Source organism: Massilia agrisoli (genome assembly GCF_020831365.1).
GTDB lineage: Bacteria > Pseudomonadota > Gammaproteobacteria > Burkholderiales > Burkholderiaceae_D > Telluria_A > Telluria_A agrisoli.
Window position 1 is genome coordinate 1 of record NZ_JAJHPV010000004.1, and the last position, 56,649, is coordinate 56,649.

Sequence of the window (56,649 nt, forward strand, 5' to 3'; positions counted from 1 at the left end):
AGGTGAAGGGCTTCATCTACATTTCAAGGTCAAGCCTTCAGGGCGGATCCAAGCTGGTCCTCACCTCAGTTAGTAGTAGCTAACCACTAACTCGAACAAGATACAAGGGCGGATAAGCAAAGCGCATCCGCCGTTTTGACGTCGCGTTGACGCTTAAAACGGCGGATGCGCTTTGCTTATCCGCCCTACGAAAAGCCTTACTTCAGGTCGGCGGTATCGAAATAGACCGTTCCCGTGACCTTTGCACCCGGCAGGGCGCGTTCCAGCGCCGCTGCAGGCGTTTCGTCCAGCGCCTGCTTGTCAGCGACCACCGCACCAGTAGCAAGGGCAGGCGATGCTTCCAGCGCGACGATATGGTCGAAGTCCGGGCGGCTGTCGATCTCTTTCACCAGGTAGCGCTGCTTGCCGCTGCCTAGCTGCACGTAGCGCGCGCTGGCGCGCCTGGCCGCATCGGCCGACAGCTGGCGGTACACCAGCACCTTGTCGACCACCACCGTGGCGCCCGCATATTGCGTCTTGCCGCCGCGTTCGAAGTGGCCGTCCACCAGGTCGGCCTTGAACTCGCGCACCGCCGCCGCGGCATGCGGCGCCAACCGGTTGAGCTCAAATTTTTCCGGATCGATGGTCCACAGCGCGGTCTTGCCGTCCAGGCGCTGTCGCAGCGCCGCGTCCAGCTTCGGGTCGGCGATGCGCACCTGCAGGACAACCTGGTAGTCGTGCGGCGCATGGAACATCGGCAGGTGCGATGCGTACAAGGCTTCCTTGCCGCCGAACAGGGCCATGCCGTGGGTGCCCCAGGTCGGGCCCTTGTCGGCTGCGGCCGCGGCGCCTGCCAGCAGCACGCCGGCGAATATCAGTGTCAGTCGCTTCATCGTCCGTTCCAGTAAGGCCGGCGCATCAGCGCAGTTCAACCTCGATCATATTATCCGATGGCTTGCGGTCGATCAGCTTGTTGTCGGGGTCGATGCCGGCCTTTGCCGGACGGCCGTCGACGATCAGCGTCACGAGTACGTCGCGGCTGCCGACGATGCGGCGCTCGCGCACCAGCGGCCTGCCGTCCTTGTCGTCGACGCCGAATTCGATCACGTCCTTCAAGGCCGCTTCCTTTTCCTCGCCCAGTTCACCGGCGCGCATCTTGATCGCGGTGGCGGCCAGCGTGACCGCGTACTTGCCGTCGGCGCGGCGCTGGGCGGTGGCCGTGGTGGCGCGGTTTTCGTACAGGACGATCGATTCAAACAGGTCGTCGATCAGGTAGGTGTATTCCGGAGGAGTGACGCCGCGCAGCGCAGTGACCAGGACATCCACGCCAGGGTAGGGCGCGCCGTGGAAGGCGTGCTCGGTCAGCAGGCCGTGCAGGACCTGGTTGACCTTTTCCTCGCCCAGCACGTCCTGCAGCAAATACATCGCCAGCCCGCCCTTGCGGTAATGGATGTAGTCCTGGTTTTCGTTCTGCGCCAGCGGCAGCTCCTTGCGGTTTTCGAGCGCCCGTCCCATCAGGTAGCGGTCAAGGTCGTAGCGCAGGAAGCGGCGCATCTTGTGCGGGCCCATCGTCTTCTTCATCACCATCAGCGCCGAATACTCGGCCAGCGTCTCCGACAGCACGGTGGCGCCGCGCGTGTTCGCGCCCACCAGTTGGTGGCCCCACCACTGGTGCGCCACTTCATGCGCGGTGACGTGGAACGGGTAGTCGATGTCCTTCGGGTCCTGGTCGTCGACCTTGGCGATAAAGCCGATGTTCTCGGAGTACGGGATCGTGCCCGGATAGGACTGCGCAAACGTCGCGTAGCGCGGGAACTCGATCACCCGCACCACCTTGTGCTGATAGGGGCTGAAGTTGGTCGAGTAGTATTCCAGCGAGGCCTTGACGCCGCGGACGATGCGGTCGAGGTTGAAGTCGTGCGCCGGGTGGTAGTAGATGTCGATGGTGACGTCGCGCCAGCGGTCGTGCCGCACTTCGTAGCGCGCCGACTGGAACGCGTAGAAGTTCAGGATCGGCTTGTCCATCTTGTAGTGGAAGTAGCGGCGGCCCTTGTCCAGCCATTCCTTCTCGAGGGTGCCCGGCGCGATCGCGACCTGGTCCGGGCTGGTGCTGACCACGGCGTTGAAATTGATCCAGTCGCCGTCCGAGCTGATGTAGTTGTTGGCGCGGCCCTGCGGGTCGTCGCGCGCCAGCATCCGTTCGCGCGGCGGCAGGCCATGGCGCTTGCGGTCGCGCGCATCTTCCAGCTCCGCCGAGCGCAGGTAGCCGATGGACGGCAGCGCGTCCTTGTTGAAGAAGGTGCCGTTGCCGACCACCGGCGTGTCGAGCCCCATGCCGAGGATGCCTTTTGGCGCGTAGGCGACGTCGAACGCCATGGCGATGCGCGCGCCCGGCGCCAGCGGCGTGGCCAGCTTGTAGACGTAGAGGCCGCGCGCGCGGTCCGCGATGACCCGGCGCGCCGGCTGGCTGAAGCGCAGCTGCATGGCCGCGCGGCGGTCCTGGTTGACCATGATGTCGGTAACCGGCCGGCCCGAACGGTTTTCCAGCTGGTAGGCGCCGCGCACCGACAGGCTGCGCTGCTCGGGCATGATGTCGACCTTCAGGTCGACGCTGGTCACGCGCGGCTGCGCCAGCGCGGCCAGCGGCTTGTAGCGCTGCTCGTATTCGGCGCGCTGCTGCTCGTCCTGCCAGGCAGTGTGGAAGTCGTTGGCGATGTGCAGGTTGAAGTACAGGAATGAGCCCGTGCCGGCGAAAATGACCAGGCCAAGGGCGAAACTGGCCAGCACCGGACCGCTCAGGTTGCGGCGCGCCAGTCTCATGCGGCTGCCCAGTTCATCGTTGCAGCCGCGCGGCCAGAACACCAGGGTCAGCACCAGCAGCAGCAGCGCCGCGCCGCCCCAGTACAGCTGGAACCAGCGCTCGCGCGCCAGGTAGTGGCCGAAGCCGTTCATCGCCGAGTACACGAAGTCGGGCGAGGTGCCGTACAACAGCATCGGATGGTCCAGGCCCAGCGTGTCGAAGGTGATCGTCGCCACGTAGTACAGGATCATCGCGAAGTAGGCGACGTACTTGTGGTTGAACAGCACCTGCAGGGCGATCGCCAGCACCGCGATCAGCGCGTACTGCGGCAGCTGGATCAGGAACAGGGTCTTGACGTACAGGCCCAGCTCGAACATGAAGTAGCCGTTGAAGATCTGGATCAGCAGGCCGCACAGCATCAGCACGAACAGCATCAGCGCCTGCAGGCCAACCAGCGCGAACACCTTGGCCAGCATGCGCACCCAGGTCGGTACCGGCATCACGTCGAGCATCGGCGCCATGCGGGCCTCGCGCTCGCGCCACACCAGTTCGCCCGCGTAGAAAGTGGTCACCACCAGCATGAACAGCGCGAAGGTCTCGCTGATCATCTCCAGCACCTGGTAGGTCACCGGATAGGTGTTGGTGCCGTAGATCGCGCCCAGGTTGAGCGAGCTGGCAAACACCGCCAGCACCGCGGCCAGCGCGATGACGGCGAAGTAGATGTTCTTGACCGACTCGCGGAAATTCAGCCAGGCGGAGCGCGCCAGCAGCAGCGCCAGGCTGCGGTTGGCGAAATCGGGCTTTTCACGCGTGTCGGCGGCGGTCTGTGACAGCGGCAGCGGCAGTTCGCTGTCGGGCCGGCGCGCGGCGCCGCTGTCGGCGGCGCTGATGAAGTGGAAGCGCCAGTAGCCAAGCAACAGCACCACCAGCCCGAAGCCCGACCAGATCAGGCGGTTGGTCAGGTAGACCCCGCCGAAGGGAATGGTGCGTACATTGCGTTCGGCGATGGTCCAGTATTCCGTCACCCGGATCAGCGCCGTCGTGCCGAACGGGTCGATCAGCGCGGCCAGTGTCTTGTAATCGAGGTCGCGCGCCAGCTGCGGCGCCACGATATAGCCGATCATCATCACCACGCTGGCCACATACACCGGCATCATGCGGCGCGTCAGCGCGGCCAGCACGAAGAAGATCGAACCGAAAATGAACAGGTTGGGCAGCAGCGTGAAAGCGAAGGGCCGCAGGTACATCAGGGCATTGGATGGCCCCAGCCGGTCCGGCTCAATGCCCGGTATCCAGGTGCCCAGCCAGGCGCCGAGCACGATGCTGGAGAAGACGATCGCCATCGTGATGTAGGCGCCGAGGAAGCGCCCGAATACGTAGTCGGCCTTCCTGATCGGCGCGCTGAAGAAGAAGTGGTGCATGTCGTACTCGAAGTCCTGCTGCACCGAGCGGCCGGCGATGGCAGCGACCACCACCACGCCAAGGCAGCCCAGGAAGGCGACCGTCAGGTCGATCGAGCGCGGCGCGTTGATCAGGACCTTGCCGCCGAAGGTGACGACCGCCTCCTTGAACACGCCGCCCGCGGCGGCCATCCACAGCATCGCCAGGGCGAAGAACATGCCGAAGTAGACCCAGGTCGACAGCAGCTTGAGCCGCTGCCGCGCTTCGAACAATGCGATTGCCAGCATAAACTGTCCTTAGCAGTTGCTGGCCGCGAAACTGCGTCCGGCGATGGTGGCGAAGTACACGTCTTCGAGGTCGCCGATGGCCGGCATGAAGCCGTCGCCCGGGTCGCGCTCGTCGTACACGCGGATCAGGGTGCGCCCGGTCAGCAGGCGGGTCGAAATCACCGCGTGGCGGGTCTGGAAGGCCGCCACTTCCGCTTTGGTGACGAAGCGCTCCCAGATCCTGCCGTCGATGGCGTCGATCAGCTTTTGCGGTTCGCCGCACAGCAGCACGTGGCCCTTGTTGATGATGGCCATGTTGGAACACAGGTCGGCGACGTCAGACACGATGTGGGTCGACAGCAGCACCGTCTTGTCTTCGCCGATGTCGGACAGCAGGTTATGGAAGCGCACCCGCTCCTGCGGGTCGAGGCCTGCCGTCGGTTCATCGACGATGATCAGTTGCGGGTCGCCCAGCAGCGCCTGGGCGATGCCGAAGCGCTGGCGCATGCCGCCAGAAAACCCGCCGAGGCGCTGGTGGCGCACTTCGAACAGGTTGGTTTGCTGGAGCAGGCCATCGACCACCTCGCGGCGGCGCGCGCGGTTCGACAAGCCTTTGAGGACGGCAAAGTGGTCGAGCAGTTCGTAAGCGGTCACTTTCGGGTAGACGCCGAAGTCCTGCGGCAGGTAGCCCAGCAGGCGGCGCACCTCGTCCTGTTCGTCCAGCACGTCGATATCGTCGAGGAAGACCGAGCCGGAGTCGCATTCCTGCAAGGTGGCGAGGATACGCATCAAGGTCGACTTGCCGGCGCCATTCGGGCCGAGCAGGCCGAACATCCCGGTGGGGATGTTCAGGGTGACCTTGTCCAGCGCCACCACGCCATTGGCGTAGGTCTTGGACAAATTGCGGATGCGTAATTCCATGCTGACTCCAGGTCTGTAACCATACGTAAGCAAAAATGCAACGGTTACACTTTTATGATAGTTGCATTGTATTAAATTTAGGAGCGCTATGGCCACTCCTTGCGATACACGGCAATTTGATTGGAACAGAGTGCAGTTTTCCGGGAACAGGGCGACAGGGCGCGGCGTTCCCCGTCATGCGCCGGAACGTGGGTAATGAACAGGGGAAAGAGTCAGGGCAGGGCGTCGTCGGGATCGACGCCGATCAGCAGCGTGCCGGCGCCGCGGAAGGAGTGCGGCGGAACTTCCATGTTGGTCGGCGCGGGGACGTTGCGGAACACCCGTCCCGCGAGGTCGAACTTCGATCCGTGGCACGGGCAATAGAAGCCGCCTGGCCAGTCGTCGCCCAGATCGGCCGCCCCTGGCTCGGGCCGGTAGCTGGGAATGCAGCCTAGGTGGGTGCAGATGGCGGTCAGCACCAGGAACTCGGGCTTGAGCGAACGGGTAGGATTGGCCGTGTACGCGGGCTGCTGGCGCACCCTGGAGCCGGGATCGACCAGCTCGGCATCATGCCCGCCAAGCGAGGCGATCTGTTGCTCGGTGCGGTGCAGTATCCACACCGGGCGCCCGCGCCATTCCACCGTCACCAGTGCGCCGGGGCGGATGCTGGCGATGTCGGCCTCTACCGGCGCCCCCGCTGCGCGCGCCCGTTCGCTGGGCGACATCGACGCCATGAAGGGGATTGCGGTTGTCACCAGGCCAACCCCGCCGATGGCGGCGGTGCTCACCGTCAGGAAATGCCGGCGGCTTGGCCGGTACGTGAGAGTAGTCGCCATGGCGTGCCTCAGTCATCTCGCCGCGCGGATGCGCTTGTTATATTGGACTTCCGGGCATGGCATTTAGTTCGGTCAGGCGCCGGGGAACTGTCCTAATCCATCAGAAAATGTGGATAATGTCCCTATGGATACAGCTACCAAAGAAAACGTTCTGGCGGTCATGCGAAGCGGCCAGGCCATGGTCGAATCGACCGACTTCTTCCGCACCGCGCTGGGGCTGTACTACCTGGCCGCGCTGATGACCGACGAAGCGATCGACTTCAAACAGGTTGACCGCGAATTCAACCGCTTTATCTATCAATCGATCGGCAAGGGCCATACGATCACCAGCGTGCTGCAGTTCATGAGCGGCGCCAAGGTGATCCCGGTGCTCGAGTCGAAGCGCTTCCTGCCCGCGTTCGCCGCGCACTGCCCGGATGTGCCGGTCGACAGCGTGCCGTTCCTGCTGTCGCTGAACCTGTCGGTGGCAAAAAAAATCTCGGGGATCGACATCGCCGGGCCGGTGCTGGACTGGATCGAACGGCAGAAACCGGCCGAGGCGGGCGCGCCGGCGCCGCGCGACGTTTTATAATGGCGTTTTTGACAGCATTACTGGACACCGCCATGCCATCCCAGCGTTCACTCAATCCCCTCGATAGCCTGATCGTCAACGTCGACAAGGCGCTGCGCGTGATCGGCGGCGTCGCCACCTCGTCGCGCCCGAACCCGGCGGCCCATGCGGCCGACGCCGCGCTCGACGAGCGCGAGCAGCGCCACAGCGCGGGGCTGATGCGGGTGAACCATGTGGGGGAAGTATGCGCGCAGGCGCTGTACGACTCGCAGGCGCGCTTCGCCAAGAACCCGCAGATGCGGCAACAGTTCGAACAGGCCGGCCGCGAGGAAGAAGACCACCTGGCCTGGACCGCGCAGCGCCTGTCGGAACTCGGTTCGCAACCCAGCCTGCTCAATCCGCTGTGGTACGCCGGCGCGTACACCATCGGTGCCGTAGCGGCCCATCTTGGCGACGCGCGCAGCCTTGGCTTCGTGGTTGAAACCGAGCGCCAGGTCGAGGCCCACCTGAACAGCCATCTCGACCAGCTGCCGGTGCAGGATTCAAAATCGCGCGCCATCGTCGAACAGATGCGCGCCGACGAAATCGCGCACGGCGCGGCAGCCCAGGCAATGGGCGCGGCCGAGACGCCGCTGGCGGTCAGGGCAGGCATGACGGCGATGGCCAAGGTCATGACCACCACCGCCTACTACATCTGATTTATTACGGCTGGTTTACTACAGCTGATTTACCCGGCCGCCTGCGCACCCGTGTCGACGATGTCGAACGAGTGGGTGAAGGTGGCGGTCTTGGCGAGCATGATCGAGGCCGAGCAGTACTTGTCATGAGACAGGTTGATCGCGCGCTCGACCGCCGAGTGCTTCAGGTTTTTGCCGGTCACCACAAAGTGGAAATGGATGCGCGTGAAGACCTTGGGGTCGGTCTCGGCGCGCTCGGCGCGCAGGGTGACTTCGCAGCCTTCGACCTGTTCGCGCCCGCGCTTTAAAATCAGCACGACATCGTAGGCGGTGCAGCCGCCGGTACCCAGCAACACCATCTCCATCGGGCGCGGCGCCAGGTTATGGCCGCCGCCTTCCGGCGCGCCGTCCATCGACACCATATGGCCCGACCCGGTCTCGGCCCGAAAACTCATGCCCGACGGGCCGTTCCAGCTGACTTTTACATCCATTGCTGCCTCCGTTTAAAACGTGACTATACCGCCAGTACGTAACGTTCGCTGCGCAGCCGCCAACTGGCGAAGGCCACGCCCGCCAGCGCCGGCACCATCGAACTGAAGAAGGTCAGCAGGTAGGGCATGGCGCCGATGTCCTGGCCCTTGGCCACTTCGCCCAGCAAGGTCTGGTTCGACAGCATCGGCACGGCGTACATCCAGGCCGCCGTTTTCAGTTCCATCATCGATACCACCACGCCAGGGATCATTGGCACCAGCATCGCGACGCTGGCCGTGGTCTGGGCCTCCTTGAACGATTTGGCGTTCATCGCCATCGCAATGTGGACCGACGCGGCCAGCATCGACAGGGGCACCGATGCAAGGCAGATCAACGCCAGGTCAGCCGACGTCACCCGCCACGAGGTGCCCACTTCTTCGAGCGGCAGCCAGCTGAGGATGCCGTGCGCCAGCGCCAGTTCCAGCGTAATGGCGACCACCGACAGGATCCCGGCCGCGAGCCATTTGCCGCCGATCAGTTCCCAAGTGCGCAGCGGCTGCGCCATCAGCACTTCCATCGAACGCCGTTCGCGTTCGCCGGCGGTACTGTCGACCGCCGCCGACAGGCAGCAGGCGAAAGCCGGGAAGAACAGGAAGCCGATCATCGCGCCGATCACGCCCGAGCGGCCAGCGGTGCCGCCGGTGTCGTAGCGCTGCACTTTGACCGGCGCCATCGTCACCGGCGAGACCCCATGTGCGAGCAGGCGCGCGCTGGCGATGTCCATGCTGTAGGCGTTGAGCACCGCCTCGACGTCGCGCACGCGCGGCCCGTGGTCGATCGCCGAATCGAACCACAGCTCCACCTGTGCCGGACGCATCGCCTGGTAGTTCTCGGTGAACTTGTCGTCGATGCGCAGCACCGCCACGACCTTGCGCGACTTAAGCAGTTCGCCGATGGCTTCTTCACCCATCGCGTCGACTTCCGTGACGGTGACGTTCTTCTGCTTGAACTGCGCCATCAGGTTCGGGGCCTGCGCGGCGCCGATCACGGCCAGCTCCATGCCTTCGCGTTCGGGCTGGGTGGCGCGCTCGATCTGCTTGTTGAGCATGTAGCCGAGCATCAGCGGATACATCAGGGTGAACAGGGCCAGCAGCACCAGGGAGCGGCGATCGCGCAAGGTCTCGCGGAACTCTTTTTTGAACACGACCATCAATTTCGACTTCATGCTGCGATCCCTTCTTCGCCGACCAGGCTGACAAATGCATCTTCGAGGTTGGCAATGCCGGTGCGCCGGCACAGTTCATCGGGCGAACCCTGCGCCACGGTGTGGCCTTTGGCGATGACGATCACGTCGTCGCACAGGTGGGTCACTTCCTGCATCACGTGGGTGGCCATCAGCACGCAGCAGCCTTCCGCGCGCAACACGTTGAGCGCATTGCGCAGCGCGCGCGTGCTCATCACGTCGAGACCGCGGCTAGGCTCGTCGAGCAGCAGGTGGCGCGGGCGGTGCAGCAAGGTGCGCGCCATCGCGACCTTGATGCGCTGGCCCTGCGAGAAGCCTTTGGTCTGGCGCAGCAGGATGTCTTGCAGCGACAGCAGGTCTGTTACCTCGTCGATCCGCTGGCGCAGTCCGGCGCCGCCCATGCCGTTGAGCTCACCGAAATAGGTCAGGTATTCGCGCGTGGTGAGGCGCTCGTACAGGCCGAACTGGTCGGTCAGGAAGCCGATGTTCTGGCGTACCGTCATCGGGTCGACGGCAGGGTCGATGCCGCCCACCGCGATGCTGCCGTGGTCGCGTTCGAGCAGGCCGACCAGCAGGCGCAGCAAGGTGGTTTTGCCGGCCCCGTTGGGGCCCAGCAGCGCGGTGATCTGGCCGTCGCGCGCGGTGAACGACACCCCGCCGAGAGCCTGCACCGTGCCGAATTGTTTTCGGACGTCGTTTGCTTCAATCATATGTGCCTCGGATGTTAAGGATGCGGTCCGGCGCTGCCGACCTGGAAGGTTGGAGCGGGGATCTCGGACAGGCATTTGGCGTCGAGCTTTTGCGCCGGGTTGTCGAGGAAGGTGCGCAGCAGGCGTGGGCCGCAGCCGAGCTGCGAAATGCCGTGGCCCGCATGCGTGACCACCACATGCTGGGCGCGCGCCATGTGCTTGCCGGCGGCGTCGGCGCGGCGCGGCGGCGTGACCGGGTCGAGCGCGCCCGACAGCATCAGCACCGGCGCGTCGATGCGCGAAGGCGCGCGCCACGGCACCGGCGGCACGCCGGCGGCCTTGCAGGTGCCCTCCATGCGCTTGACGATGGCCGCTGCCAGCAGCGAGGCGCGCGCGTCTTCGGCCGCCATCTGCGGCGTCAGGCGCGCGTAGTCTTCGGCGCACACCACCGCCATGTACAGGCCCGGGGAGATCGGGCCGTCGGTGGCGAAATCGCCGTTCGCGTTCCGGCGCGCCACGAACGGCTCCCAGCGGCCCTGGTAGGCGCTGTGGATCATGTACGGCAGGCGGCGGCTGTCCATCGGCGAATACAGCACGCTGTGGACGGTCGACAGGAAGCGCGCCCGCGTCATCTGCTCGCGCAGCGGCAAGGTGGTGCGCGGATTGGCGAGCGACACGTCGGCCGGCGCAGTGCCCAGGCGCGCGACCAGCGCGTCGTATTCGGTGCGCAGGGAAGGGAAGGCTTTGCTGCACGCGCTGTCGCGCGCACAGGCGCTGAACAGGCCTTCGAGGGCAGCTTTGCCGTCGACGCCGCCGGCCGGGATGATCTGGTCGGGCGCGGCCACGCCGTCGAGGACCAGCGACCGTACCTGGGCGGGGAAGGCGCGCGCGTATTCCTGTCCAAGGCGGGTACCGTAGGAGCCGCCCCACAGGTTGATCTTGCCGTAGCCGACCGCCTTGCGCACCATCTCGATGTCGCGCGCCGCATTGGCGGTCGAATAGGCGGCGAGGTCTTTGCCAAAGCTGCCGATGCACTGAGCCGCCACGATGTCGAGCTGGTCGTCGGTCATCACTTCGTGTTCCGGCTTGCTGGCGCAATCGAGCTTGCCGGACAGGCCGGTGCCGCGCTGGTCGATGAAGACGATGTCACGGGTGGCGCGCACGCGGCGGAACACGTGGTCGAGGAAAGGCAGCAGGTCGCTGCCGGCCTGGCCGGGGCCGCCGGCAAGGATGAACAGCGGATCGGGGCGGGCCGATTCACGGAAGGCCGGCGCCAGGGTGACGTGGATGTCGATGGTGCGGCCAGGTGCGGCGTAGTCGAGCGGCACCTTGACCTTCAGGCAGCGCAGGGGATCTTCCGATCCGGGCAGGTGGCAGGTGCGTCCGGCCTGGGAGGGCGGCGCGGCGCCGGCAACGGCAGGCAGCACGAGGAGCGGGAATAACACGACGGCAAGGCAGGCGCTGAATTTCACAAGGACTCCTAAAAAGGTACTCGGCCATACTAATTTCGCAACGTTCCCCCAGTCAACCCGTTTGGCATGGAACGCCGGTTGTTTGCCACGAAGCGCCGGATGTCCGGCACGAACTGCGGCTGGCCAGCCTGTGCCTGCATGAGACAGCGATCCCAGCTGGACCTTGACGCGGCAAGGCCCGGTACGTTATGATTGTCGGCTTTCCGTTTGCTCAGGAAAAGTAAATAAGGCAGAGTCCGCTGGTTGCGAAGGCGGAACCACCATTTGAGCGATTTAAACATTAGGAAGTCATCATGAAAACTTTTTCCGCTAAAGGACACGAAGTCCAGCGCGATTGGTTCGTGGTTGACGCGACGGACTTGGTCCTCGGACGTGTTGCCAGCGAAGTGGCACGCCGACTGCGCGGCAAACATAAGCCAGAATTCACTCCTCACGTCGACACCGGCGATTTCATCGTCGTCATCAACGCAGGCAAACTGCGCGTGACCGGCACCAAGGCAACTGAAAAGACGTACTACCGTCACAGTGGCTACCCAGGCGGCATCTACGAGACCAACTTCCTGAAAATGCAACAGCGTTTCCCAGGCCGTGCTCTCGAAAAAGCGGTCAAGGGCATGCTGCCTAAGGGCCCGCTCGGCTACGCAATGATCAAGAAGCTCAAAGTGTACGCGGAAGGTTCCCACCCGCACGCGGCCCAGCAACCTAAAGCACTCGTTCTCTAAGGAGCTGACATGATCGGTAACTACAATTACGGCACCGGCCGTCGCAAGAGTGCAGTCGCTCGCGTGTTCATCAAGGTTGGCACTGGCCAAATCATCGTCAACGGCAAGCCAGCGTCGGAATACTTCTCGCGCGAAACCGGCCTGATGGTCATTCGCCAGCCACTGGAACTGACCGGCAACGTCGAGCGTTTCGACATCAAGGTTAACGTCCACGGCGGCGGCGAATCCGGCCAGGCTGGCGCGGTTCGTCACGGCATCACCCGTGCGCTGATCGACTACGACGCAGCACTGAAGCCAGACCTGGCTCGTGCAGGCTTCGTAACCCGTGACGCACGTGAAGTCGAGCGTAAAAAAGTTGGTCTGCGCAAAGCACGTCGCGCAAAGCAATTCTCGAAGCGTTAATTCGTTTCCTGGCAGCGCCCTGGCGCTGCTACCGGAAAGCCGCCGGCTGCAAAGCCCGCGGCTTTTTGCTTTTCTGGCCCCCATTGGTGTTGCCAAATTCGGGGTCAGACCACCGGTTTTTTGGAATATTCCAAAAAACCGGTGGTCTGACCCCGAATTTGGAAACGTTCCACCCAAAAGCCGGTGGTCAGCGTGACCCGGTCTGACCCCGAATTCGGAAACGTTCCATCTTTGCGGCTTGGTCGGCGCGGCGAGGTTTTGGGGAGGCTGTTAAAATTGTTACCTTATCGGGCTTTGCCCAACCATTTCACGAAGGAAAGAACATGATCAAAGTTGGCATCGTCGGCGGTACCGGTTACACGGGTGTGGAGTTGCTGCGCTTGCTGGCCGTCCATCCGGATGTGAGGCTGACGGCGATTACTTCACGTAAGGAAGATGGCTTGCCCGTGGCCGATATGTTCCCGTCCCTGCGCGGCCGCGTCGACCTGGCGTTCTCGGCCCCTGACAAGGTCGACCTGAAACAGTGCGACGTGGTGTTCTTCGCTACCCCGCATGGCGTGGCCATGGCGCAGGCGCCCGAGCTGCTGGCCGCCGGCGTCAAGGTCATCGACCTGGCCGCCGATTTCCGCCTGAAGAACCAGTCGTCTTTCGAACAGTGGTACAAAATTCCCCATACCGCGCCGCAGTTGCTGGAAGAGGCCGTCTACGGCCTGCCTGAACTGAACCGCGAGGCGGTGAAGTCGGCGCGCCTGATCGCGAATCCCGGTTGCTATCCGACCACCATGCAGCTGGGCTTCGTGCCGCTGCTCAAGGCCGGCGTCATCGACGCAGGCTCGCTGATCGCCGACGCCAAATCGGGCGTGTCGGGCGCGGGCCGGAAAGCCGAGATCGGCACGCTGTTCTCGGAGTCGAGCGATAACTTCAAGGCCTACGGCGTGTCCGGCCACCGCCACACGCCGGAAACCGTTGCTCAGTTGCAGCGTTTCACTGACCAGAAGGTCGGCCTGGTGTTCACGCCCCACCTGGTGCCGATGATCCGAGGCATGCACGCGACCTTGTATGCGCGCCTGACCAGGGAGATCGACAACGCGGCCCTGCAGGCTTTGTTCGAGGACGCCTACAGGAACTCCGACTTCGTCGATGTGATGCCGTTCGGCTCGCACCCTGAGACCCGCTCGACGCGTGGTTCGAACATGTTGCGCCTGGCCCTGCACCGTCCTGAGCAGGATGGCGCGCCGGGCAACATGCTGGTGATCCTGGTGGTGCAGGACAACCTGGTCAAGGGCGCCTCCGGCCAGGCTGTCCAGTGCATGAACCTGATGTTCGGCCTGCCTGAGACGACCGGCCTGCAACAGATCGCACTGTTGCCGTAATGCTATAAACCGTATGCATTGCTTCAGGACGATGTAGATCAACGCGACTATGGTTGAGCACGGTAAATTAGCCAGACGTCTGGTCGAATTTACAAGGGGCCCATCATGTTCGGTCGCAACGCTAAAAGCGAAATTGATAGTCTGGTTGGCATTTCCGCCCGTATCGAGGGAGACCTCTGCTTTACGGGCGGGCTGCGCATCGATGGCGAAGTGCACGGCAGCGTGATCGCCGCCGAGGGCGCCGACAGCATGCTGGTGGTGTCCGAGCACGCGCGCATCGAGGGCGAGGTGCGATGTGGCAACTTAATCGTCAACGGCTATATCGCCGGCCCGGTTTATTCGTGCGAAATGCTTGAATTACAGCCGAAAGCCCGCATAGTAGGGGATGTCCATTACAAAACCCTCGAAATGCATGGCGGCGCCATGGTGACCGGGCAGTTGACGCACATGCAGACGGGTGAGCCAGTGTTCCATTTGGCAACAGCTGAACTCTCTGAAGCGTGAGGGACGCCAACGGACTATAATGATCGAAATTGTTCCCCAAGTAGGAGTTCCCCATGAATGCAGTCGTCGAAAACCTGGACGCGATCCCCGCGCCGATCAACTTTACTGACAGCGCCGCTGAAAAGGTCGCGCAACTGATCGAAGAAGAGGGCAATCCCGACCTGAAACTGCGCGTGTTCGTGCAGGGCGGCGGGTGCTCGGGCTTCCAGTATGGCTTTACCTTTGACGAAATCGTTAACGAAGATGACACCACGATGGTCAAGAACGGCGTCCAGCTGCTGATCGATTCGATGAGCTACCAGTACCTGGTCGGCGCCGAGATCGATTACAAGGACGACCTCGAAGGCGCCCAGTTCGTCATCAAGAACCCAACCGCAAGTTCCACCTGCGGCTGCGGCTCCTCGTTCTCGGTTTAAGCTTCAAGCGGGGTAGAGGGCGCCCAGGATCCTGGGGCCCTTTGCTCCCGTCACCGCCGCCAGGTTGCCCGCTTCGCGCTGCGTGAAGCGGTAGCCCAGCCAGGCAAACGCCAGCGCTTCCACCCGGTTGGGCGCCACGCCCAGCACCGCCGTCGATTCCACCCGCGTTTTCCCTCCCAGCGCCGCCGCCAGATCGCGCAGCAGCGTGCCGTTGTACGCCCCGCCTCCGCATACATACACCGCATCGACTTCCGCCGTTTCGTTGCTGATCGCGTGCGCGATCGTCTGCGCCGTCAGCGCGGTCAGGGTCGCCTGTACGTCTTCCGGCGGCATGGCCGGGCATTGCGCCAGGCGGGCGTCCAGCCAGTCGGCATGGAACAGGTCGCGGCCGGTGCTTTTCGGCGCCGGCTGGGCAAAATAGGGTTCCTCCAGCAGGATGCCGAGCAGCAGCTGGTTGACCGTGCCGGTGGCGGCCCAGGCGCCGTCGGCGTCGTATTCCTTGCCCAGGTGGCGGCCAATCCACGCATCCATCAGCACGTTGCCCGGACCGGTGTCGAAACCGCTCACGCGGCCGTCCGCGCGCAGCACGCTGATGTTGCCGATGCCGCCGATGTTGACCACCACCCGGGTCTGCCCGGGCTGGCCAAACTGTGCCTGGTGGAAGGCGGGCACCAGCGGCGCCCCCTGGCCGCCGGCCGCGATGTCGCGGCTGCGGAAATCGGCAATCACGTCGATGCCGGTGATTTCCGCCAGCAGCGCCGGGTTATTGGTCTGGCGCGTAAAGCCGAGTTCGGGGCGGTGGCGGATGGTCTGGCCATGTACGGCAACCGCTGCCACCGGGCCGGGCGCGTCCGGCAGCAGGGCGGCGACGCAGTCCGCGTAGCAGAACGCCAGCTGGTTCGCGGCCACGGCTTCGCGCTCGATCTCATTGTCGCTGTTGGCCTGCAAGGCCATCAGTTCGCTGCGCAGGGCAGGAGGAAAGCTGGTAAAGGCGGCCTTGATGGTGGTGATCTTGCCATCGGCGAAGTCGGCCAGCACACCGTCGACGCCGTCCATGCTGGTGCCGGACATGAGGCCAATATAAAGGTGGGAAGATGTCGTCATGGTGTGATTATGCGCGATCGGGGAAAGTTCAGTCGTAAAAAAACCTTCCCGAGGGAAGGTTTTTAGCGGTTCAGGGCAAGGGCGGCTTAGCGGGCTGCCATCGCGGTGCCGGCACCTGCCGGACGCAGCAGCGCGAAGCGGTGCGACATGTCGGCGGCGGCCATGCGGAAGCGGGCCATTTCCGCTGCGTTCAGCGGAGCTTGCTGGACCAGGGCAACCTTGCGCGGGTCGCGTGCTTCGTTGTTGACGCGGAATTCGAAGTGCAGGTGGGCGCCGGTGGACCAGCCGGTCGAGCCGACGTAGCCGATGACGTCGCCCTGGCTGACCTTGCTGCCGCGGCGGATGCCTGGCGCGAAGCGGCTCATGTGGGCATAGGCGGTCGAGTAGCTGGCCCAGTGTTTGATCTGCACGAAGTTGCCGTAGCCGCCCTTGACGCCGGCGAAGTCGATGACGCCGTCGCCCACCGCGCGGATCGGGGTGCCGGTCGCTGCTGCATAGTCGACGCCCTTGTGCGCCTTCCAGACGCCCGAAATCGGGTGCGAACGCATCGAGAAGCCGGACGAAATACGCGAGAACGCCAGTGGCGACTTGAGGAAGGCTTTTTTCAGCGACTTGCCGTCCAGGCTGTAGTAGCCGCCGCCCTGCTTGCTGTGCGGATCTTCGAACCATACCGACTGGTAGGTGACGCCGCGGTTGGTGAACTCGCCCGCCAGGATACGGCCTGCGCGCACCATCACGCCGTCTTGCCAGAAAGTCTCGTACACAACGTTGAAACGGTCGCCGCGCTTCAGGTCCGAGCGGAAGTCGATGTTGGTGGAGAACATTTCAATGATCTGGGCAACGATGGCGTCAGGCAGCTTGCTGCCGTCCGAGTTCGAATCGGTTGCCGCATACAGCGACGAGGTGATTTCACGGGCGCGCATTTCAACGCGGCGCTCGAGCTGTACCTGGCTTTCTTCGGCCTTGAAGCGTTCGCCGTCGCGCGAAATGGTGATGTTCTTGATTGGCAGGTCGCGGCTGTCGACCACGGTCGTGCGCAGCCACAGCAGCTGACCGTTTTCGCCGGTGCGGGCCTGCACGCGCTTGCCGCTCTTGAGCTGCATGACGCCACGGGCCAGTTTGTTGGATTTGATGAACTGGACGGCTTCGGCGTCGTCTACACCAAGACGGGTCAGCAGCGCGGCGAGGGTGTCGCCGGCGCGAACGCGCTCTTCCTGGGCGAACTGCTGTTCGTCATCCTGGAGGGCCGCGATCTGGTCTGCCAGGTTCGGCAACTCGAGATCTTGGGCGATTGAAACTTGGGGAATGTCGGACGCGTCCGGTGCAATCGGCGCGACACCTGCGGCGCCGAAAGCACAAACTGCCAGGAAGATCGCGGACGCGCTCAGAATGCGCGCCTTTCGCGTGGTGCCTAGCAGGCCGGTCCAGCTTTTGCCTGTGATTTTGTTTGTAGGGTTCATGCAATCAGTTAAAATTTGCTGCTTGAACATCCGTAAGGCTACAACTTTTTGTTTTTATTAACTGTGAGATGTTTTCGGTCAGCAAGATTGATGGGATCGAGGATTATATCAAACAAATCGAAGTTGTAGGACGAATCTCTCACGGAATGTAGGACAATTACTCTTTTGATAATATGACGAACCCTTCCGTAACACCCAAGACCGCTGCCGCCGTGCATGGTTCCGCCCCCCTGCCGCTGACAGATTCCGTCCTGGAAGCGCTCGCCATTACCAAACGCGGCGTCGAGGAATTGCTGATCGAGAGCGAATTTGCGCAAAAACTGGCGCGTTCCGAAAAAACCGGCCAGCCGCTGCGCATCAAGCTGGGCCTGGACCCGACTGCTCCCGACCTGCACCTGGGCCACACCGTGGTGCTGAACAAGCTGCGCCAGCTGCAGGACCTGGGCCACCAGGTCATCTTTTTGATCGGCGACTTTACGTCGATGATCGGCGACCCGTCGGGCCGCAATGCCACCCGTCCGCCGCTGACGCGCGAGCAGATCGAGGAAAACGCCAAAACCTACTTCCGCCAGGCGTCGCTGGTGCTGGACGCCTCGCGCACCGAAATCCGCTACAACTCGGAGTGGTGCGACCCGCTGGGCGCGCGCGGCATGATCGAACTGTCGTCCCGCTACACGGTGGCGCGCATGATGGAGCGCGACGACTTTACCAAGCGCTTCAAGAGTGGGACTCCCATTTCGATCCATGAGTTCCTCTATCCTTTGATGCAGGGCTACGATTCCGTGGCTTTGAAGGCAGACCTTGAGCTAGGTGGAACAGACCAGAAATTTAACTTGCTGGTGGGCCGCGAGCTGCAGAAGGACTACGGGCAAGAGCCGCAGTGCATCTTGACGATGCCGCTGCTGGAGGGCCTGGACGGCGTCGAGAAGATGTCCAAGTCCAAGAACAACTATATCGGCATTACCGAGCCTGCCAATACGATGTTCGGCAAACTGATGAGCATTTCCGACGTCATGATGTGGCGTTATTTCGACCTGCTGTCGTTCCGCTCGATTGCCGACATTGCCCAGCTGAAGTCCGAAGTCGAAGGCGGCCGCAACCCGCGCGACGCCAAGGTGGCGCTGGCGCAGGAAATCGTCACGCGCTTCCATTCGGCGCAGGCGGCCGAGGAGGCGCTGGCCGACTTCGTCAACCGTTCCAAGGGCGGCATTCCGGATGACGTGCAGGATGTCGCCGTTTCCGGTGCGCCACTTGGCGTGGCCCACCTGCTCAAGCAGGCCGGGCTGTGCGCCTCCACCTCGGAAGCGATGCGCATGGTTGACCAGGGCGGTGTGCGCATCGACGGCGCGGTGGTCGCCGACAAGGCGCTGAAGCTGGAAGCCGGTACCTTCGTGCTGCAGGTCGGCAAGCGCAAGTTCGCGCGCGTCACCCTCAGCGCATGATCGGTCTGCTCCAGCGCGTCACCCAGGCCAGCGTTGCCGTCGGCGGCGAGGTCGTCGGCGCCATCGGGCCTGGCCTGATGGTGCTGGTCTGCGCGCAACGGGGAGATAGCGAGCGTGAGGCGGACGCCCTGCTGGCCAAGTTGCTTGGATACAGGGTGTTTGCTGACGACGCGGGCAAGATGAACCGCAGCGTGACCGATGTGGAAGGGGGGCTGCTGCTGGTTCCCCAGTTCACCCTGGCTGCCGATACCAAGTCGGGTACGCGGCCGTCGTTCACCCCGGCGGCCAGTCCCGAAGACGGGCGCCGGCTGTTCGACCACTTTGTTGCTTCAGCCCGCAAGCGCCATCCTGTTGTGGAAACCGGCCGTTTCGGCGCCGACATGCAGGTATCGCTGACCAATGACGGCCCGGTCACGTTCTGGCTCCAGGTCGATCCGAAATAATGTCCCGCTCCGCCGTCGTTCCCGCGAAGGCGGGAATCATGCCTTACCGATAGCATTCAATGCCACCAACCCGCATCATCCTGATCCGCCACGGCGAAACCGCCTGGAACGCCGAACGCCGCTTGCAAGGCCACATCGACATCGCCCTGAATACCGAAGGAGAGCGCCAGGCCGATGCGCTGGCCGGCGCCCTGGCGAGCGAACGCTTCGATGCCGTCGTCTCGAGCGACCTGCAACGCGCGCTCCAGACCGCGCTGGCCGTCGCCGGCATCCACGGCATCGCGGTCCAGACCGATCCCGCGCTGCGCGAACGCTGCTATGGCGCCTTCGAAGGCTTGCTCTACGCTGACATTGAACAGCGCTACCCGGCCGAATTTGCCGCCTGGCAGGCCCGCGATGTCGATTCGATGGTCCCGGACGGCGAACGCCGCGCCGAAACCTTCCGCCAGTTCTACCAGCGCTCCATCGCCGGCATCCTTGCCTGGGCCCACAGGCATCCTGGCGGCACCGTGGCCGTAGTGGCCCACGGCGGCGTGCTCGAATGCGCCTACCGGGCCGCGCTCGGCCTGTCGCTGGAAACGCCGCGCACCTTCAAGGTCATGAACGCGAGCATTAACCGCTTTACCGTCGCGCAAGGAAAGCTGGTGCTCGACAGCTGGGGCGAGGTGGCGCACCTGCGCCAGGGTGCGCTGGATGAACTGCCCTAGCTGATAAGGCAAGCCCGATCAAGCGTACTTTTAGAGTGCTCCGTCGCCGCCCGGCGACAAAACTGCTAATTAATTGAGCAGTAAATCGGTTAAAATAGAAGGTTCCCGCAATTCTTTCTCTGCTGACCAGTGCAAATCGGACCGTACATACTGCGCAATAACGTCTTCGTCGCCCCGATGGCCGGCGTCACGGATCGTCCGTTCCGCCAGCTGTGCAAGGAGCTGGGCGCGGGCTATGCGGTGTCCGAAATGGCGGCGTCCAATCCGCGCCTGTGGGCAACGGAAAAGAGTTCGCGCCGCACCGACCACGCGGGTGAAATGGAGCCGAAGGCGGTGCAGATCGCCGGCGCCGACCCGCAGGACCTGGCCGACTGCGCCAAATTTAACGTCGACCGCGGCGCCCAGATCATCGACATCAACATGGGTTGCCCGGTAAAAAAAGTGTGCAACAGCTGGTGCGGTTCCGCGCTGCTGCAGCACGAAGACCTGGTCGAGCGCATCTTGCATGCGGTCGTCCAGGCGGTCGACGTGCCGGTGACCCTCAAATTCCGTACCGGCTGGAACCGCGAAAACAAGAACGCGCTGCGCATCGCCCGTATTGCCGAGCAGGCCGGCATCCAGATGCTGACCTTGCATGGCCGCACCCGCGCCGACGGCTACAAGGGCGATGCCGAATACGACACGATTGCCGCAGTAAAAGCATCCGTTGGTATTCCGGTGGTGGCCAATGGCGACATCACCACGCCTGAAAAAGCCCGTTACGTGCTCGACTACACCGGCGCGGACGCCGTGATGATCGGCCGCGCGGCGCAAGGGCGCCCGTGGATCTGCCGCGAAATCGATCATTACCTGCGCACCGGCACGCACCTGCCGGCCCCCTATGTCGACGAAGTGCGCCGCCTGATGAGCGAGCACCTGCAGGCGCACTACGCTTTCTACGGCGAATTCGTCGGCGTGCGCACGGCGCGCAAGCACATCGGCTGGTATGTCCAGGATCTTCCGGGCGGCGAAATTTTCCGCCAGCAAATGAACCGGCTCGAGTCCACATCCGAGCAGTTATTGGCAGTAGATAAATTTTTTGAATCGCAACATAGTCTCGGGGAGAGGTTACAATACCGCCCCGCGGACGTTTCCTCCGCAGGCGAAGACGCCAGCGAAGCGCTGGCAGCATAAAAAGAAAACCATGGGGCGGACCCCGGCGCCAAAAGCGGCGGGCGGAAACACATCACACGCAGGAAAAGCACGAACATGAGCAAAGAAAGCATCCAGGAAGTTGTCCAGAAGAGCCTTGAAGACTATTTCAATGATCTGGGCGAACAGCAACCGTCGAACATTTACGACATGGTCGTGTTGACCGTTGAAAAGCCGATCCTCGAAGTGGTGATGACGCGCGCCGAAGGCAACCAGTCGCACGCGGCCCAGATGCTTGGCATTAACCGCAATACCTTGCGCAAGAAACTGCAAGAGCACGGACTGCTGTAAACCTCTTTAGCACCGAGTGGCCGTGCTAGCGAGCGCGAGCCATTCGCGCCGCCGCGCGGGCCAGGCATCCTCCCCGCGATTGTCATGGCTGGCACCCCCGAATACTCAACAACCAGGCCACTCACATGATCAAACAAGCCCTCATTTCCGTCTCCGACAAGACTGGCGTGCTCGATTTCGCACGCGCACTGTCCGCGCTCGGCGTCAGCATCCTGTCGACCGGCGGCACCGCGAAACTGCTGCAAGACAACGGTGTGCCAGTCACGGAAGTGGCCGATTACACCGGTTTCCCGGAAATGCTCGACGGCCGGGTCAAGACGCTGCACCCGAAAGTGCACGGCGGCATCCTTGCGCGCCGCGACTTCCCTGAGCATGTCGCCAAGCTTTCCGAGCACAACATCCCGGAAATCGACATGGTGGTGGTCAACCTGTATCCCTTCCAGCAAACCGTGGCCAAAGACGACTGCACCCTGGAAGATGCGATCGAGAACATCGACATCGGCGGCCCGACCATGCTGCGTTCGGCAGCCAAGAACCACAAGGACGTGGTGGTCGTGTGCGACCCGGCCGACTACGGCCTGGTGCTGGCGGAAATGAAGGGCACGGGCGCTGCCGCCGGCCCGGTCAGCTACGACACCAAGTTCATGCTCGCCAAGAAAGTGTTCGCGCATACCGCGCAGTACGATGGCGCCATCACCAACTACCTGACCAGCCTGGGCGCCGACAAGGCCCACGCCACCCGCAGCAGCTTCCCGCAGACGCTCAACATGACCGTTGAAAAAGTGCAGGACATGCGCTACGGCGAAAACCCGCACCAGGCAGCCGCGTTCTACCGCGACCTGGCGCCTGCCGCCGGATCGCTGGCTGCCTACAAGCAGCTGCAAGGCAAGGAACTGTCGTACAACAACATCGCCGACGCGGATGCCGCGTGGGAATGCGTTAAGTCGCTGGGTGGCCTCGGCCAGGGCGCCGGCTGCGTGATCGTCAAGCACGCTAACCCATGCGGCGTGGCAATCGGTACCGATGCGCTGGACGCCTACACCCGCGCATTGCAGACCGACCCGACCTCGGCTTTCGGCGGCATCATTGCCTTTAATGTCGAAGTCGACGGCAAGGCGGCCGAAGCGCTGGCCAAGCTGTTCGTCGAAGTGCTGATCGCGCCATCGTTCACCGCGGAAGCACTGGCGACGATGTCGGCCAAGCAAAACGTTCGCCTGCTGCAAATTGCGCTTGGCGATGGCCAGAACCCTTACGACGTCAAGCGCGTCGGCGGCGGACTGCTGGTGCAATCGCCGGACGCGAAAAACGTCGGCCTCGGCGACCTGCGCGTGGTGACCAAGAAGCAGCCAACCCAGCAGCAGTTGCAGGACATGATGTTTGCGTGGCGCGTGGCCAAGTTCGTCAAGTCGAACGCGATCGTCTTCTGCGGCAACGGCATGACCCTCGGCGTTGGCGCCGGCCAGATGAGCCGTATCGATTCGGCCCGCATCGCCTCGATCAAGGCCCAGAACGCCGGCCTGAGCCTGGCGGGCTCCGCAGTGGCGTCGGATGCCTTCTTCCCGTTCCGCGACGGCCTCGACGTGGTCGTGGATGCGGGCGCGACCTGTGTCATCCATCCGGGCGGCTCGATGCGCGACCAGGAAGTGATCGATGCGGCCGATGAGCGCGGCGTCGTCATGCTGTACACCGGCACGCGCCACTTCCGTCACTAAGCACATTAATTGGGTTCCCGCGTTCGCGGGAACGACGGCGATGTCGTTCCCGCGAAGGCGGGAACCCAATTTCGCCTCCACAACTGTGTTTTTACACAGTATTTCCCCACAAGCGTTGCCGGCCGGTATAACATTCGGTCATGATTATTTTAGGTATTGACCCAGGCCTGCGCACGACCGGCTTCGGCGTCATCGAAAAGCAAGGCAGCAAGCTGCGTTACATCGCGTCCGGCACCATCAAGACCGGCAGCGACGGCGCCTTGCCGCCGCGCCTGAAAGTCATTTTGAACGGCATCGGCGAAGTGGTGCGCACTTACCGGCCCGACTGCGCGGCGATCGAAAAAGTCTTCGTTAACGTCAATCCGCAATCGACCTTGCTGCTTGGGCAGGCGCGCGGCGCGGCCATTACTGCGCTGGTCGGCTCCGACCTGGCGGTCGCGGAATACACCGCGCTGCAGGTCAAGCAGGCCGTGGTCGGCACCGGCAAGGCGGCCAAGGAGCAGGTGCAGGACATGGTCTCGCGCCTGCTGCTGCTGCCCGGCCTGCCGGGTTCGGACGCAGCCGACGCGCTCGGCGTCGCCATCTGCCATGCCAACAGTTTTGACGCGCTGGCGCTGATCCAGTCGCTCGCACCCTCCCTCGGCGGCCTGCGCATGAAGCGCGGGCGCCTGGTCTAACTCATAAAGAAGGCACCCGATGATCGGCCGCATTTCCGGAATCCTGCTCGAAAAAAATCCGCCGCAACTGCTGGTCGACTGCAATGGCGTCGGCTATGAAGTCGACGTGCCGATGAGCACTTACTACAACCTGCCCAACGTCGGCGATAAGGTGACCCTGTTCACCCATCAGGCGATCCGCGAAGACGCCCACTTGCTGTTTGGCTTCGGCAACGCCAACGAGCGCGCCGTGTTCCGCCAGCTGATCAAGATCAGCGGCGTCGGCGCGCGCACCGCACTGTCCATCCTGTCGGGCATGACGATCACCGACCTGGCGCAGGCCGTCACCTTGCAAGAAGCAGGGCGGCTGGTGAAAGTGCCCGGCATCGGCAAGAAAACCGCGGAACGGCTGCTGCTGGAACTGAAGGGCAAGCTCGGCGCCGACGTGGGCGCCGTGGCCGGCGCGCCGCGCGACGATACCCAGTCGGACATCCTCAACGCGCTGCTGGCTTTGGGGTATTCTGACAAGGAGGCCACGGCCGCGCTGAAGAACATGCCGGCCGGCGCCAGCGTATCGGACGGCATCAAGTTCGCGCTCAAGGCGCTGTCGAAAGCTTAAACAATGAGTATCCAGACCGACAATTTCACCGAGCAGCGCATCATCGACGCCAAGCCATCCTCGCCCAACGAGGAGGCGATCGAGCGCGCGCTGCGCCCCAAGCAGCTCGACGAATATGTCGGCCAGGAGAAGATCCGCGACCAGCTGGAGATCTTTATTTCGGCGGCGCGCAAGCGCGGCGAGGCGCTCGACCACACCTTGCTGTTCGGCCCCCCGGGCCTGGGCAAGACCACGCTGGCGCACATCATCGCGCGCGAGATGGGCGTTAACCTGCGCCAGACTTCCGGGCCGGTGCTGGAACGGCCGGGCGACCTGGCCGCAATCCTGACCAACCTCGAAGCGAACGACGTGCTGTTCATCGACGAGATCCACCGCCTGTCGCCGGTCGTCGAAGAAATTTTGTACCCGGCGCTGGAGGACTACCAGATCGACCTGATGATCGGCGAGGGCCCGGCCGCGCGCTCGGTCAAGATCGACCTGCAGCCGTTCACGCTGGTCGGCGCCACCACCCGCGCCGGTATGCTGACCAATCCGCTGCGCGACCGCTTCGGCATCGTCGCGCGGCTCGAGTTCTACAACGCCACCGAGCTGACCCGCATCGTCACGCGCAGCGCGGCGCTGCTGGGTGCCCCGATCACGGAAGACGGCGCGCATGAGATCGCGATGCGCGCGCGCGGCACCCCGCGTATCGCCAACCGCCTGCTGCGCCGGGTGCGCGATTACGCGGAAGTGAAGGGTACCGGCGACATCACCAAGGCGATGGCCGATGCCGCCTTGGTCATGCTCGACGTCGACTCGGTGGGCTTCGACGTCATGGACCGCAAGCTGCTCGAAGCGGTGCTGTTCAAGTTTGGCGGCGGGCCGGTTGGCATCGGCAACCTGGCGGCGGCCATCGGAGAAGCGGCCGACACCATCGAGGACGTGCTCGAACCCTACCTGATCCAGCAGGGTTACCTGCAGCGCACCCCGCGCGGACGGGTTGCGACACCGGCGGCCTACCAGCACTTCGGCGTCGCCGCGCCGCGCCTCAGCCCGACGGGCGACCTGTGGGATAACCTCGCGAGCTGATATGGAAGAGGGCGGCAGGATGAAGATTTGGGTGGATGCGGACGCGTGCCCTGGCGTGATCAAGGAGATCCTTTACCGCGTGGCCGAGCGCCTCGAGATGGAGGTTGTCCTGGTGGCCAACAAGTTGATGCGCGTGCCGGGGTCGCGCTTCGTGCGGTCGATGCAGGTGCCGCACGGCGCGGACGTGGCCGATGCGGAAATCGTACGCCTGCTGGCGGAGGGCGACCTGGTAGTGACCGGGGACATTCCCCTGGCCGCCGACGTCCTTGCCAAGGGCGGCTTCGCCCTCAACCCGCGCGGCGAGTTCTATACCGAGGCGAATATCGCGCAGATGCTGACGATGCGCAAATTCATGGAAGAGCTGCGCCAGAATGGCGTCGATACCGGCGGTCCAGCGCCATTCAACCAGGCCGACCAGCGCAATTTTGCCAACGCGCTCGATCGCCATTTGAGCCGGCACGCCAAACGAGCGAATTGAAGCACAAAAAAAGGGGCCAGCAGTTGCGTGGCCCCTTTTACATTCGGCTTCAGCCGCGTCGCTTATGCTTGCGGCAGCTTGCCGAACTGCTCGCGCAGCTTGTCGATGGTGGCAGTGAAATTGACCAGGCGTTCCTTCTCCTGAGCCACAACCGCCTCGGGCGCGCGCGCCACGAAGCTCTCGTTGCCCAGCTTGCCGTTAACCTTGGCGATCTCGCCCTCGATGCGTGCGATTTCCTTGGACAGGCGCTCGCGTTCGGCCTTGACATCGATCTCGACCTTCAGCATCAGCTTGGTGGTGCCGACGATCGACACCGCGGCAGGCGATTCCGGCAGCGCATCGACGATGCTTACCTCGGACAACTTGCCCAACGACTGGATGTACGGCGCGAAGCCCTGCATGCGCGCCTTGCCTGCGGCATCAGACGCTTCGACGATCAGCGGCACGCGCAGCGACGGCGCCAGCTGCATCTCGCCGCGCAGGTTGCGGGTGGCGTCGGTCAGCGCCTTCAGCTCCGTCATCCATTCCTCGGCCTTTACGTCGATCAGCTTCTCATCGGCAACCGGGTAAGGCTGCACCATGATCGAATCGCCGCTGCCCTCAACGGTCTTGCCAGCCAGCGGGGCGACCGCCTGCCACAGCGCTTCGGTCACGAAGGGCACGATCGGGTGGGCCAGGCGCAGGATCACTTCCAGCACGCGCAGCAGGGTGTTGCGTGTCGCGCGCTGCTGGCCGTCGCTGCCTTGCTGGACCTGGACCTTGGCCACTTCCAGGTACCAGTCGCAGTACTCATCCCACACGAACTTGTAGATGGCCGCGGCGATGTTGTCGAAGCGGTAGTCCTCGAAGCCCTTGGCCACTTCCAGTTCGGCGCGCTGCATCAGCGAGAGGATCCACTTGTCGGCCTGCGACAGGTCGGCGTCGCTGGCGGCGCAGTCCTTGCCTTCGGTATTCATCATCACGAAGCGGGTCGCGTTCCACATCTTGTTGCAGAAGTTGCGGTAGCCTTCGGCGCGGCCCAGGTCGAAATTGATGTTGCGGCCCAGCGATGCGTAGCTGGCCATGGTGAAGCGCAAGGCGTCGGTGCCGTAGGCAGCGATACCTTCCGGGAACTCCTTGCGGGTGGCCTTGGCAATCTTTTCGGCGTCGCGCGGGTTCATCAGGCCGGTGGTGCGCTTGGCCACCAGGGTCTCGACATCGATGCCGTCGATCAGGTCGATCGGGTCGAGCGTGTTGCCCTTTGACTTGGACATCTTCTGGCCGCTGGAGTCGCGCACCAGGCCGTGCACGTACACGGTTTCGAATGGCACCTTGCCGGTGAAGTGGGTGGTCATCATCACCATCCGGGCAACCCAGAAGAAGATGATGTCGAAGCCGGTCACCAGCACCGATGACGGCAGGAAGGCCTTCATGTCAGGCGTTTCTTCCGGCCAGCCCATGGTCGAGAACGGGATCAGCGCCGACGAGAACCAGGTGTCGAGCACGTCGTCGTCGCGGCGCAGCGGCGCGCTGACGCCAGCGGCCTGCGCCTTGGCTTTTGCTTCTTCTTCGGTCTTGGCGACAAAGATATTGCCGGCGTCGTCGTACCACGCCGGGATGCGGTGGCCCCACCACAGCTGGCGCGAGATGCACCAGTCCTGGATATTGTTGAGCCACTGGTTGTAGGTGCTGCTCCAGTTTTCCGGCACGAACTTGATTTCGCCGCCGGCGACTTTTTCCAGCGCGACTTCGGCGATCGACTTGCCAGGGAAGTGGGTGCCTTCCGGCGCCGGCTTGCTCATGGCGACGAACCACTGGTCGGTCAGCATCGGCTCGATGACCACGCCGGTGCGGTCGCCGCGCGGCACTTGCAGCTTGTGCGGCTTGACTTCCTGCAGCAGGCCCTGGGCGTCGAGGTCGGCCACGATCTGCTTGCGCGCGGCGAAACGGTCCATGCCGCGGTAGGCTTCCGGCGCCTCGTCGCTGATCTTTGCGTCCAGGGTCAGCACGCAGATCATCGGCAGCTTGTGGCGCTGGCCGACCGCATAGTCGTTGAAGTCGTGGGCCGGGGTGATCTTCACGCAGCCGCTGCCGAAGGCCTTGTCGGCGTAGTCGTCGGCGATGACGGGGATTTCGCGGCCCGTCAGCGGCAGCTTCAGCATCTTGCCGTGCAGCGCCATGTAGCGCTCGTCGGTCGGATCGACCGCGACGGCGACGTCGCCCAGCAGGGTTTCAGGACGGGTGGTGGCCACGGTCATGTGGCCGCTGCCATCGGCCAGCGGGTACTTGATGTACCACATCGAGCCGTCTTCTTCTTCCGACACCACTTCCAGGTCCGACACGGCCGTGCCCAGCACCGGGTCCCAGTTGACCAGGCGCTTGCCGCGGTAGATCAGTCCCTGTTCGTACAGGCGCACGAAGACCTCGGCCACCACTTTCGAACGCGGCTCGTCCATGGTGAAGTATTCGCGCGCCCAGTCGGGCGAGGTGCCCATGCGGCGCATCTGGCCGGTGATCGTGTTGCCCGACTTTTCCTTCCACTCCCAGACCTTCTTGATGAATTCGTCGCGGCCAAGGTCATGGCGCGAGATTTTCTGCGCGTCCAGCTGGCGTTCGACGACGATCTGGGTGGCGATGCCGGCGTGGTCGGTGCCCGGGATCCAGGCGGTGTTGTAGCCGCGCATGCGGTAGTAGCGGGTCAGGCCATCCATGATGGTCTGGTTGAAGGCATGGCCCATGTGCAGGGTGCCCGTCACGTTCGGCGGCGGCAATTGGATGCTGAACGATGGCTTGTCGGCATCGAGGGTGGCGGTGAAGTACCCGCGCTTTTCCCACTCGTTGCGCCAGAACTGTTCAATGTCGGCGGGCTCGAAAGACTTGGCTAATTCCATGGTTTGGCTAGTGTTGTATGCGAAAACAACCATTATAAGGGAGGGATGTCGTCAAATGACGGCGGGCAAAAAAAAGGACGCCGAAGCGTCCTTTTTTCATGCCGCCTGGAGCTTAGTTACCGCAACCCAGCGAAGCGATGCGGTCGTGGGCCGCCTTGGCCTGTACAAGACCGAAGCCGTACTTGGTATCGCGGCCGACCGGGCCCAGGTCCTGTGCGCTCTTGGTGAGCGAGCTGCGGATCTGAGCGCCCGTGCAGGTTGGGAAGTAGCTCCACACCAGGGCTGCCACTGCCGATACGTGCGGGGTAGCCATCGAGGTACCGTCGAAGTAAGCGTAGTTGGAAGCCTTGATGCCGACGGTTGCCGACTGGCCCAGCTGGTTCTTCATCGCTGCGCCTTCAACGTCGGTTGCCGTTACCGAAGGGATGTTGGTCACGGTGGTGCCCAGCGTGCCGCCGAAGGCGCCGGCCACGTTGTTGTACACAACCGCGCCGACGCCGCCCGATGCCTGGCAGTTCGAGACCTTGGTGGCGAAGTCGATCGTGCCGCGTGCGATCAGGCAGACCTTGCCCGATACCGCGGTGTTGACTGCGTCGCCGATGCCGAAGTCAGCCAGTGCGCCGGTGCGAACGATCGCTGGCGAACCTTCCATTGCGCCAGGCGCGTAGGTCGTGCTGCCAACGGTCAGGACTGCTTCGGAACCGGTGCCCATTGGAACGGTCGACAGGACTGCCACACCAGGGCCGGAGATTTCGACCTGGCTGTTGTACTGCGAGAAGGTCGCCCATGCCTTGTTCTCGTCCAGGGCGCCAACCATCATCACGCTGTTGTAGCCGGCTGGGTAGGAGATGACGGTGTTGCCGTCATTGCCAGCTGCGGCGATCGACAGCACGCCTTTCGATTGCAGCGAGATGAAGGCGTTTTCTTCGGTTTTGGTCTTGCGGCCGCCGCCCAGCGACATGCTGATGACGTTCGCGCCAGCGGCGCCGCACTTGTTGGCAGCCGACGCCAGGGTCGACGAATACGCCCAGCCCGAAGCGCTGAACACCTTAACGATGTGCAGGTTCAGCTTTTTGTTGGCGTTCACGCCGACCACGCCGGTGCCGGCGTTGTTGACTGCGGCGATGGTGCCGGCCACGTGGGTGCCGTGCGAGTTTTCGTCGGTGTACCACCAGCCGGTGCCGGAATCGTATTCGCCAGCCATCGGATTGCCGACCAGGTCTTCGTGGTCGCGGTTGATACCGGAGTCGATGATGCAAACCTTGCGGTTCGCTGCATTGGTGTCAGGCAGGATGTCGGCCTGGACCATCTTGATGCCGTAAGGGACCAGCTGTCCACTCGCGTATGGGGTGCCGGTCGATGGCGAGGTCAGCGCGAACGGCTTGCGGACGACGTCTTCTTCAACGTACTGCACGTTCGGGTTGTTCTGCAGGCCTTTCAGCGCGGCTGCCGACACTTCGATCGCCATGGCGTCCATGCCGAAGATTTCGTGCTTGACGCTACCTTTAGCCGCAGCGACGGCCGATTTGACGTTTGCTTTTGAACCAGGTTTGAACGCGACGATCACGCGGGTGGTGTCAGGGGCGGCTGCCGAAGCTGCACCCATCACGCCAACTGCCGTGGCTGCTACGACCATCTTGACTGCGAAAGCGATGGTGGACATGCGAGTCTTGCTTTGCATCATGAATCTTCTCCGATTAAAAAATAGTTATGTACGCCGCGGCTCTGATGGCCCGTAAGCGTGGTTTTGTTGAACCTTTGCCGACCATTTATGGAACAGCAATGAAGCCAGTGTATTTGTAAAATTTAAGCAAAATCAATCGAACTCAGCAGGGTGCACTGCACCATGTTGTATTGCATCGAAAAAGTTTTTGTTTTTGCGTTTGGTAAAAGTTCGTGGAGAGAATCGGTGATATTATTTTGCGCCGGCAAGCTTAAGATGTTAATAAAATACTATTTATAGCCGTCAGGAAACGATTTAAATGAAAAAAAAGGACGCCGCAGCGTCCTTTTTTGTTGTCGCGGAGGTTTTAGTTGCCGCATCCCAGGGTTTTGATACGGTCATACGCAGCTTTTGCCTGCACCAGCCCATAGCCATAGCGCTCGTCGCGCCCGGCGCTGCCCAGGTCCTGCGCGCTCTTGCCCAGTGACGAGCGCAGCTGGGCGGCGGTGCAGCTTGGGAAGTAGCTCCACACCAGCGCCGCCACCGCCGACACGTGCGGCGTTGCCATCGAGGTGCCGTCGTAGTACGCGTAGTTGACGCCCTTGACCGATACCGTCGCCAGCTGGCCCAGTTGCCCCTTCATCGATGCGCCCTCGGTATCGGAGGCGGTCACCGAAGGGATCGATGTGACGGTGGTGCCGAGCGTGCCGTTGAAACCGCCGGGGACATTGTTGTAGACCACTGCGCCAACCCCGCCGCTGCTCTGGCAGTTCGACACCTTGGTCGCGAAGTCGATCGCCCCGCGCGAGATCAGGCAGACCTTGCCCGACACTGCTGTGTTGATCGCGTCGCCCAGCCCGAAATCGGCCAGCGGCGCGCTGGCGCTGGCCTTAGGCGATCCGTCCATCGTGCCTGGCGCGTAGGTGGTACGGCCAACCGTCAGGCCGGCTTCGGCGCCGCCGCCCATCGGCACCGTCGACAGCACGCTCACCCCCGGCGCCGACAGCTCAACCTTGCTGTTAAACTGCGAAAAATCCGCCCATGCCTTGTTCTCGTCCAGCGCCCCCACCATCACCACGCTCGGATAGCCGGCCGGATAGGAAATGGCGGAATTGCCGTCGTTGCCCGCCGCCGCCACCGACAGCACGCCCTTGGTAGCCAGCGCGGCAAAGGCGCGGATCTCGATCTGGCTCGGGCGCGCGCCGCCCAGCGACATACTGATCACGTTCGCGCCCGCGTCGCCGCACTGATTGGCGGCGGCTGCAAGAGTCGACGAGTATGCCCAGCCGTCTGCGCCGAACACCTTGACGATGTGCAGCTTCAATTGACGGTTTGCGGCAACCCCCACCACCCCGGTGTCGTTGTTGTTGATCGCGGCCACCGTGCCTGCCACGTGCGTTCCGTGGTGGTTTTCGTCGGTGTACCACCAGCCGGTGCCGCGGTCGTAGATGCCGCTGGCGGTGTTGCCTGACAAATCCTCATGCGCGCGGTCGTAGCCCGAGTCGATGATGCACACCATGCGGTTGGCCGCGTAGGTGTCGGGCAGCTGGTCGGCCTGCACCATCTTGATGCCGTACGGGACCAATTGCCCTGACAGGTAAGGCTTCTTCGACGGCGTCGCGAGTGCCAGCGGGTAGCGCTTGACGTCCTCTTCCACAAATTCGATGTTCGGGTTGTTGCGCAAGCCGCGCAGGGCGATCGCCGGGATCTCGACGGCGACCGCGTTCATGCCGGGGATATCGAGCTTGACCCGGCCGCGCGCCGCGCCCACCGCCGCCTTCACCTGCGCCGCCGCGCCCGGTTTGAAGGCAACCACCACCCGCGTCGTCTCCGGCGCGGCGGCCGCAGCCGCGCCGGCCCCGGCGACACTGGCAGCCAGCGTTGCCAGGCACAGCCGAACGGCCGCGGTGAGTGTCGATACCCCAATGTTTATTTGATTCATGTGAGTCTCCCTCTGGATGTCATGCCTGCGCGCTACGCCGGGCGTATGGAAAATGCTGTGGCCGCATCGCTGCGACGGCTCGATCGTACTCCCATCAATAAGACGCGCTGTTGTATTTTTTGTAGCGTTTGCTGTCCCGCGCTTGACCTCGTCGGCAACCCGTGCAGAAAAAACCATGTTGTTCATGTCGCCAACAGTTATAATTTCCGCGCTGCCGCAAGGCGGCACACGCTAGGGGTCCTGCAAATCGCATTGTTTCGCGAGGCGCGGGTGAGAAACACCCTCTGAACCTGATCTGGATAATGCCAGCGAAGGGAAGCATGTCGACCACGGCCGGGCACTCGCTGCGCGGCGGGCCGGCGCTCCTTTGCTGGCTCCTGCACGCAAAGGAGCCACATGAACGCCCAAGTAAAGTTTGACCCTGCCACCGCCACGGTGGACCAGGCCGCCATCGCGCCGTTTCCCAACTCCACCAAGGTCTACATCGAGGGCAGCCGGCCCGACATCCGCGTGCCGATGCGTTCGGTGAGCCAGTCGGCATCAGGAGGGGAAGGCAATCCGCCGATCTTCCTGTACGACACGTCCGGCCCCTACACCGACCCGGCCGCCGCCATCGACATCCGCTGCGGCCTGGCTGCGCCGCGCGCGCCGTGGATCCACGGGCGCGGCGACACCGAAGTGCTGGCCGGCCCGAGCTCGGACTTTGGCCGCGCCCGCCTGGCCGATCCAACGCTCGACCAGATGCGCTTCGCGCTGGCGCGCGCGCCGCGCCGGGCCCTGCCTGGCGCCAACGTCACCCAGATGCACTACGCCAGGCGCGGGATCATTACGGCGGAAATGGAGTTCGTGGCCTTGCGCGAGAACCTGCGCCGCAAGGAATACCTGGCCCACCTGGAACAAGCCGGTCCGCTGGGCCGCCGCACCGCCGAGCTGCTTGGCCGCCAGCATCCCGGCCAGTCCTTCGGCGCCGCCATCCCGGCCGAGATCACGCCCGAGTTCGTACGCTCGGAAGTGGCGCGCGGGCGCGCGATCATTCCGGCCAACATCAACCACCCCGAAATCGAGCCGATGATCATCGGCCGCAACTTCCTCGTGAAGATCAACGCCAACATCGGCAATTCGGCAGTCACCTCGTCGATCGGCGAGGAAGTCGAGAAGATGACGTGGGCAATCCGCTGGGGCGCCGACAACGTGATGGACCTGTCGACAGGCAAGCATATCCATGAGACGCGCGAGTGGATCATCCGCAACAGCCCGGTGCCGATCGGCACGGTGCCGATTTACCAGGCGCTGGAAAAAGTGGGCGGCAAGGCCGAGGAACTGACCTGGGAAATCTTCCGCGACACCCTGGTCGAGCAGGCTGAGCAGGGCGTCGACTACTTCACGATCCACGCCGGCGTGCTGCTGCGCTATGTGCCGATGACGGCCAACCGGCTGACCGGCATCGTCTCGCGCGGCGGCTCGATCATGGCCAAGTGGTGCCTGGCGCATCACAAGGAGTCCTTCCTGTACACGCACTTCGAGGACATCTGCCAGATCATGAAGGCCTACGACGTCTCGTTCAGCCTTGGCGACGGCCTGCGCCCGGGCTCCATCTACGACGCCAACGACGAAGCCCAGCTGGCCGAGCTGAAAACGCTGGGCGAGCTGACCCAGGTCGCGTGGAAGCACGACGTGCAGACCATGATCGAAGGGCCGGGCCACGTGCCGATGCAGCTCATTAAGGAAAACATGGACCTGCAGCTGGAGCAGTGCGGTGAAGCGCCGTTCTACACGCTCGGCCCCCTGACCACCGACATCGCGCCCGGCTACGACCACATCACCTCGGGCATCGGCGCGGCGCAGATCGGCTGGTACGGCACCGCGATGCTGTGCTACGTGACGCCCAAGGAGCACCTCGGCCTGCCCAACAAGGACGATGTCAAGGAAGGCATCATCACTTACAAGATCGCCGCGCACGCCGCCGACCTGGCCAAGGGCCACCCGGGCGCGCAGGTGCGCGACAACGCGCTGTCCAAGGCGCGCTTCGAGTTCCGCTGGGAAGACCAGTTCAACCTCGGACTCGATCCCGACAAGGCGCGCGCCTTCCACGACGAGACCTTGCCGAAGGATTCGGCCAAGGTGGCGCATTTCTGCTCGATGTGCGGGCCGCATTTCTGCTCGATGAAGATCACCCAGGAAGTGCGCGACTACGCCAGCCGCGGCATGCAGGAAAAGGCGATCGAGTTCGTCAAGGGCGGCGCGCAGCTGTACCCGAAGGAGGCGCCGTGAACCTAATAGACATCAACGGCGAACCACGCGAGGTCGCGGAGGGCTGCACCTTGCTTGAGCTGCTCGGACAACTGGAACTGGCTGGCCAGCCGCTGGCGCTGGCGGTCAACCGCACGGTCGTGCCGCGCCAGCAGTGGCCCGAGCGGCGCCTGGGCGCCGGCGACAAGGTCGACATCGTGCGCGCCATTGGCGGCGGCTGACACCATCACAGGACAAACACACCATGAACCCACAAGACAAATTGATTATCGCCGGCGTTGAATATGGCTCGCGCCTGCTGGTTGGCAGCGGCAAGTACCGCGACCTGGCGCAGACGCGCGAAGCCACCGACGCCGCCGCAGCGGAAATCGTCACGGTGGCGATCCGCCGGGTGAACATCGGCCAGGACCCGCATGCGCCCAGCCTGCTCGACGTGCTGCCTCCCGACCAGTACACCATCCTGCCCAACACCGCCGGCTGCTACAACGCGAAGGACGCCGTCTACACCCTGCAGATGGCGCGTGAACTGCTGGGCGGGCGCAAGCTGGTCAAGCTGGAAGTGCTGGGCGACGAAAAAAGCCTGTTCCCCAACATGCCCGAAACGCTGGTCGCGGCTGAAACGCTGGTGCGCGACGGCTTCGACGTCATGGTCTACTGCAGCGACGACCCGGTGCAGGCGCGCCTGCTCGAAGGCATCGGCTGCGTGGCCGTGATGCCGCTGGCGTCGCTGATCGGCTCCGGCATGGGCATCCTCAACCCGTGGAACCTGTCGCTGATTATCGAACAGGCCAAGGTGCCGGTGCTGGTGGACGCCGGCGTCGGCACCGCCTCGGACGCCGCCATCGCGATGGAGCTGGGCTGCGACGGCGTCCTGATGAACAGCGCGATCGCGCTGGCGCAGGACCCGGTGCGCATGGCGCGCGCGATGCGCCTGGCGGTGCAGGCCGGCCGCGAAGCCTTCCTTGCCGGGCGCATGCCGCGCCGCTTCAGCGCATCGCCGTCGTCGCCGATGGCCGGACGGCTGCAGTGATGCGGCCCGCCGTCCTCGTATTCTCCGGGCTCGACCCGTCCGGCGGCGCAGGCATCGCCGCCGACATCCAGGCCATCGCCGCGCAGGGTGCGCACGCGCTGCCGGTAGTGACGGCGCTGACGGTGCAGGACCACAACCGTGTCTACGACGTCGACGCGGTCGACGCCGGCCTGCTGCGGCGCCAGGCGCGCGTGCTCGCTGCGTCCTGCGACATCAAGGCCATCAAGGTCGGCATACCGGGCAGCCGCGCCAATGCCGAGGCGATTGCGGCGGTGGTCCTAAGGCTGCGCGAGGACATGCCGGCGCTGCCGCTGGTGCTCGACCCGGTGCTCGCCAGCGGCAATGGCGACGCTTTGTCGTGCGGCGACGCCATGGCGGCGATCGGCCCCTTGCTGGCGCTGGCTACCGTGGTGGTGCCGAACCTGCCGGAGGCGCGCGCGCTGGCAGGTGCGCGCTTTCCGCACCTGCTGGTCACCGGCGGCCACGGCGATGGCGAGATGGTGGTCAACCGCTGGCACACCGAAGGCCAGTCGCGCGAGTGGAAGTGGCCGCGCCTCGCGGGCAGCTTCCACGGCAGCGGCTGCACGCTGTCGGCGGCCATCGCCGGCCGGCTGGCGCTGGGCGAGCCGTTCGCGCAAGCGCTCCAGCGCGCCCAGGCCTACTGCCACGGCGCCCTCGTATCGTCATTTGCGCTTGGCCCCGGCCAGCGCATCCCGGACCGCGGCGCCCCATCCATTTAAAGGACACTTTATCCATGCACCAGGGACTCTACCTCGTCACACCCGACTGGGATGACACCGACCAGCTGGTCGACACCACCCGCGCCGCGCTGCATGCCGGCGCCGCCATGCTGCAGTACCGCCACAAGGGCGCCAGCCCGTCGCTGCGGCGCGAGCAGGGCGCGGCGCTGCTGGCGCTGTGCCGCCGCTATAACCGCCCCTTGATCATCAACGACCACATCGCGCTGTGCCTGACCCTCGACGCGGACGGCGTGCATGTCGGCGGTACCGACGCATCGGTCGCCCAGGCGCGCAGCATCCTCGGGCCTGGCAAGATCGTCGGCGCTTCCTGCTACGGCGACCTGGCGCTGGCGCGCGCCGCCCAGCGCGACGGCGCCAGCTATGTGGCGTTCGGCGGCTTTTACCCGTCGCGCGTCAAGCAGTACAGTTTCCGCACCGATCCTGCCATCATTACGCAGGCAAAGGCGGAGATCGCGCTGCCGCTGGTGGTCATCGGCGGCATGACCCCGGCGAACGCCGCGCCGCTGGTGGGGCGGGGCGCCGACCTGGTCGCGGCGATCAGCAGCATTTATACGGCCGAGGTGCCGGGCGCGGTGGTGCGCGCGTTCGACGTCCTGTTCGCCGGACAGCGGAAAAGCTGCGCAAAGCAGGGGGGCGCCGTATAATTCATGTCACATTTTGACATTTAGGACTGCCAAAAGATGACTACCGCGCCCGCGGCCAAACGCCGCATCCTGATTGTCGACGACGACCCAATCCTGCTGCAGTTCATCGGCGAAGTGCTGCGCCATGCCGGTTACGACACGGTGTCGGCATCGTCGGGCGCGCAGGCCATCGCACAGATCGAAGCGCGCGAGCCCGACCTTGCGCTGCTCGACATCACCATGCCCGGCATGTCGGGGCTGGAGCTGGCGCGCCACCTTAACGAGCTCACCACGGTGCCGTTCATGTTCCTGTCGGCCATTGGCGACACCGATTCGGCCAGGCAGGCGGCCGCCTACGGGGCGGTCGGTTACGTGGTCAAGCCGGTCGACGCCGAACGCCTGATGGCGGCGTTTGAAGCGGGGCTGGCGCGGGCCGACGAAATCCGCCAGCTGCGCCGCACCGAGACCAACCTGAACGCCGCGCTGGCCGCCGGCCGCGAAACCAGCCTGGCGGTCGGGCTGCTGATGGGTAAGTTCCAGACCGACCGCAACACTGCCTTCGAGGTGCTGCGCGACCACGCCCGCTCGAGCCGGCGCAAGATCAACGAGGTGGCCGACCAGCTGCTGGCCGCCGAAGAAACTTTAAATAGCTTGCACGCCGGGTTTGCGGCGCGCCTGAAGGCGAAATAGCCGATAGAGTCGGTTTATCGCGACAATTGTTAAAAATATTCCCGGAATTTGTTTCTCTGGAGCTAAATTCCGGTACACTTGCCTTGTGGTCCCTATGACCCGCGCGAGGCCCTGACCCGCCCGCCAGCAACACCAGTGCCGCCCCTTCCTCGCGGCCGAAGTTATCATCTCGGCCCAGCTCCGCCGATTGTTCCCTCGACTTGTTTATCGCGCCTGCCCATGGCAGCGCCGCGGCTTTGCGCCGCGCTCGACAAGGGCCATCGATCGTCCAGAAAGGAGTCGCATGAAAGCGGCAACCCCTCAATCAAGAACAGCTGCGGCCCGGGGCCGCACTGGCGCCGCGCACCTGCAGCGGCGCACGCCCGCCGCGCCGCGCTGCACCGCCCCGCAGGTGCGGCGCATGGTAGGCGCGGCCGACACGCCCGATGCGGCGGAAGCGGACGCCGAAACGGACACCTGCAACGATGCCCGCGAAGTCGGCGTGCCGCGGGTACTGCTGGTCGACAAGGATGTGGAAAGCGCGGAAGCGCTGACCGCGCTGCTGATGCCGGAAGCGCATGTCATCCACGCCGCCACGCTGGCTGAAGCGCAGCACCTGCTCCGGCGCGACATTTTTGCCTTGGTCATCATCGATCCAGCACTGCCGGACGGCAATGCGGGAAGCCTGATGCCGCTGATCGTGGCCACGCCGGTGCTGGTGCATGCCCAGCGCGAGCCGGCATGGCGCGAACCGATTGCCGCTTTCCTGCCCAAGCCCTGGACCTCGCAACGGCGGCTATGGAGCACCATTTCACGCCTGCTTGGCGTGCCGACCGATATGTCCGCCGGAGACTGACATGAACGCAGCCCACACCCAGCAAGCATTGAAATCGATCCTCTATGTCGAAGACGACCTGCACGTACGCACCACGGCGAAACTGGTGCTGGAAGTGATCGGCAAGCTGGAGGTGCGCGACTGCAGCTCCGGCCACGAAGCCCTGTACGCCGCGCGCGGCTTCCAGCCGGACCTGATCCTGCTCGACGTCATGATGCCCGAGCTCGACGGCCTGGCCACGCTCGAGCGGCTGCGCAGCATGCCCCACCTGGCCGACACGCCGGCGCTGTTCGTCACCGGGCTGACCACCGCCAGCGACATCGAGCGCTATGCCGACGTTGGCGCGATCGGTGTGATTCCCAAGCCGCTGGTGCCGCTCAAGCTCACCGACCAGCTGCGCACGTTCTGGGAGCAGCACCAGCTCGGCCACGCCAGCGCCTAAGCCATCCTTAGCAACAACTTCAAAAAACCGGGGTCAACGTGACCCGGTCTGACCGCGGGGACAGACCCCATGTCTTCCTCCATGTCTTTCCAAAATCGGGGTCAGACCACAGTCATTTTGGAATATTCCAAAATGACTGTGGTCTGACCCCGAATTGGGCAGCAAAATGACTGTGGTCTGACCCCGATTTGGGCAGTAAGATGGACCGATCTGTGTAAGCTATTTCTCCCGACAAGTGTTACCTATGTCTGCCGGCTAGTCACCCGGGGACAGACCCCGGGTCACATTGACCGAAGGTTTCTCCAGCCCATTCCCACTTTTCCGCCGTCTGTCGCACGTCGCTGGATCCCGCCGCCATCCCTGCCTAAAGTCCCGCCATAGAGGCTGCCGCGCGCCGCCGCGAAGTAGAAAAAAACTTCTAGACAAATTTATCTAGATATTTTATTCTACATTCAACGATACGGAGACTTCATGACAACGTTCCGCCTTTCCCCGGGAGTGACACGATGAGCGCGCTGCTGCCCGCGCTAGCCTGGGCCTTGCTCGACTTCGTCTGGCAGGGCTTGCTGGTGGGCTGGGGCGCCGCGCTGGTACTCGCCGCCATGCGCGGCGCGCGGCCGCAAGCCCGCTACGCCGTCGCCTGCGCCGCGCTGCTGCTGTGCGCGGCACTGCCGCTGTCGGGCGTGGTCCAGCGTATCGCTGACGCGCAGGCGCTGAACTCGACCTTTTTGCCGCTGGCGGACGGCGCCGCGCTGCCAGCCCTGGCGGCGCCGGGCGCGATCATTCCCGCCGCCTCGCTCGCCGGGCGGCTGGCAGGCTGGGAGCAGGCCTTGCAGGCACGCCTGCCGCTGGTGGTGCTGCTGTGGTCGTGCGGCGCCGCGCTGCTGGCGCTGCGCATGATGGTGGGCCTGGCCTGGGTGCGGCGCCTGACCAGCAGCGCCCACCACCGCGCCGACCCGGCATGGCAGGCGCGCCTCGACCGCATGGCCGAAGGCTTCGGCATCTCGCGCAAGGTCGTGCTCGGGCTGGCCGACGATATCCATAGCCCCGTGACGGCGGGCTGGTGGCGCCCGATGGTGCTGGTGCCCGCGTCCCTCATTTCCGGCATGCCGCCGCACCTGCTCGAAGCGCTGCTGGCGCACGAGCTGGCGCATATCCGGCGCCACGATTACCTCGTCAACCTGGTGCAGGGCGCGATCGAAATCGTGCTGTTCTACCACCCCACCGTGTGGTGGCTGTCGAACCGCATCCGCGTTGAACGCGAACAGATTGCAGATGATTTAGCCGCAAGCATGCTTGGCGAACCGCGGCGCCTGGCACTTGCATTGTCCGAACTGGACCAGTTCCAGTTCTCCATCCCTCAACTCGCCCATGCGGCACACGGAGGAAACCTTATGTCACGCATCAAACGCCTGGTACGCCCGGATACCGAACCGCTTAACTGGAAGATGGCGCTGCCCGCGCTCGGCCTGGCCGCGGCCTTTGCCGGCTTCTATGCCCACGCCAAGTCCACGCCGCCCGAGCCGCCGGCGCCGCCTGCGCCATCGATGGCCGACATGCCGGCCCCGCCTGCGCCACCTGCGCCACCTGCGCCACCTGCGCCGCCGGCCCCACCGGCCCCGCCGCCGCCGCCACCAAAGAAATGGAGCGTCCACCGCGCGGCGGGCGAGCTGCCCTACGCGATTGTCCGGGCCGATGACCGCGGCACCAGCATGAATGGCCACAGCGACGATTTCAACGACCTGAAGGCCGCGAAACGCGCGGTGGGCGGCGACTTCCTGTGGTTCCGGGACCGGAATGGCAAGGCTTACATCGTGCAGGATGCCGGGATCATGGCCCGCGTTCACAAGGCATGGGAGCCGCTCGACCGGCTCGGCAAGCAAATGGACGTGCACGGCAAGGAGATGGACAAGCACGGCAAGGTGATGGAAGCGCTGGGCCGCGAGATAGAGGCCGTCGCGCCTGTCAACGCTCGCAGCGCCGCGATGCGCGACGCCGAGCGCAACATGCAAGCGCTGGGCGGCGAACAGGACAAGCTTGGCCGCGAGATGGAAAAGCTGGGCCGCAAGATGGACGGCGCGACGGACGAGCAGCGCAAGAGCCTGTCGCGCGACATGCAGCGCCTGGGCGAAAAAATGGAAGTACTCTCGCGCGAGATGGAGTCCCACGCCAGGGTGATCGAGCAGCAGGCCAGCCAGGTCGAAAAGGCCAGCAAGCCAATGGAAGCGATCGGCGCGAAAATGGAGCAGGCCGGCCGCCCGATGGACGCCCTCGGCAAGAAGATGGGCGCGCTCGGCAAGCAGATGGAAGCCGAGAGCCACGCCGCCGGCAAGACCGTGCGCGGCCTGATCGACGAAGCCATGTCGCGCGGCCTGGCCAGGCCCGCCCCGGGTTCGGGCGCAAGCTGATTCCCGCCCGGTCGCGCGCTGGCATGGCCAATTTGCCAACGCGGGACCGGGGCCGATTCGGGCATCGGGAAACCACCCCGCCCGGTATAATCACGGGATGCAAAATCTCCTCCACAACCTCAATCCCGAACAACTCGCCGCCGTCACCCTGCCGCAGCAAAGCGCCCTGATCCTGGCGGGCGCCGGTTCGGGCAAGACGCGCGTGCTGACCACCCGCATCGCGTGGCTGATCCAGACCGGGCAGGTGTCGCCGGCAGGGATCATGGCCGTGACCTTTACCAACAAGGCCGCCAAGGAGATGCTGACGCGCTTGTCGGCGATGCTGCCGATCAGTACGCGCGGGATGTGGATCGGTACCTTCCACGGCCTGTCGAACCGCCTGCTGCGCACGCACTACCGCGACGCGGCGCTGCCGCAGACCTTCCAGATCCTCGACTCGCAAGACCAGCTGTCGATGATCAAGCGCCTGCTCAAGGCGAACAACGTCGACGATGAAAAGTACCCGGCCAAGAACCTGATGTACTTCATCAATAACGCCAAGGACCAGGGGCTGCGCGCCAGCCAGGTCGAAGCGTTCGACCCGATCGAGCGCAAGATGGTCGAGCTGTATGAACTGTACGACCAGCAGTGCCAGCGCGAAGGCGTGGTCGATTTCGCCGAGCTGCTGCTGCGCTGCTACGAGCTCCTGTCGCGCAACCAGCCTTTGCGCGAGCATTACCAGACGCGCTTCCGCCACATCCTCGTCGACGAGTTCCAGGATACCAACGACCTGCAGTACCGCCTGCTGAAACTGCTGGCCGGCCACGGCGAGCGCCACGGCGGCGCGCTGTTCGCCGTCGGTGACGACGACCAGAGCATCTACGCATTCCGCGGCGCGAACGTGGGCAACATGAGCGCCTTCGAACGCGAATTCCGGGTCGAGAACCTGATCAAGCTGGAGCAGAACTACCGCTCGCACGGCCACATCCTCGACAGCGCCAACCACCTGATCGCCAACAACAGCAAGCGCCTCGGCAAAAACCTGCGCACCGACGCCGGCCACGGCGAGCCGGTGCGCATCTATGAAGCGTCGTCGGACCTCGAAGAAGCCCAGTGGATCATCGAGGAAGCCAAGAGCCTGATGGCCGAAGGCGCGGCGCGCAGCGATATCGCGATTTTGTACCGCTCCAACGCGCAGTCGCGCGTGATCGAACACGCGCTGTTTGCGGCGGGCCTGCCGTACACCGTGTACGGCGGCCAGCGCTACTTCCAGCGCGCCGAGGTCAAGCACGCCATCGCCTACCTGCAGCTGATGGACAACCCGCACAACGATTCGGCTTTCCTGCGCGTGGTGAACTTCCCGACCCGCGGCATCGGCATGCGCACCATCGAGCAGCTGCAGGCGGCGGCCGACCAGTACGGCGTGTCGCTGTATGCGGCGGTGCCTTACGTGGCAGGCAAGGGCGGTTCGTCGCTGAACAGCTTTGTGCGCCTGGTGGAAGGGGCGCGCTTCGAGACGCAGCAGCTGTCGCTGCCCGAGATGGTGCGCGTGGTGCTCGAATCGAGCGGCCTGCTGACGCACTACCAGAACGAAAAAGAAGGCGCCGACCGCATCGAAAACCTGGAGCAGATGGTCAACGCGGCGACCCAGTTCGTGCAGGAGGAAGGCTTCGGCCAGGGCGCGCCTGCCCACCTCGGACCGCAAGCGCAGGCGCAGGCCGGCGACGCCATCGTCAACCAGGATGGCATCGAGATCCTCGACGCCGACCTGCCGCTGTCGACGGTCATGTCGCCGCTGTCAGCCTTCCTGTCGCACGCGTCGCTCGAGGCGGGCGACGCGCAGGCGCAGGCAGGGCAGGACGCGCTGCAACTGATGACGGTGCACTCGGCCAAGGGCCTGGAATTTGATGCGGTATTCATCACGGGCCTGGAAGAAGGCCTGTTCCCGCACGAGAGCAGTTCGCGCGAGATGGATGGCGTGGACGAAGAACGGCGCCTGATGTACGTGGCGATCACGCGCGCGCGCCGCCGCCTGTATATGAGTTTCACCCAGACGCGCATGCTGCATGGCCAGACCCGCTACAACATGAAGTCGCGCTTCTTCGACGAACTGCCGGAGGATGCGCTCAAGTGGTTGTCGCCGCGCGTGCAGGCGCAATGGTTCGGCAACAAGAAGTCGGCGTGGGACGACGCCAAGTTCACTGGCGGATCGGATAACAAGATCGCCCAGCAGATCACGCAGAAGTCCAGCAGCGGTCCGGGCTGGCGCATTGGCGAGTCGGTCTCGCACAGCAAGTTCGGTGAAGGCGTGATCGTCAATATCGAGGGCAGCGGCGGCAATGCGCGCGCCCAGATCAATTTTGGACGCGCGGGCATGAAGGTGCTCGACCTGTCGGTGGCCAAACTGGAGCGGGTCGCCCGCTAGCCGTCGTTCCCGCGCAGGCGGGAATCCATGCTGGGCCGGCTCACCCTGGGTTCCCGCCTGCGCGGGAACGACGTCAGGGATGAATCTCTTCGATTCGTGCTTCGCTCTCTGGCGCCCCGAACAGGCTGCGGTAGATCGCATAGAAGGAACAGAAGGCCGCGATCGTGTAGATCAGCGAGACCGGGATCAGCACGGCCTGGAACATCGCGGTGCGTCCGAAAATCAGGTGCGCCACCTGTCCGATGATCGCGCTGATGCCGAACCACGACAGCGCGAAAACGACGAATGGTTTGAACGCGCCAACAATCCCCACCACACTGTAGAACACCGCCTTGCCTGCGCCCATGCGCTTCCAGTGGACCAGCGGTCCGGTGAAGGCCAGCAGTACGAAGCCGATGAGCTGGGCGAATGCGGTAAACAGGATCGCCGCGGCGAACGCGCGGGTCTTGGTCTCCGCGGCATCCGGCTCGACCTGGCGCAGCAAAACCTGCAGCCACACGCCGCCGTCGACCAGCGCGGAAGCGACAATGGCCAGCACCGCCAGCGCCATGTAGACCAGGCCAAGCCTGATCAGGGATGCAAAGGCGGGCGAGCGGAAGCCTGTCAGCAGCAGGCCCGGATGGACGCGCTTTCCCTGCTCGGCATCGGCGCAGCCCTGCATGAAAGCGACCGTGAACATCGGGACCAGCAGGTACGACAGGAGTTTGCCGACCAGCGGCACCATGCCCAAGGCGAGGGTTACCAGCAGGTAGCCGAAGAACAGGGCGGCCAGGCCCAGCGGCTGCTTGCGGAACAGGGCAAAGCCTTGCTTGACCCAGGTCCAGCCTTCGCGCGCTGGCAGTTTATTCATGAAACAGCTCCGGTGCCGGTGTGGCGATACGTTCGCGCAGGATGCGCTCGAAATGGCCAGGGTCGTGCGGGGTCAGCATTTCGGCCTCGCGCGGCTGGTGGAAGTCAAACAGGCGCGACAGCCAGAAGCGCAGCGCGGCGGCGCGCAGCATTGGCTGCCACGACGCGTGTTCGGCGTGGGTGAACGGGCGCTCGGCGTGGTAGGCGTCCAGCATGGCGCGGGCGCGCGCGACGTCGATCGCGCCGCTGTTCAGGTCGATGCACCAGTCGTTGACCGTGACGGCAACGTCGAACAGCCAGGTATCGCAGCCGGCAAAGTAGAAATCGAAGAAGCCGGTCAGCCGCTCGCCGACGAACATCACGTTATTGCGGAACAGGTCCGCATGCACGGGGCCGCGCGGCAGCGCAGCGTAAGGCGCGCAGCCATGGAAGGCTTCCTGGAAGTGCATCTCGGCGCGCAGCAGGTGGGCGCGGGCGTCGTCGAGGTAGGGCAGGACTTTCGGGGTGGTCTCGTTCCACCAGTCGAGGCCGCGCAGGTTCGGTTGCTGCATCGGGAAGTCGCGCCCGGCCAGGTGCATTCGCGCCAGCATCGCGCCGACGGCGGCGCAGTGCGCCGGCAGCGGCGCCATCTGGGAACTGCCTTCGAGCTTGCTGACGATCGCCGCGGGCTTGTCCTGCAAGGGCACCACCAGTTCGCCCTGGTCATTGGCCACCGGCGCCGGCACGGGAATGCCGCGCAAGGCCAGGTGGCGCATCAGGTTCAGGTAAAACGGAAGCTGTTGGAAGCTGAGGTTCTCGAAGATGGTGAGCACATACTCACCGCGCTCGGTCGTCAAGAAAAAGTTGCTGTTCTCAATGCCTGAGGCGATGCCTTTGAGCGCCAGTGCGTTGCCGAGAGGGAACTGCTTGATCCACTGGGTGAGGTCACCCAGCCCGACCGCGGTAAAAACTGCCATGTGAACGCAAAGAGAGAGAAAGTGTCAGTTGAGAACGGCGCGTTGTGCAAGGCCCGGGATGGCCGGGCCCTGGGGCATTATTTTGCCAATGCCGGCGGTGGCGGAACGGCTGCCGGTGGCGCTGCGGCAGCGGCGGCTGCCGCTTCTTCGTCGCGCTGGGCCTGCTTTTTCTTGCTGAGGTCAAACTCCAGCACCTGCCATTGCGGCGGACGCAGGGTGCTGCCGGTGCCGACGCTGTTCTCAGCGACGCTGCCAGGATTGCTGCCCTTCATCGTGTAGGTACTCTTGCCGCTCTTGACCTGCACTTCCTTGACCTGGCCGCCGTCCTTGGTTTCCTTGATGTTGCGCTGCTGGTCGCGCTTGGGGACGATGGTCACGGGCGTGTCGCTGCCTTCCTCGATACGCTCGAGCTTGGGCGGGGCCTCGCTCGGACGGGCCTGGGCAAGCGCCGAGCCGGAATGGGCCAACAGGAAGAGGGCAAGCAGTTTCAGGGCTGGGGATGTGCGCATCATGATGGTCACCTTTAATCGTTGTGACCATTGTAACAAACACCTGTGCTTCCCTGTGAAAATGCGCCGAATCGTCCCCATATGGGCTACTGGACAGATCGTTCCCTTGCGTTTTCTTCAAGCGCGATTCTGCGATAATGGCAGATATTCGCCGGCCCGCGCCCGGCCCACCTTCTTACTTGGCACTATGCAAAATACCCTGTTGTTAGTCGACGGCTCCAGTTACCTGTACCGCGCTTTCCACGCCTTGCCCGACCTGCGCAGCCCGGACGGCCACCCGACTGGCGCCATGCACGGCATGGTCAACATGCTGCGCCGGCTGCGCCAGGATTACCCGGCCGCTTACATCGCCTGCGTGTTCGATGCAAAGGGCAAGACTTTCCGTGACGACATGTATCCCGAATACAAGGCGACACGCGCCTCGATGCCGGACGACCTGCGCCTGCAGATCGAGCCGATCCACGAAGCGGTCAAGCACATGGGCTGGCCGATCCTGATGGTCGAAGGCGTCGAGGCCGACGACGTGATCGGCACCTTGTCGGTGCAGGCCACGCAGCTGGGCATGAACACGATCGTTTCGACCGGCGACAAGGACCTGGCGCAGCTGGTCAACGACAAGGTCACCCTGATCAACACGATGACCAACGAGAAGCTCGACGAAGCCGGCGTGCTGGCCAAGTTCGGCGTGCCGCCGAACCGCATCATCGACTACCTGACCCTGATCGGCGACACGGTCGACAACATCCCCGGCGTGAGCAAGTGCGGCCCGAAAACCGCGCTCAAGTGGCTGACCCAGCACGGCAGCCTGCAAGGGGTCATCGACAACCACCACACGATCACAGGCGCCGTTGGCGAGAACCTGCGCAGCGCGCTCGAATGGCTGCCGCAAGGCCGCACGCTGATCACCGTAAAAACCGACTGTGACTTGTCCGGCCACATGGTATCGATTTCGGAAACGCTGGTCGGGCGCGAGGAAGACAAGGACGGCCTGCGCGACTTCTTCCAGCGCTACGGCTTCAAGACACTGCTGCGCGAGATCGGCGCTGCCGTCGATGCCGGCGGCGCGCGCGCCAGCGGCGTGCTGCTCAATTCGCCGGAAGGCGACTTGTTCGGCGTCGCCGCCACGCCGGTGATCCGCGGCGAATACGAAACTGTGCTGACCGAGGACGCGCTCGACAACTGGCTGGCGCTGGTGGACGCGGCCGAACTGACGTCGGTCGACACCGAAACCACCTCGCTCGACCCGATGACGGCGGAGATGGTCGGCATCTCGCTGAGCGTCGAGCCGGGCAAGGGCGCCTACATTCCGGTGGCGCACCGCTACGCCGGCGTGCCGGAGCAGCTGCCGCGCGAACTCGTGCTGGAAAAGCTGCGCGGCTGGCTCGAAGACCCGGCCAAGCCGAAGGTCGGCCAGAACCTCAAGTATGACAGCCATATCTTCGCCAACCACGGCGTCACGCTGCGCGGCATCGTGCACGACACGCTGCTGCAATCGTACGTATTCGAATCGCACAAGCCGCACGACATGGACGGCCTGGCGATGCGCCACCTCGGCTACACGACGATCCCATTTACCGAAGTGTGCGGCAAGGGCGCTGGCCAGATCTGCTTCGACCAGGTCGAACTGTCGCGCGCCACCGAATATGCGGGCGAAGACTCCGACATCACGCTGCGCCTGCACCACGCGATGAAGGGGCACGTTGAAAGCGACGAGAAGCTTAACTTCATCTACCGCCAGATCGAGCTGCCGACCTCCGTGGTGCTGCAAAAGATCGAGCGCAACGGGGTGCTGATCGACGCCGCGCTGCTCGAGACGCAGTCGAACGAACTTGGCGCGCGCATGATGGAGCTGGAGCAGAAAGCGCACGAACTGGCCGGCGGCCCGTTCAACCTCGGCTCGCCCAAGCAGATCGGTGAAATCTTCTTCGGCAAGCTGCAGCTGCCGGTGGTCAAAAAGACGCCGAGCGGCGCGCCGTCGACCGACGAAGAAGTGCTGCAAAAGCTGGCCGAAGACTTCCCGCTGCCGAAGGTGCTGCTGGAGCACCGCAGCCTGTCGAAGCTGAAATCGACCTACACCGACAAGCTGCCCAAGATGGTCAACCGCGACACCGGCCGCGTGCACACCAATTACGCGCAAGCGGTGGCGGTGACGGGGCGCCTGTCGTCGAACGACCCGAACCTGCAGAACATCCCTATCCGTACCGCGGAAGGGCGCCGCATCCGCGAAGCCTTCATCGCGCCGCCGGGCAGCGTGATCGTCTCGGCCGACTACTCGCAGATCGAGCTGCGCATCATGGCGCACATCTCGGAAGACGAAGCGATGCTGCGCGCGTTTGCCGAAGGCGAGGACATCCACCGCGCTACCGCTGCCGAAATCTTCGGCGTGCCGCCGGCGCAAGTCGAAAGCGAGCAGCGCCGCTATGCCAAGGTGATCAACTTCGGCCTGATCTACGGCATGAGCGCGTTTGGCCTGGCCAGCAACCTCGGTGTCGACCGTTCGGCCGCGCAGAGCTACATCGAGCGCTACTTTGCCCGCTTCTCGGGCGTGAAGCAGTACATGGACGACACCCGCATGCAAGCCAAGGCGCGCGGCTATGTCGAGACGGTGTTCGGGCGCCGGCTGTGGCTCCCCGAGATCAACTCCCCGAACGGCCCGCGCCGCCAGGGCGCCGAACGCGCCGCGATCAACGCGCCGATGCAAGGCACCGCGGCCGACCTGATCAAGCTGGCGATGATTGCGGTCCAAGGCTGGCTGGAAACAACGGGCATGGCCACGCGCATGGTGATGCAGGTGCACGACGAACTGGTGCTGGAAGTGCCGGAAGCGGAGCTGGAGATCGTCAAGGTCAAGCTGCCGGAACTGATGGCAGGCGTCGCGCAGCTGAAAGTGCCGCTGCTCGCCGAAGTCGGCGTCGGCCCCAACTGGGACAAGGCGCACTGATCCCGGGCGGCAAAACGCACCATCAAATTTGCCACTCTCTCAGTTCGAGGTCCGTCCCCGGGAACGGACCTCGATTTTCTTGTCGTATATGTAATGTGGCGCGGCTGGCAGGCCACAGAATCTCGCCAAAGTTGTAAGCAAAAGTTGCTATGTGGGTTAGCGCACACAAAATTGCCCCTTGGAAATGTAAAGTATGTCCATACAGCGCAGAACGCGCTCGACATGATCCGTTACCAACAAGAGGCTTTATATGAACCCGAAACTCCAACGTCTTACCCTGATCACCAGTGCTGCTTTCGCAGCCGCGACCATTGCCGCTTGCGGCGGCGGCGGCGGGGACAGCGGCGCGCCTGCGCCGGCTCCTGCCCAGTCGGGCACCCTTGGTGTGTCGCTGACCGACGCGCCGGCTTGCGGCTTTGATGCGGTCAATGTCACGGTAAGCAAGGTCCGGGTTCACCAGAACGCGGCAGCTGGCGAGACCGAGAGCGGCTGGAGCGACATCACGCTCAGCCCGGCACGCAAGATCAACCTGCTCAACCTGACCAACGGCGTGCTCGATTCGCTCGGCGCGACCAGCCTGCCGGCAGGTAAGTACAACCAGCTCCGCCTGGTGCTCGATGCTAACGCAGGCGCCGGCACCGCCAACACGGTGGTCCCGACCGGCACCACGGCCGAGAAAACGCTGGAAACGCCAAGCGCGGTCCAGAGCGGCATCAAGATCGCCGGCCAGTTCGACGTTGTCGCCGGCCAGCGCACCGACCTGGTGCTCGACTTCGACGCCTGCAAATCGGTCCTGACCAAGGGCAACGGCAAGTACGCGCTCAAGCCTGTCATCAAGCTGGTACCGACCGTCAGCAATGGCATCAACGGTTTCATCAGCCCGGCGCTGCTGTCGAGCGGCGTGAGCGTGAGCGCGCAGCAGAACGGCGTCATCATCAGCTCGACCGCGCCGAACGCCACCACCGGCGAGTTCTTCCTGTCGCGCCTGGCTCCGGGCAACTACGACGTGGTGATTACCGCCGACGGCCACGCCGCCTCCGTCATCGCCGCCGTACCGGTCGCGACGACGTCCAGCACGACCGCGCTGAGCACGGTTGCCGCACCCCTCGTCATGGCAACCAGCGCAACGGGCAGCATTGCCGGTACCGTCACGATGACGCCAGCCAGCACCAGCGGCGAAGCGGCCTATGTCGCCGCCAAGCAGACCTTTGCCGCCGGCCCGACCGTGACGATCAAGTATGCCGGCGCTGACCTGGCCACTGGCGCTTACACCCTCAACAACCTGCCGGTCGCCGCGCCGCAATACGCCACCTACAGCGCGACGCTGCCGCTGGCCTTCTCGGCCAGCACGACCTCGACGCCAGGCGCGGGCAAGTATTCGGTGTCCGCGTCGGCCACCGGTTACGCGACCCAGACCCGGGTCGATGCGGTCGATATCTCGACGCAGAACGCGGTGAACATCAACTTCGCGCTGGTGCCGTAAGCTTCGCGAACCAGGAAACATCGACAAGGCCTCCCTCACCGGAGGCCTTTTTTCTTGCGTCGGTTTAAGATATAGCCTTTGCGCAACAGGAACTGGATGAATCAACGCACTCAAGGGCAAGCCGCCGCGCTTGCGACCCGCGGGATCGGCTTTGCCGCGGCCACGCTCCCGGTCTCTGCCCACACCGTCATTGCCACCGACGACGCTGGCCTATGCACTGGCTGGCACGACATCGTCGTAGACGGCCAGGCGGTGCCGGTCTTTTTCGCGCAGCCGGAAAATGCGCCGAATCTTCCCGTGCTGCTGTTGATTTCCGAGATCTTCGGTGTGCACGAACATATTGCCGACGTCGCGCGCCGCTTCGCCAGGCAGGGTTACTTCGCCATCGCCCCCGACCTGTTCGTCCGCCAGGGCGATCCGACCAGCGTGCCGGACATTCCTTCGCTGATGAAAGGCATCATCGCGCGCACACCCGATGCCCAGGTCATGGCCGACCTAGACGCCTGCGTCGCATGGGCTGCGTCCAGCGGCGGCAACATTGAGCGGCTGTCAGTCACCGGCTGGTGCTGGGGCGGCCGGATCGCCTGGCTGTACGCGGCCCACAACCCCTGCGTCAAGGCGGGCGTGGCGTGGTACGGCCGGCTGGTGGGCGAATCCAGTGCGATCCGCCCGCAGCACCCGGTCAATATCGCGCGCACCCTGAAAGTGCCGGTGCTTGGCCTGTATGGCGCCAAAGACCGGACGATTGCGCTGTCGACGGTGGAAGCAATGGAAGGCGAGCTTGCGCTCGGCAGCAGCAAATCGGAGTTCGTGGTGTACCCGGCGGCAGGGCATGCGTTCTATGCCGACAACCGGCCAAGCTATGTGGAGGCGGATGCGCGCGACGGCTTCAAACGCTCGCTGGAGTGGCTGGACGCCAACGGCGCGGCGTGAGCGGGGACGTTTAGCGAGCCGAGGCGGTACAATGCCGGGCTTGCGCATCACGCAACATTCGTACAAGAGGCAACAAAATCGACCCGATCCTGATATCCATCCTGCTGGCGACCACCATTGGCGGCGTTGCGAGCATCACTGCAGCCGCAGTGTTTTCGTTTACGCTGCTCTCGAAAATGGTCGAGCGCATGGTCAGCCTGTCGGTGGGGATCATGCTGTCGACGGCGCTGCTGCATGCGCTGCCCGAAGCATTCGAGTCGGGCGCCGACACGCACAAGCTGTTCGCGACCCTGCTGGGCGGCCTGCTGGCGTTCTTCATGCTGGAAAAGCTGGCGATCCTGCGCCACTCGCACCACCACGAAGGCGACGGCCACCACCACGCGCACGGGCATGATGCGCGCGAGGCGGGCAAGTCGGGGTGGATGATCCTGATCGGCGACGGCATGCACAATTTCACCGACGGCATCCTGATCGCCGCGGCCTTCCTGGCCAACCCGGAACTGGGCATCATTACCGGCCTGGCCATCATCGCGCACGAGATCCCGCAGGAGATCGGCGACTTCATCGTGCTGCTCAACGCCGGCTTCTCGCGCCGCCGCGCATATATCTTCAACCTGCTGTGCAGCCTGATGGCGGTGGCCGGTGGACTGATCGGCTACTACACGCTGGACCAGGCCAGCGGCCTGATCCCGTATGTGCTGGTGTTCGCCTCGTCGGGCTTCCTGTATATCGCCGTCAGCGACCTGATGCCGCAGATGCAGCGCCGCGCCACCGTGCGCGAGTCGGTGCCGCAGGTGCTCTTGATCGGCGTGGGCGTGCTGCTGGTGGTGTTCCTCACCGGCGCGCACTAAGCGCGGCAGGCGCGCCGCGGCGCCTTAGTCGCCGGTATGGACCGGGCGTGAAGGGTCCGAACTCCACTCGCTCCATGAACCAGGATACAGGGCCGCGCCCGGCATGCCGGCCACTTCCAGCGCGAGCAGGTTGTGGCAGGCGGTGACGCCGGAGCCGCACTGCATGATCACGGCCGTCGGCTCGGTAACCAGCATGGCGAAGTCCGCCTTCAGCTGCGCCGGTTCCTTGAAGCGGCCGTCCGCCTGCAGGTTGTCCTTGAAGAAGCGGTTCTTTGCGCCCGGGATGTGGCCGCCGACGGGGTCCATGGTTTCGTTTTCGCCGCGGAAGCGGTCGGCCGCACGCGCGTCGATCACAACGCGCGCGCCGACGGCGATATTTTCCAGCACCTCGTCAGCGGAGACAGTTTCCACCAGCGGTCCGCGGTCGTTGATCATGCCGCGTTCACGGACCGGCGCTTCGGTCGACATCGGGAAGCCGCCGGCCTGCCATGCAGCCAGGCCGCCGTCCAGCACGGCCACTTTCTGGTGGCCGACCCAGCGCAGCATCCACCACAGGCGCGCGGCGAACATGCCGCCGTGGGCGTCGTAGGCGACCACCTGGGTGTCGTCATTGATGCCCCAGCCGCGCAGGGTTTCGATGAAGGTGTCGCGGTCGGGCAGGGGATGGCGGCCGCGGAAGCCGCCGTCGGCGCCGACCTTGGCGCCGGACAGGTCGGTGTCCACGTGGGCAAACAGCGCGTGGCTGATGTGGCCGATGGCGTAGCCTGCATGGCCGGCATCGGGATTGGCCAGGTCATGGCGGCAGTCAATGACGGCCCAGTTCGGGCTGTCGATGTGCGGGGCGAGGTCGGCGGCAGAGATCAGTGTCGTGTACATGGTGTCCTCAGAGTTCGCTTGCAATCGGGTCGGTCTTGACCGCTGTGGGCGGCGTGCTGCGTGTATTGTAGAACGTTGCAGCAACGCCCGATACCAGGATCACGCCCATGCCAAGCCAGACGTGCCAGTCGAACACGTCACCCCACAGCACCATGCCCCACAGGCTGGAGAAGATGATGCCGGTGTACTGCAGGTTGGCCACCACCAGCACATTGCCGACCCGGTAGGCGCGCGTCATGGCCATTTGCGCCATGGTCGCGCTGACGCCGACCGCCAGCAGCAGGCCGGCGCCGTACCAGGTGTGCGGATGCAGCGACGGCTGGCCCGCTTCGCCAGGCGCAAGCGTGCCGACCATGCCGAACACCACCGTCATCAGCGAGAAATAGAACACCACGCGGTATTCGGGCTCGCCCATCTGGCCGAGCCGGCGCACCTGCATGTACGCCATCGCCGAGATCACCGACGAGGCGATGCCCATCACGCCGCCCAGCCACTGGTGCGACTCGACGGCAGGCTGCAGCGCCAGCACCACGCCGACGAAGCTGGCGCCGACCGCGACCAGCATCGGCCACTCGACATGGTGCTTGCCGCGCCACCAGCCCATCAAGGCGAGGTACAGCGCGATCCAGATCGGCGCCAGGTAGTTGAGGGTGACGGCGGTGGCCAGCGGCAGCTTGCCGATGGCGTAGAACCACAGCCACAGCGAAATCACGCCGACGAAGCCGCGCCACAGGTGCTCTTTGGGGAAGGCGGTGCGCAAGGTGCCGCCCTGGTGGCGCACGAGCAGCAGCAGCATGATCGTGCCGACCATGCCGCGGTACATGACGATTTCAGAGGTGGAGTAGAACCCGGAGGCCAGCTTCACGGCCGCGCCCATTCCGGCGAACGCAAAGCTGGCAAACAACATCCATAGTGACGCCATTGGATCCTTTGGCGTTAAAGGTCGATATTACTGCGGTACCACTCGTGGAAATGCTGCATGCCGTCTTCCATCGGCGACTGGTAAGGGCCGACTTCGTTGACGCCGCGCTGCACCAGGATGCGGCGGCCGGCGTCCATGCGCATGGCGATCTCGTCGTCCTCGACGCAGGTCTCCATGTAGGCCGCGCGTTCGGCCTCGACGAATTCGCGCTCGAACAGCACGATCTCTTCGGGGTAGTAGAACTCGACCACGTTGCGGGTCTTCTGCGGGCCGTCCGGCCACAGGGTCGACACCACCAGCACGTGCGGATACCACTCGACCATGATGTTCGGGTACAGGGTCAGCCAGATGGCGCCGTACGGAGGCGGTTCGCCGCGGCGGAACTTGAGCACCTGCTCCTGCCACTTCTGGTACGCCGGCGAGCCGGACTTCTGCAGGCCGCGGTTGACGCCCACCGTCTGCACGCTGTAGTCGCGCCCGAATTCCCAGCGCAGGTCGTCGCAGCTGACGAAGCCGCCCAGGCCCGGGTGGAACGGCTCGACGTGGTAGTCTTCCAGGTAGACCTCGATGAAGGTCTTCCAGTTGTAGTCGCAGGTGTGCACCTCGACGTGGTCCAGCATGTAGCCGGTGAAATCGAGATCCTTGGTCACCGACAGCGTGCCAAGCTTTTCCATCACGTTGTAGCCGTTCTGCTCGAACAGCAGCCCGTTCCAGCTCTGCAGCGGCGTTGTCGCCAGCTGCACGCAAGGCGTTTCGGGGAAGTGCGGCGCGCCGATCAGCTGGCCCTTGAGGTCGTATGTCCAGCGATGCAGGGGGCACACGATGTTGTTCGCATTGCCGCGGCCATTGAACATCAGCGCCTGGCGGTGGCGGCAGACGTTGGACAGCACTTCGATGCCATTTGCGTTGCGCACGAGCATGCGACCCTCGTTCTCAGAAGCAAGGGTGGCAAAATCGCCCACTTCGGGCACCATCAGTTCGTGCCCGACATAACGCGGGCCGTTCTGGAATAACTGCTGCATCTCGCGCTTTAGCAGCGCTTCATCAAAGTAGACATCTACCGGAAGCTGTGCGCACGATTGCGCCAGCTTGGCGTGGGTAGCCAGATCGGACATCCCAACCCCCCTTTTAAATAAGCATCAAGCCAAAGAAGAGAAAGAATCCAAAGACCAGTATTTTGGGAATGCGGAATACGGTATTTCGGACAGAACCGGAGATTATACCGCGTAACGGACTCTACAGTCGCGGGCCGGCGCGCGAATGTGGCGTAGCGAGATGAAGGTATTGCCGGAACGGCATGGTTTTCATGGGCAGCCCCCTAATTGGGATAAAATCTGGCCTGACTGGCAAGCTGTCGCTGGCGAACCGTCGTTACCCGCTGGGGTGAATTATTCTAAAATAAGCGATTAGACTGGCGCGCAATGCATAAAGTTGCGTGCCTTCGCCTCACTTAAAGTATTTATGTCAAACAAATTAACAGCCGACGGCGTCGCCGCCCCGGAGTCGTTCGAGCAGGCAATGGCCGAACTGGCGCAACTGGTCGCCCAAATGGAGGCCGGACAACTGCCGCTCGAAGCGTCGGTGGCGACGTACGCGCGCGGCTCGGAACTGGTGCGCTACTGCGCCGCCCAGCTGGAAAAAGTGGAAGCCCAGGTCAAGGTGCTCGAAGGCGACATGCTCAAGCCTTTCGCGGCCGGCAATGGCGGCGAGGGCGACCAATGAGCGCGGGAGCATTCGACGACTGGATGAAAACCGTGCAGGCCCATGTTGAAACGGCGCTGGCGGCTTACCTGCCGGCGGCGTCCACGGAGCCGCACAAGCTGCACGAAGCGATGCGCTACACCGCGCTCGGCGGCGGCAAGCGGGTACGCCCGCTGCTGGTGTTCGCCGCGGGCGCGCTGACCGGCGCCGACACGCGCGCGCTCGAACGCGCCGCGGCGGCCATCGAGATGATCCACGTGTACTCGCTGGTGCACGACGACATGCCCTGCATGGACGACGACGATTTAAGGCGCGGCAAACCGACCGTGCACGTGGCGTATGACGAAGCGACCGCGCTGCTGGTGGGCGACGCGCTGCAGGCGCAAGCCTTCAGCGTGCTGGCCGAAGGCGACAGCGTGCCGCCGGCGCGCCAGCTCGCCATGGTGCGCCTGCTGGCGCAGGCGGCGGGGTCGGGCGGGATGTGCGGCGGGCAGGCGATTGACCTCGACAGCGTGGGCCTGTCCCTGACGCTGGAACAGCTTGAGCGCATGCACCAGCTGAAGACCGGCGCGCTGCTGCGCGCCGCGGTGGTACTGGGCGCGCTGGCCGGCAAGGACCTGTCGGCCCAGGAGCTGGCCGCGCTCGACGCCTACGCGGGCGCGGTCGGGCTGGCGTTCCAGGTGGTCGACGACGTCCTTGACGCCACGGCCGACTCGGCCACGCTGGGCAAGACCGCCGGCAAGGACGCGGCGGCCAACAAGCCGACCTACGTATCGATATTGGGCCTGGAGCCATCCAGGATCTTGGCGGAGAAACTGCGGAACGACGCGCACCAGGCGCTCGAACCGTTTGGAGAACA

52 protein-coding genes and 1 riboswitch (1 of these 53 only partly in view) are annotated in these 56,649 nt (G+C 64.2%); of the genes, 33 read left to right on the plus strand and 19 right to left on the minus strand.

Annotated elements, in window-relative coordinates; translation table 11 throughout:
* Positions 1-197: 197 nt before the first annotated feature.
* The 4 genes from LMJ30_RS01365 to petA form a co-directional block, all read right to left on the minus strand.
* The gene (locus LMJ30_RS01365; protein WP_229430544.1) at positions 198-872 is read right to left on the minus strand and encodes a hypothetical protein; all 675 of its coding nucleotides are present in this window, start codon (positions 870-872) and stop codon (positions 198-200) included.
* 25 nt (positions 873-897) lie between these two features.
* The gene (locus tag LMJ30_RS01370) at positions 898-4,467 is read right to left on the minus strand and encodes an ABC transporter permease/M1 family aminopeptidase (RefSeq protein WP_229430545.1); all 3,570 of its coding nucleotides are present in this window, start codon (positions 4,465-4,467) and stop codon (positions 898-900) included.
* A 9-nt stretch (positions 4,468-4,476) separates the two neighbouring features.
* The gene (locus LMJ30_RS01375; protein ID WP_229430546.1) at positions 4,477-5,367 is read right to left on the minus strand and encodes an ABC transporter ATP-binding protein; all 891 of its coding nucleotides are present in this window, start codon (positions 5,365-5,367) and stop codon (positions 4,477-4,479) included.
* A gap of 212 nt (positions 5,368-5,579) precedes the next feature.
* Positions 5,580-6,182, minus strand: a complete 603-nt coding sequence (petA, locus tag LMJ30_RS01380) for a ubiquinol-cytochrome c reductase iron-sulfur subunit (RefSeq protein WP_229430547.1) — start codon at positions 6,180-6,182, stop codon at positions 5,580-5,582.
* 124 nt (positions 6,183-6,306) lie between these two features.
* Between petA and LMJ30_RS01385 the strand changes: the two genes are divergently transcribed.
* Positions 6,307-6,753, plus strand: coding sequence for a hypothetical protein (locus LMJ30_RS01385; RefSeq protein WP_229430548.1), 447 nt, complete (start codon positions 6,307-6,309; stop codon positions 6,751-6,753).
* 32 nt (positions 6,754-6,785) lie between these two features.
* On the plus strand, positions 6,786-7,430 hold the full coding sequence (gene coq7 / locus LMJ30_RS01390; protein ID WP_229430549.1) for a 2-polyprenyl-3-methyl-6-methoxy-1,4-benzoquinone monooxygenase: 645 nt from the start codon (positions 6,786-6,788) through the stop codon (positions 7,428-7,430).
* A 29-nt stretch (positions 7,431-7,459) separates the two neighbouring features.
* Here coq7 and LMJ30_RS01395 read toward each other — a convergent pair whose 3' ends face one another.
* The 4 genes from LMJ30_RS01395 to LMJ30_RS01410 are packed head-to-tail and all read right to left on the minus strand — an operon-like array spanning position 7,460 to position 11,284.
* On the minus strand, positions 7,460-7,900 hold the full coding sequence (locus LMJ30_RS01395; RefSeq protein WP_229430550.1) for an OsmC family protein: 441 nt from the start codon (positions 7,898-7,900) through the stop codon (positions 7,460-7,462).
* 23 nt (positions 7,901-7,923) lie between these two features.
* Entirely contained in the window at positions 7,924-9,105 is a 1,182-nt protein-coding gene (locus tag LMJ30_RS01400) for an ABC transporter permease (protein ID WP_229430551.1), read from the minus strand.
* Positions 9,102-9,833: an ABC transporter ATP-binding protein gene (locus LMJ30_RS01405; protein WP_229430552.1), complete on the minus strand. Its 732-nt coding sequence runs from the start codon at positions 9,831-9,833 to the stop codon at positions 9,102-9,104. Before LMJ30_RS01405 ends, LMJ30_RS01400 begins: the two co-directional genes overlap by 4 nt.
* A gap of 14 nt (positions 9,834-9,847) precedes the next feature.
* Positions 9,848-11,284 (minus strand): alpha/beta fold hydrolase, encoded by a 1,437-nt coding sequence (locus LMJ30_RS01410; RefSeq protein ID WP_229430553.1) that lies wholly within the window; start codon positions 11,282-11,284, stop codon positions 9,848-9,850.
* Positions 11,285-11,577: 293 nt separating this feature from the next.
* Between LMJ30_RS01410 and rplM the strand changes: the two genes are divergently transcribed.
* The 5 genes from rplM to erpA all read left to right on the plus strand — a co-directional run bounded on the left by rplM (position 11,578) and on the right by erpA (position 14,701).
* Complete coding sequence (gene rplM / locus LMJ30_RS01415; RefSeq protein ID WP_219882583.1) at positions 11,578-12,006, plus strand: 50S ribosomal protein L13; 429 nt, start codon at positions 11,578-11,580, stop codon at positions 12,004-12,006.
* A 9-nt stretch (positions 12,007-12,015) separates the two neighbouring features.
* Complete coding sequence (gene rpsI, locus LMJ30_RS01420) at positions 12,016-12,408, plus strand: 30S ribosomal protein S9 (RefSeq protein ID WP_131428569.1); 393 nt, start codon at positions 12,016-12,018, stop codon at positions 12,406-12,408.
* Between the two features lie 323 nt (positions 12,409-12,731).
* Positions 12,732-13,781, plus strand: coding sequence for an N-acetyl-gamma-glutamyl-phosphate reductase (gene argC, locus LMJ30_RS01425; RefSeq protein WP_229430554.1), 1,050 nt, complete (start codon positions 12,732-12,734; stop codon positions 13,779-13,781).
* Positions 13,782-13,886: 105 nt separating this feature from the next.
* The gene (locus LMJ30_RS01430; protein ID WP_229430555.1) at positions 13,887-14,285 is read left to right on the plus strand and encodes a bactofilin family protein; all 399 of its coding nucleotides are present in this window, start codon (positions 13,887-13,889) and stop codon (positions 14,283-14,285) included.
* 53 nt (positions 14,286-14,338) lie between these two features.
* Entirely contained in the window at positions 14,339-14,701 is a 363-nt protein-coding gene (gene erpA / locus LMJ30_RS01435; protein WP_229430556.1) for an iron-sulfur cluster insertion protein ErpA, read from the plus strand.
* Positions 14,702-14,704: 3 nt separating this feature from the next.
* Here erpA and LMJ30_RS01440 read toward each other — a convergent pair whose 3' ends face one another.
* A complete protein-coding gene (locus tag LMJ30_RS01440) occupies positions 14,705-15,805 on the minus strand; it encodes an anhydro-N-acetylmuramic acid kinase (protein ID WP_229430557.1) in 1,101 nt (366 codons plus the stop codon).
* Between the two features lie 86 nt (positions 15,806-15,891).
* Positions 15,892-17,265, minus strand: coding sequence for a M23 family metallopeptidase (locus tag LMJ30_RS01445; protein WP_229430558.1), 1,374 nt, complete (start codon positions 17,263-17,265; stop codon positions 15,892-15,894).
* Between the two features lie 173 nt (positions 17,266-17,438).
* Between LMJ30_RS01445 and tyrS the strand changes: the two genes are divergently transcribed.
* The 10 genes from tyrS to LMJ30_RS01495 all read left to right on the plus strand — a co-directional run bounded on the left by tyrS (position 17,439) and on the right by LMJ30_RS01495 (position 25,872).
* Positions 17,439-18,707: a tyrosine--tRNA ligase gene (gene tyrS, locus LMJ30_RS01450; protein ID WP_229430559.1), complete on the plus strand. Its 1,269-nt coding sequence runs from the start codon at positions 17,439-17,441 to the stop codon at positions 18,705-18,707.
* A complete protein-coding gene (gene dtd, locus LMJ30_RS01455; RefSeq protein ID WP_229430560.1) occupies positions 18,704-19,150 on the plus strand; it encodes a D-aminoacyl-tRNA deacylase in 447 nt (148 codons plus the stop codon). Before tyrS ends, dtd begins: the two co-directional genes overlap by 4 nt.
* A gap of 59 nt (positions 19,151-19,209) precedes the next feature.
* The gene (locus LMJ30_RS01460; protein ID WP_229430561.1) at positions 19,210-19,857 is read left to right on the plus strand and encodes a histidine phosphatase family protein; all 648 of its coding nucleotides are present in this window, start codon (positions 19,210-19,212) and stop codon (positions 19,855-19,857) included.
* Positions 19,858-19,986: 129 nt separating this feature from the next.
* Positions 19,987-21,030 (plus strand): tRNA dihydrouridine synthase DusB, encoded by a 1,044-nt coding sequence (dusB, locus tag LMJ30_RS01465; protein WP_229430562.1) that lies wholly within the window; start codon positions 19,987-19,989, stop codon positions 21,028-21,030.
* A gap of 75 nt (positions 21,031-21,105) precedes the next feature.
* A complete protein-coding gene (locus LMJ30_RS01470) occupies positions 21,106-21,339 on the plus strand; it encodes a helix-turn-helix domain-containing protein (RefSeq protein ID WP_119811262.1) in 234 nt (77 codons plus the stop codon).
* A gap of 125 nt (positions 21,340-21,464) precedes the next feature.
* Positions 21,465-23,051: a bifunctional phosphoribosylaminoimidazolecarboxamide formyltransferase/IMP cyclohydrolase gene (gene purH, locus LMJ30_RS01475; RefSeq protein ID WP_229430563.1), complete on the plus strand. Its 1,587-nt coding sequence runs from the start codon at positions 21,465-21,467 to the stop codon at positions 23,049-23,051.
* Between the two features lie 140 nt (positions 23,052-23,191).
* Positions 23,192-23,728 carry a crossover junction endodeoxyribonuclease RuvC gene (gene ruvC, locus LMJ30_RS01480; RefSeq protein ID WP_229430564.1) on the plus strand — a complete coding sequence of 179 codons (537 nt, stop codon included), beginning with the start codon at positions 23,192-23,194 and terminating at the stop codon, positions 23,726-23,728.
* Between the two features lie 19 nt (positions 23,729-23,747).
* A complete protein-coding gene (gene ruvA, locus LMJ30_RS01485; RefSeq protein ID WP_229430565.1) occupies positions 23,748-24,326 on the plus strand; it encodes a Holliday junction branch migration protein RuvA in 579 nt (192 codons plus the stop codon).
* A gap of 3 nt (positions 24,327-24,329) precedes the next feature.
* Positions 24,330-25,394 carry a Holliday junction branch migration DNA helicase RuvB gene (gene ruvB / locus LMJ30_RS01490; RefSeq protein ID WP_229430566.1) on the plus strand — a complete coding sequence of 355 codons (1,065 nt, stop codon included), beginning with the start codon at positions 24,330-24,332 and terminating at the stop codon, positions 25,392-25,394.
* A gap of 19 nt (positions 25,395-25,413) precedes the next feature.
* Complete coding sequence (locus tag LMJ30_RS01495; protein WP_229430567.1) at positions 25,414-25,872, plus strand: YaiI/YqxD family protein; 459 nt, start codon at positions 25,414-25,416, stop codon at positions 25,870-25,872.
* Positions 25,873-25,934: 62 nt separating this feature from the next.
* Here the strand turns inward: LMJ30_RS01495 and LMJ30_RS01500 are convergent, their stop codons facing one another.
* The 3 genes from LMJ30_RS01500 to LMJ30_RS01510 form a co-directional block, all read right to left on the minus strand.
* Complete coding sequence (locus tag LMJ30_RS01500; protein WP_229430568.1) at positions 25,935-28,742, minus strand: valine--tRNA ligase; 2,808 nt, start codon at positions 28,740-28,742, stop codon at positions 25,935-25,937.
* Positions 28,743-28,854: 112 nt separating this feature from the next.
* Positions 28,855-30,405 (minus strand): S8 family serine peptidase, encoded by a 1,551-nt coding sequence (locus LMJ30_RS01505; protein WP_229430569.1) that lies wholly within the window; start codon positions 30,403-30,405, stop codon positions 28,855-28,857.
* A gap of 367 nt (positions 30,406-30,772) precedes the next feature.
* Complete coding sequence (locus LMJ30_RS01510) at positions 30,773-32,347, minus strand: S8 family serine peptidase (protein ID WP_229430570.1); 1,575 nt, start codon at positions 32,345-32,347, stop codon at positions 30,773-30,775.
* Positions 32,348-32,570: 223 nt separating this feature from the next.
* Positions 32,571-32,681, plus strand: a riboswitch (TPP riboswitch).
* Between the two features lie 62 nt (positions 32,682-32,743).
* Between LMJ30_RS01510 and thiC the strand changes: the two genes are divergently transcribed.
* From thiC to LMJ30_RS01560, 10 genes are all read left to right on the plus strand, one after another.
* On the plus strand, positions 32,744-34,618 hold the full coding sequence (gene thiC, locus LMJ30_RS01515; protein WP_229430571.1) for a phosphomethylpyrimidine synthase ThiC: 1,875 nt from the start codon (positions 32,744-32,746) through the stop codon (positions 34,616-34,618).
* Positions 34,615-34,818 carry a sulfur carrier protein ThiS gene (gene thiS / locus LMJ30_RS01520; RefSeq protein WP_229430572.1) on the plus strand — a complete coding sequence of 68 codons (204 nt, stop codon included), beginning with the start codon at positions 34,615-34,617 and terminating at the stop codon, positions 34,816-34,818. Before thiC ends, thiS begins: the two co-directional genes overlap by 4 nt.
* Before the next feature lie 23 nt (positions 34,819-34,841).
* Positions 34,842-35,627 (plus strand): thiazole synthase, encoded by a 786-nt coding sequence (locus LMJ30_RS01525; protein WP_229430573.1) that lies wholly within the window; start codon positions 34,842-34,844, stop codon positions 35,625-35,627.
* Positions 35,627-36,367, plus strand: coding sequence for a bifunctional hydroxymethylpyrimidine kinase/phosphomethylpyrimidine kinase (gene thiD, locus LMJ30_RS01530; protein WP_229431043.1), 741 nt, complete (start codon positions 35,627-35,629; stop codon positions 36,365-36,367). Before LMJ30_RS01525 ends, thiD begins: the two co-directional genes overlap by 1 nt.
* 14 nt (positions 36,368-36,381) lie before the next feature.
* The gene (gene thiE, locus LMJ30_RS01535) at positions 36,382-37,032 is read left to right on the plus strand and encodes a thiamine phosphate synthase (RefSeq protein WP_229430574.1); all 651 of its coding nucleotides are present in this window, start codon (positions 36,382-36,384) and stop codon (positions 37,030-37,032) included.
* A 36-nt stretch (positions 37,033-37,068) separates the two neighbouring features.
* Complete coding sequence (locus LMJ30_RS01540) at positions 37,069-37,701, plus strand: ANTAR domain-containing response regulator (RefSeq protein WP_229430575.1); 633 nt, start codon at positions 37,069-37,071, stop codon at positions 37,699-37,701.
* A 283-nt stretch (positions 37,702-37,984) separates the two neighbouring features.
* The gene (locus LMJ30_RS01545; RefSeq protein WP_229430576.1) at positions 37,985-38,536 is read left to right on the plus strand and encodes a DNA-binding transcriptional response regulator; all 552 of its coding nucleotides are present in this window, start codon (positions 37,985-37,987) and stop codon (positions 38,534-38,536) included.
* A gap of 1 nt (position 38,537) precedes the next feature.
* Positions 38,538-38,957, plus strand: a complete 420-nt coding sequence (locus LMJ30_RS01550; protein WP_229430577.1) for a response regulator — start codon at positions 38,538-38,540, stop codon at positions 38,955-38,957.
* 506 nt (positions 38,958-39,463) lie between these two features.
* Positions 39,464-41,365 carry a M56 family metallopeptidase gene (locus LMJ30_RS01555; protein ID WP_229430578.1) on the plus strand — a complete coding sequence of 634 codons (1,902 nt, stop codon included), beginning with the start codon at positions 39,464-39,466 and terminating at the stop codon, positions 41,363-41,365.
* Between the two features lie 97 nt (positions 41,366-41,462).
* Positions 41,463-43,769 carry a UvrD-helicase domain-containing protein gene (locus LMJ30_RS01560; protein ID WP_229430579.1) on the plus strand — a complete coding sequence of 769 codons (2,307 nt, stop codon included), beginning with the start codon at positions 41,463-41,465 and terminating at the stop codon, positions 43,767-43,769.
* Between the two features lie 73 nt (positions 43,770-43,842).
* Here LMJ30_RS01560 and LMJ30_RS01565 read toward each other — a convergent pair whose 3' ends face one another.
* From LMJ30_RS01565 to LMJ30_RS01575, 3 genes are all read right to left on the minus strand, one after another.
* Entirely contained in the window at positions 43,843-44,619 is a 777-nt protein-coding gene (locus tag LMJ30_RS01565) for a BPSS1780 family membrane protein (protein ID WP_229430580.1), read from the minus strand.
* A complete protein-coding gene (locus LMJ30_RS01570; protein WP_229430581.1) occupies positions 44,612-45,574 on the minus strand; it encodes a homoserine kinase in 963 nt (320 codons plus the stop codon). Before LMJ30_RS01570 ends, LMJ30_RS01565 begins: the two co-directional genes overlap by 8 nt.
* 77 nt (positions 45,575-45,651) lie before the next feature.
* Positions 45,652-46,086 carry a hypothetical protein gene (locus LMJ30_RS01575; protein WP_229430582.1) on the minus strand — a complete coding sequence of 145 codons (435 nt, stop codon included), beginning with the start codon at positions 46,084-46,086 and terminating at the stop codon, positions 45,652-45,654.
* Between the two features lie 184 nt (positions 46,087-46,270).
* Here LMJ30_RS01575 and polA point away from each other — a divergent pair, with 184 nt between their 5' ends.
* The 4 genes from polA to LMJ30_RS01595 all read left to right on the plus strand — a co-directional run bounded on the left by polA (position 46,271) and on the right by LMJ30_RS01595 (position 52,291).
* A complete protein-coding gene (polA, locus tag LMJ30_RS01580) occupies positions 46,271-49,024 on the plus strand; it encodes a DNA polymerase I (RefSeq protein ID WP_229430583.1) in 2,754 nt (917 codons plus the stop codon).
* A 250-nt stretch (positions 49,025-49,274) separates the two neighbouring features.
* Positions 49,275-50,507, plus strand: coding sequence for a DUF4382 domain-containing protein (locus tag LMJ30_RS01585; RefSeq protein ID WP_229430584.1), 1,233 nt, complete (start codon positions 49,275-49,277; stop codon positions 50,505-50,507).
* Between the two features lie 96 nt (positions 50,508-50,603).
* A complete protein-coding gene (locus tag LMJ30_RS01590) occupies positions 50,604-51,440 on the plus strand; it encodes a dienelactone hydrolase family protein (RefSeq protein WP_229430585.1) in 837 nt (278 codons plus the stop codon).
* Between the two features lie 101 nt (positions 51,441-51,541).
* Entirely contained in the window at positions 51,542-52,291 is a 750-nt protein-coding gene (locus LMJ30_RS01595) for a ZIP family metal transporter (RefSeq protein WP_371872969.1), read from the plus strand.
* A 24-nt stretch (positions 52,292-52,315) separates the two neighbouring features.
* Here the strand turns inward: LMJ30_RS01595 and LMJ30_RS01600 are convergent, their stop codons facing one another.
* From LMJ30_RS01600 to LMJ30_RS01610, 3 genes are read right to left on the minus strand one after another with little or no spacing between them, the layout of a single operon-like run.
* Positions 52,316-53,167 carry a sulfurtransferase gene (locus LMJ30_RS01600; protein WP_229430587.1) on the minus strand — a complete coding sequence of 284 codons (852 nt, stop codon included), beginning with the start codon at positions 53,165-53,167 and terminating at the stop codon, positions 52,316-52,318.
* A gap of 7 nt (positions 53,168-53,174) precedes the next feature.
* Complete coding sequence (locus LMJ30_RS01605) at positions 53,175-54,089, minus strand: DMT family transporter (protein ID WP_229430588.1); 915 nt, start codon at positions 54,087-54,089, stop codon at positions 53,175-53,177.
* Between the two features lie 14 nt (positions 54,090-54,103).
* Positions 54,104-55,204 (minus strand): aromatic ring-hydroxylating oxygenase subunit alpha, encoded by a 1,101-nt coding sequence (locus LMJ30_RS01610; protein WP_229430589.1) that lies wholly within the window; start codon positions 55,202-55,204, stop codon positions 54,104-54,106.
* A gap of 346 nt (positions 55,205-55,550) precedes the next feature.
* Here LMJ30_RS01610 and LMJ30_RS01615 point away from each other — a divergent pair, with 346 nt between their 5' ends.
* The gene (locus LMJ30_RS01615; RefSeq protein ID WP_229430590.1) at positions 55,551-55,811 is read left to right on the plus strand and encodes an exodeoxyribonuclease VII small subunit; all 261 of its coding nucleotides are present in this window, start codon (positions 55,551-55,553) and stop codon (positions 55,809-55,811) included.
* A protein-coding gene (locus tag LMJ30_RS01620; protein WP_229430591.1) for a polyprenyl synthetase family protein crosses the window boundary here: on the plus strand, positions 55,808-56,649 show its 5' portion. The gene runs 52 nt beyond the window's last position; 842 of the gene's 894 nt are visible here — the first part of the coding sequence; its start codon is at positions 55,808-55,810; its stop codon lies beyond the right edge, outside the window. The genes LMJ30_RS01615 and LMJ30_RS01620 overlap by 4 nt, the downstream gene beginning before the upstream one ends.

Excerpts from the sequence above, each read along its gene's own strand:
- ruvA (WP_229430565.1), top strand. The coding sequence starts at position 23,748 with ATGATCGGCCGCATTTCCGGAATCCTGCTCGAAAAAAATCCGCCGCAA.
- LMJ30_RS01540 (WP_229430575.1), top strand. The coding sequence starts at position 37,069 with ATGACTACCGCGCCCGCGGCCAAACGCCGCATCCTGATTGTCGACGAC.
- argC (WP_229430554.1), top strand. The coding sequence starts at position 12,732 with ATGATCAAAGTTGGCATCGTCGGCGGTACCGGTTACACGGGTGTGGAG.
- LMJ30_RS01470 (WP_119811262.1), top strand. The coding sequence starts at position 21,106 with ATGAGCAAAGAAAGCATCCAGGAAGTTGTCCAGAAGAGCCTTGAAGAC.
- LMJ30_RS01510 (WP_229430570.1), bottom strand. The coding sequence starts at position 32,347 with ATGAATCAAATAAACATTGGGGTATCGACACTCACCGCGGCCGTTCGG.
- LMJ30_RS01395 (WP_229430550.1), bottom strand. The coding sequence starts at position 7,900 with ATGGATGTAAAAGTCAGCTGGAACGGCCCGTCGGGCATGAGTTTTCGG.
- LMJ30_RS01560 (WP_229430579.1), top strand. The coding sequence starts at position 41,463 with ATGCAAAATCTCCTCCACAACCTCAATCCCGAACAACTCGCCGCCGTC.
- LMJ30_RS01605 (WP_229430588.1), bottom strand. The coding sequence starts at position 54,089 with ATGGCGTCACTATGGATGTTGTTTGCCAGCTTTGCGTTCGCCGGAATG.
- LMJ30_RS01500 (WP_229430568.1), bottom strand. The coding sequence starts at position 28,742 with ATGGAATTAGCCAAGTCTTTCGAGCCCGCCGACATTGAACAGTTCTGG.
- LMJ30_RS01525 (WP_229430573.1), top strand. The coding sequence starts at position 34,842 with ATGAACCCACAAGACAAATTGATTATCGCCGGCGTTGAATATGGCTCG.
- LMJ30_RS01600 (WP_229430587.1), bottom strand. The coding sequence starts at position 53,167 with ATGTACACGACACTGATCTCTGCCGCCGACCTCGCCCCGCACATCGAC.
- LMJ30_RS01405 (WP_229430552.1), bottom strand. The coding sequence starts at position 9,833 with ATGATTGAAGCAAACGACGTCCGAAAACAATTCGGCACGGTGCAGGCT.
- dtd (WP_229430560.1), top strand. The coding sequence starts at position 18,704 with ATGATCGGTCTGCTCCAGCGCGTCACCCAGGCCAGCGTTGCCGTCGGC.
- LMJ30_RS01590 (WP_229430585.1), top strand. The coding sequence starts at position 50,604 with ATGAATCAACGCACTCAAGGGCAAGCCGCCGCGCTTGCGACCCGCGGG.
- LMJ30_RS01570 (WP_229430581.1), bottom strand. The coding sequence starts at position 45,574 with ATGGCAGTTTTTACCGCGGTCGGGCTGGGTGACCTCACCCAGTGGATC.
- ruvC (WP_229430564.1), top strand. The coding sequence starts at position 23,192 with ATGATTATTTTAGGTATTGACCCAGGCCTGCGCACGACCGGCTTCGGC.
- ruvB (WP_229430566.1), top strand. The coding sequence starts at position 24,330 with ATGAGTATCCAGACCGACAATTTCACCGAGCAGCGCATCATCGACGCC.
- LMJ30_RS01610 (WP_229430589.1), bottom strand. The coding sequence starts at position 55,204 with ATGTCCGATCTGGCTACCCACGCCAAGCTGGCGCAATCGTGCGCACAG.
- LMJ30_RS01440 (WP_229430557.1), bottom strand. The coding sequence starts at position 15,805 with ATGACGACATCTTCCCACCTTTATATTGGCCTCATGTCCGGCACCAGC.
- LMJ30_RS01545 (WP_229430576.1), top strand. The coding sequence starts at position 37,985 with ATGAAAGCGGCAACCCCTCAATCAAGAACAGCTGCGGCCCGGGGCCGC.
- LMJ30_RS01550 (WP_229430577.1), top strand. The coding sequence starts at position 38,538 with ATGAACGCAGCCCACACCCAGCAAGCATTGAAATCGATCCTCTATGTC.
- LMJ30_RS01430 (WP_229430555.1), top strand. The coding sequence starts at position 13,887 with ATGTTCGGTCGCAACGCTAAAAGCGAAATTGATAGTCTGGTTGGCATT.
- coq7 (WP_229430549.1), top strand. The coding sequence starts at position 6,786 with ATGCCATCCCAGCGTTCACTCAATCCCCTCGATAGCCTGATCGTCAAC.
- purH (WP_229430563.1), top strand. The coding sequence starts at position 21,465 with ATGATCAAACAAGCCCTCATTTCCGTCTCCGACAAGACTGGCGTGCTC.
- LMJ30_RS01565 (WP_229430580.1), bottom strand. The coding sequence starts at position 44,619 with ATGAATAAACTGCCAGCGCGCGAAGGCTGGACCTGGGTCAAGCAAGGC.
- LMJ30_RS01460 (WP_229430561.1), top strand. The coding sequence starts at position 19,210 with ATGCCACCAACCCGCATCATCCTGATCCGCCACGGCGAAACCGCCTGG.
- LMJ30_RS01365 (WP_229430544.1), bottom strand. The coding sequence starts at position 872 with ATGAAGCGACTGACACTGATATTCGCCGGCGTGCTGCTGGCAGGCGCC.
- erpA (WP_229430556.1), top strand. The coding sequence starts at position 14,339 with ATGAATGCAGTCGTCGAAAACCTGGACGCGATCCCCGCGCCGATCAAC.
- LMJ30_RS01575 (WP_229430582.1), bottom strand. The coding sequence starts at position 46,086 with ATGATGCGCACATCCCCAGCCCTGAAACTGCTTGCCCTCTTCCTGTTG.
- LMJ30_RS01615 (WP_229430590.1), top strand. The coding sequence starts at position 55,551 with ATGTCAAACAAATTAACAGCCGACGGCGTCGCCGCCCCGGAGTCGTTC.
- LMJ30_RS01445 (WP_229430558.1), bottom strand. The coding sequence starts at position 17,265 with ATGAACCCTACAAACAAAATCACAGGCAAAAGCTGGACCGGCCTGCTA.
- thiD (WP_229431043.1), top strand. The coding sequence starts at position 35,627 with ATGCGGCCCGCCGTCCTCGTATTCTCCGGGCTCGACCCGTCCGGCGGC.
- LMJ30_RS01370 (WP_229430545.1), bottom strand. The coding sequence starts at position 4,467 with ATGCTGGCAATCGCATTGTTCGAAGCGCGGCAGCGGCTCAAGCTGCTG.
- LMJ30_RS01495 (WP_229430567.1), top strand. The coding sequence starts at position 25,414 with ATGAAGATTTGGGTGGATGCGGACGCGTGCCCTGGCGTGATCAAGGAG.
- LMJ30_RS01400 (WP_229430551.1), bottom strand. The coding sequence starts at position 9,105 with ATGAAGTCGAAATTGATGGTCGTGTTCAAAAAAGAGTTCCGCGAGACC.
- polA (WP_229430583.1), top strand. The coding sequence starts at position 46,271 with ATGCAAAATACCCTGTTGTTAGTCGACGGCTCCAGTTACCTGTACCGC.
- thiE (WP_229430574.1), top strand. The coding sequence starts at position 36,382 with ATGCACCAGGGACTCTACCTCGTCACACCCGACTGGGATGACACCGAC.
- rplM (WP_219882583.1), top strand. The coding sequence starts at position 11,578 with ATGAAAACTTTTTCCGCTAAAGGACACGAAGTCCAGCGCGATTGGTTC.
- LMJ30_RS01375 (WP_229430546.1), bottom strand. The coding sequence starts at position 5,367 with ATGGAATTACGCATCCGCAATTTGTCCAAGACCTACGCCAATGGCGTG.
- LMJ30_RS01555 (WP_229430578.1), top strand. The coding sequence starts at position 39,464 with ATGAGCGCGCTGCTGCCCGCGCTAGCCTGGGCCTTGCTCGACTTCGTC.
- tyrS (WP_229430559.1), top strand. The coding sequence starts at position 17,439 with ATGACGAACCCTTCCGTAACACCCAAGACCGCTGCCGCCGTGCATGGT.
- rpsI (WP_131428569.1), top strand. The coding sequence starts at position 12,016 with ATGATCGGTAACTACAATTACGGCACCGGCCGTCGCAAGAGTGCAGTC.
- LMJ30_RS01385 (WP_229430548.1), top strand. The coding sequence starts at position 6,307 with ATGGATACAGCTACCAAAGAAAACGTTCTGGCGGTCATGCGAAGCGGC.
- petA (WP_229430547.1), bottom strand. The coding sequence starts at position 6,182 with ATGGCGACTACTCTCACGTACCGGCCAAGCCGCCGGCATTTCCTGACG.
- LMJ30_RS01505 (WP_229430569.1), bottom strand. The coding sequence starts at position 30,405 with ATGTCCACCATCGCTTTCGCAGTCAAGATGGTCGTAGCAGCCACGGCA.
- LMJ30_RS01585 (WP_229430584.1), top strand. The coding sequence starts at position 49,275 with ATGAACCCGAAACTCCAACGTCTTACCCTGATCACCAGTGCTGCTTTC.
- thiC (WP_229430571.1), top strand. The coding sequence starts at position 32,744 with ATGAACGCCCAAGTAAAGTTTGACCCTGCCACCGCCACGGTGGACCAG.